The following is a 53393-nucleotide window of genomic DNA, read 5'->3' as shown; positions in this document are numbered from 1 at the left end:
CGGGCCGGGCGCGGACATCAAGCCCGGCAACAGCCTGCCGCTGCGCAACATCCCCACCGGTACGGTCATCCACGCCGTCGAGCTCAAGCCCGGCGGGGGCGCCAAGATCGCCCGCTCGGCCGGCGTGCGCGTCCAGCTCGTCGCCAAGGACGGGCCCTACGCGCAGCTGCGCATGCCCTCGGGTGAGATCCGCAACGTCGACGTGCGCTGCCGCGCGACGATCGGCGAGGTCGGCAACGCCGAGCAGTCGAACATCAACTGGGGCAAGGCCGGGCGGATGCGCTGGAAGGGCAAGCGCCCGACCGTGCGCGGCGTGGTCATGAACCCCGTCGACCACCCGCACGGTGGTGGCGAGGGCCGCACCTCCGGTGGCCGGCACCCGGTCTCGCCGTGGGGCCAGCCCGAGGGCCGCACCCGCCGCCCCGGCAAGCCCAGCGACAAGCTGATCGTCCGTCGCCGCCGTACCGGCAAGAAGCGCTGATAGGAGCCTGGAATGCCTCGTAGCCTGAAGAAGGGCCCCTTCATCGACGACCACCTGCAGAAGAAGGTGGACGCCCAGAACGAAGCGGGCAGCAAGAACGTCATCAAGACCTGGTCGCGCCGTTCGGTCATCAGCCCCGACATGCTCGGCCACACCCTCGCCGTCCACGACGGCCGCAAGCACGTGCCGGTGTTCGTCACCGAGGCGATGGTCGGCCACAAGCTCGGCGAGTTCGCCCCGACCCGCACCTTCAGGGGTCACGTGAAGGACGACAAGAAGGGACGTCGTCGCTGATGGCCACCGAGAACACCGTCCTCGAGTCGCGCGCGGTCGCCCGCCACGTCCGGGTGACGCCGATGAAGGCCCGCCGGGTCGTCGACCTCATCCGCGGCAAGGACGCGAGCGAGGCCGTGTCGGTCCTGCGCTTCGCCCCGCAGGGTGCGAGCGACCAGGTCCGCAAGGTCCTCGAGTCCGCGATCGCCAACGCCCGGGTGCGCGCCGACCAGGCCGCCGAGCGCTTCGACGAGCGTGAGCTCGTCGTCGCCAAGGCCTTCGTCGACGAGGGCCCGACGATGAAGCGGTTCCGTCCGCGCGCCCAGGGGCGCGCCGGCCGGATCAACAAGCGCACGAGCCACATCACCGTGGTCGTCGCCCCCAAGCCCGCCACGACCACGAACGGAGGCACCCGCTGATGGGCCAGAAGGTCAACCCGCACGGCTTCCGCCTCGGGCTCACGACGGAGCACAAGAGCCGCTGGTTCGCCGACTCCACCAAGGAGGGTCAGCGCTACCGCGACTACGTCAAGGAGGACGTCGCGATCCGCCGGCTCATGTCCACGGGCATGGACCGCGCCGGCATCGCGCGTGTCGACATCGAGCGCACCCGTGACCGGGTCCGCGTCGACATCCACACCGCCCGCCCCGGCATCGTCATCGGCCGCCGCGGCGCCGAGGCCGACCGGATCCGCGGCGAGCTCGAGAAGCTCACCGGCAAGCAGGTCCAGCTGAACATCCTCGAGGTGAAGAACCCCGAGATCGAGGCCCAGCTGGTCGCCCAGGGCATCGCCGAGCAGCTCTCGGCGCGCGTCTCCTTCCGGCGTGCCATGCGCAAGGGCATGCAGTCGGCCACCCGCGCCGGTGCCAAGGGCATCCGGGTCCAGGTCTCCGGCCGTCTCGGCGGCGCGGAGATGAGCCGTACCGAGTTCTACCGCGAGGGGCGCGTGCCGCTGCACACCCTGCGCGCGAACATCGACTACGGCTTCTACGAGGCCCGCACCACCTTCGGGCGCATCGGCGTCAAGGTGTGGATCTACAAGGGCGACCTCACCGCGCGTGAGCTCGCGGCCCAGCAGGCCACCGCGCCGCGTCAGGGTCGTGGCCCGCGTCGTGACGGCGCCGACCGCCCGGCCCGCGCCCGTCGCACCGAGGCCCCGGCCGCCACGCAGGCCCCGGCTGCCGCCCAGGCTCCGGCCGCTGCGCAGGCGCCCGCCGAGCAGGCCCCGGCCGCCCCGAGCACCGAGGAGTCCTGAGCCATGTTGGTTCCCCGTCGAGTCAAGCACCGCAAGCAGCACCACCCGGGTCGCTCGGGTATGGCCAAGGGCGGTACCGCGATCGCGTTCGGCGACTACGGCATCCAGGCCCTCGAGCCCGCCTACGTCACCAACCGCCAGATCGAGTCCGCGCGTATCGCGATGACGCGCTACATCAAGCGTGGCGGAAAGGTCTGGATCAACATCTACCCGGACCGTCCGCTGACCAAGAAGCCGGCCGAGACCCGGATGGGCTCCGGCAAGGGCTCGCCCGAGTGGTGGGTGGCCAACGTCAAGCCGGGCCGGATCATGTTCGAGCTCTCCGGTGTCCCGGAGGACGTCGCACGCGAGGCCATGCGCCTCGCCATGCACAAGCTGCCGATGAAGTGCCGCTTCGTCCAGCGAGAGGGTGGTGACTTCTGATGGCAGTCGGTTCCCAGGACCTGACCCCCAAGGAGCTTCGCGGCTTCGAGGACGACCGTCTGGTCGACGAGCTGCGCAAGGCCAAGGAGGAGCTGTTCAACCTCCGGTTCCAGTCGGCCACCGGCCAGCTGGACAACCACGGCCGGCTGCGTGCCGTGCGCCGTGACATCGCCCGGATCTACACCGAGATGCGTGAGCGCGAGCTCGGCATCGGCGTGAAGGGTGCAGCCCAGTGAGCGAGACGAAGGACGAGACCGTGACCACCGCCGAGCGCAGCTACCGCAAGACCCGCCAGGGCTACGTGGTGAGCGACAAGATGGACAAGACCGTCGTCGTCGAGGTCGAGGACCGCGTCAAGCACGCCCTCTACGGCAAGGTCATGCGCCGCTCGAGCAAGGTCAAGGCCCACGACGAGGGCAACGCGGCCGGGGTCGGCGACCGGGTGCTCATCATGGAGACCCGGCCGCTGTCCGCGACGAAGCGCTGGCGCGTCGTCGAGGTCCTCGAGAAGGCCAAGTGACATCGCGGGGAACCCCACCCCGCACCCCGGCCCCCGTTCGGCCAGGCTCCACGCCCGGCGTGGAGAACCAGCACGACATTAGGAGAGAACAGTGATCCAGCAGGAGTCGCGACTGCGCGTCGCCGACAACACCGGTGCGAAGGAGATCCTCTGCATCCGTGTTCTCGGTGGCTCCGGTCGCCGGTACGCCGGCATCGGCGACACCATCGTCGCCACCGTCAAGGACGCGATCCCCGGCGGGAACGTCAAGAAGGGTGACGTCGTCAAGGCGGTCATCGTGCGCACCGCCAAGGAGCGCCGCCGTCCCGACGGCTCGTACATCCGCTTCGACGAGAACGCCGCCGTCATCCTCCGCGGCGACGGCGACCCGCGCGGTACCCGCATCTTCGGCCCGGTGGGCCGCGAGCTGCGCGACAAGAAGTTCATGAAGATCGTCAGCCTGGCCCCGGAGGTGCTCTGACCATGGCGAAGATCAAGAAGGGCGACACCGTCCAGGTGCTCGCCGGCAAGGACAAGGGCAGCACCGGCAAGGTGATCTCCGTCGACCGTGAGCGCTCGCGCGTCACCGTCGAGGGCGTGAACCGGGTGACCCGGCACACCAAGGCCGGCGAGTCCAGCCGTGGCAGCCGCACCGGCGGGCTCATCGTCCAGGAGGCCCCGATCCACGTGAGCAACGTGGCCGTGGTCGACCCCTCGGACAAGAAGCCGACCCGGATCAAGACCCGCGTCGAGACCGTCGAGCGTGACGGGCGCCAGAAGGCCAGCCGCGTCCGCGTCGGCGTGCGCTCGGGCAAGGACCTGTGAGAGAGATGGCAGACACCGCGACCAAGCCCCGCCTCAAGGCGCGCTACCAGGACGAGATCAAGGCCGGTCTCCAGGACACGTTCGGGTACCCGAACGTCATGCAGGTCCCGGGCGTGACCAAGGTCGTCGTCAACATGGGTGTCGGCGACGCCGCCAAGGACAGCAAGCTCATCGAGGGCGCGATCCGCGACCTCACGGCGATCACCGGCCAGAAGCCGGTGGTCACCCGGGCGCGCAAGTCCATCGCCCAGTTCAAGCTGCGTGAGGGCATGCCGATCGGCGCCCACACGACGCTGCGTGGCGACCGGATGTGGGAGTTCCTCGACCGTCTCGTCACGGTCGCCCTCCCGCGCATCCGCGACTTCCGCGGCCTCTCGCCGCGGCAGTTCGACGGCCGGGGGAACTACACCTTCGGGCTCACCGAGCAGTCGATGTTCCACGAGATCGACCAGGACCGGATCGACCGGGTCCGGGGCATGGACATCACCGTCGTCACGACGGCGACGAACGACGACGAGGGGCGCGCGCTGCTCAAGGCGCTCGGCTTCCCCTTCAAGGAGAACTGAGATGGCCAAGACCGCCCTGATCAACAAGACGAACCGGAAGCCGAAGTTCCAGGTGCGTGCCTACACCCGCTGCCAGCGGTGCGGGCGTCCGCACTCGGTGTACCGCAAGTTCGGCCTCTGCCGGATCTGCCTGCGGGAGATGGCCCACCGCGGCGAGCTCCCCGGTGTCACCAAGAGCAGCTGGTAAGTCCCCGACCCGCCGCCCCACGCGGCACCGACATCCCACAGACCATCTACATCGCAGGTCCGCCGGAGTCCCGGCAGAAACCACGGTGAGAGAGGGCGGAGAAGCCCAATGACCATGACAGACCCGATCGCGGACATGCTGACCCGCGTCCGGAACGCCAACTCGGCGCACAAGGACGACGTCTCCATGCCGTTCTCGAAGCTCAAGAGCCACATCGCCGAGATCCTCCAGGCCGAGGGCTACATCGCCGGCTGGACCGTCGAGGACGCCGAGGTCGGCAAGACCCTCACGGTGCAGCTGAAGTACGGCCCCAACCGGGAGCGCTCGATCGCCGGCCTGCGCCGCGTGAGCAAGCCCGGCCTGCGCGTCTACGCCAAGTCCACCAACCTGCCCAGGGTGCTCGGTGGCCTCGGCGTCGCGATCATCTCGACGTCCTCCGGCCTGCTCACCGACAAGCAGGCCGCCAACAAGGGTGTGGGTGGGGAAGTCCTCGCCTACGTCTGGTAAGGGGTAGCTGACATGTCGCGAATCGGACGCCTCCCCGTGGCGATCCCCTCCGGTGTCGACGTGACCGTCGCCGGTCGCACCGTCACCGTCAAGGGCCCCAAGGGCGAGCTCAGCCACACCGTCGCCGAGCCGATCACGGTCGAGCAGGCCGACGGCAGCCTCGAGGTCAAGCGGCCGGACGACGAGCGCGAGTCGCGCTCGTTGCACGGCCTGACCCGCTCGCTCATCAACAACATGGTGCTCGGCGTGACCGAGGGCTACGAGAAGAAGCTCGAGATCCACGGCACCGGCTACCGCGTGCAGGCCAAGGGCTCCAACCTCGAGTTCGCCCTCGGCTACTCGCACTCGATCACCGTCGAGCCCCCGGCCGGCATCACCTTCGCGGTGGAGAACCCCACGCGGTTCTCGGTCCAGGGGATCGACAAGCAGCTCGTCGGCGAGACCGCCGCGAACATCCGCAAGCTCCGCAAGCCCGACCCGTACAAGGGCAAGGGCGTCCGCTACGCGGACGAGCGCATCCGCCGCAAGGTCGGAAAGGCTGGTAAGTAACCGATGGCACTGATCGTCAAGCGCGGCAAGGGCAAGACCGCCGCCCGCGTCCGCCGTCACACCCGGGTCCGCAAGCAGGTCAGCGGCTCGGCCGCCCGTCCTCGCCTCGTCGTGACCCGCAGCTCGCGGCACATCTTCGTCCAGGTCGTCGACGACACCCGGGGCGCGACGCTCGCCTCGGCCTCCACGATGGAGGCCGACGTGCGCAGCCTCGAGGGCGACAAGGTGAGCAAGGCCAAGCGGGTCGGCGAGCTCGTCGCCGAGCGGGCCAAGGCCGCCGGCGTCGAGGCGGTCGTCTTCGACCGCGGCGGCAACCGTTACCACGGTCGCGTCGCCGCCATCGCGGACGGCGCGCGGGACGGCGGGCTGTCGCTGTGACCCACGCCGCCCCGACCACCACGAACGTCGAGAAGAGGAACATCTGATGCCAGGACCCCAGCGTCGAGGCACCGGGACCGGCGCCGAGCGCGGCGACCGCCGGGACCGTCGCGACGACCGTCGCGGCGGCCGGGACTCCCGGGAGGCCGAGAAGAACCAGTACCTCGAGCGCGTCGTGACCATCAACCGCGTCGCCAAGGTCGTCAAGGGTGGCCGGCGCTTCAGCTTCACCGCCCTCGTCGTCGTCGGCGACGGTGACGGCACCGTCGGCGTCGGCTACGGCAAGGCCAAGGAGGTGCCCGCGGCGATCGCCAAGGGTGTCGAGGAGGCGAAGAAGAGCTTCTTCCGCGTCCCGCGCATCCAGGGCACCATCCCGCACCCCGTCCAGGGTGAGGCCGCCGCCGGTGTCGTCATGCTCCGCCCCGCCAGCCCCGGTACCGGTGTCATCGCCGGTGGCCCGGTCCGTGCGGTCCTGGAGTGCGCCGGCATCCACGACGTGCTGTCCAAGAGCCTCGGCTCGGACAACGCGATCAACATCGTCCACGCCACCGTCGAGGCCCTGCGCGGCCTGGAGCGCCCCGAGGCCGTCGCGGCCCGTCGTGGCCTCCCGGTCGACCAGGTCGCCCCGGCCGCGATGCTGCGTGCGCAGGCCGCCGGCCTCGCCGAGGCCAAGGCAGGTGCCTGATGGTGCGGCTGAAGGTGACCCAGACCCGGTCCGGTATCGGGGGCAAGCAGAACCAGCGGGAGACGCTGCGCTCCCTCGGGCTGAAGCGGATCGGCGACATCGTCGTCAAGGAGGACCGTCCCGAGATCCGCGGGATGGTCAAGACGGTGACCCACCTCGTCGCCGTCGAGGAGGTTGAGTGAGCATGGCCGACACCACCAAGGCCGCCCAGGCGGCCGGACGTGAGGCGTCCGCCCTCAAGGTCCACCACCTGCGCCCCGCACCGGGCGCGAAGACCGCACGCACCCGCGTCGGTCGCGGTGAGGGCTCCAAGGGCAAGACCGCCGGTCGCGGGACCAAGGGCACCAAGGCCCGCAACCAGGTCTCGCCCGGCTTCCAGGGCGGCACGACGCCGCTGCACATGCGGTTCCCGAAGCTGCGTGGCTTCAAGAACCCGTTCAAGACCGAGTACCAGGTCGTCAACCTCGACCGGCTCTCCGCTCTCTACCCCGAGGGTGGCCAGGTGAGCGTCGAGGACCTCGTGGCCAGGGGCGCCGTCCGTGACGGGTACCCCGTCAAGGTGCTCGGCACCGGCGAGATCACCGTCGCGGTCTCGGTGACCGCCGACGCGTTCTCGGCGAGCGCCAAGGAGAAGATCGAGGCGGCGGGCGGCTCGGCGACGACCGCCTGACGCCCCCGATGACCGCGTGTCGCAGGGCCGGCCCCGGAGACCACCCCGGAGCCGGCCCTGCGCCGCGTTCGACCCGCCCCGCGGTTCCGGCCGGTCCGGAGCCGACGGGTATGTTGTGACGGATCGCTGACGACGCGGCCACACCCCCGGCCGCACCCTGGAGGACCTGTGCTCACCGCTTTCGGCCGTGCGTTCCGGACGCCCGACCTGCGCAGGAAGCTGCTCTTCACGCTGTTCATCATCGTGCTCTTCCGGCTCGGGTCGCACGTGCCGACCCCCGGGGTCAGCTACCCGCTCGTCCAGCAGTGCATCGAGGGCGCGGACACGAGCAACCAGCTGCTCGGGCTGATCAACCTCTTCAGCGGTGGCGCGCTGCTCCAGCTGTCGATCTTCGCGCTGGGGATCATGCCCTACATCACGGCGAGCATCATCGTCCAGCTGCTCACCGTCGTCATCCCCCGCTTCGAGACCCTCAAGAAGGAGGGCCAGGCGGGGCAGACGAAGATGACGCAGTACACGCGGTACCTGACGATCGGTCTGGCCATCCTCCAGAGCTCGACGCTGATCACCTTCGCCGAGAACCCGCAGACGCTCTTCAACAACCCCTCGTGCACGAACATCCTCGCCGACAGCTCGGTCGTGACCATCCTCATCATGGTCCTGACGATGACCGCGGGCACCGGGATGATCATGTGGCTCGGTGAGCTCATCACCGACAAGGGGGTCGGCAACGGGATGTCGCTGCTGATCTTCACCTCGATCGCGGCGCGCTTCCCGTCCTCGCTGTGGGACATCAAGCAGCGCTCCGGCTGGGGCGTCTTCCTCGCCGTCATCGCCCTCGGCCTCGTCGTCATCGCCCTGGTCGTCTTCGTCGAGCAGAGCCAGCGGCGCATCCCCGTCCAGTACGCCAAGCGGATGGTCGGCCGGCGGGTCTACGGGGGCACCTCGACCTACATCCCGCTCAAGGTCAACATGGCCGGCGTGATCCCGGTGATCTTCGCCAGCTCGATCCTCACCCTGCCGACGCTCGTTGCCCAGTTCAACCAGGGGGCCAACGGCGTCAACCCCGGCTGGGTGGACTGGATCACGAACTACCTCAGCTCCGGCGCCCACCCGATCTACATGGCGGTGTACACGGCGCTCATCCTCTTCTTCACCTTCTTCTACGTGTCGATCACCTTCAACCCCACCGAGGTGGCCGACAACATGAAGCGGTACGGCGGCTTCATCCCGGGCATCCGCGCCGGGCGACCCACGGCCGAGTACCTCAACTACGTCCTCACCCGGATCACCGTGCCCGGCGCGATCTACCTCGCGCTGATCTCCCTGCTGCCCCTGGTCGCTCTGGTGCTGGTCGACGCCAACCAGAACTTCCCGTTCGGGGGTACCTCGATCCTCATCGTGGTCGGGGTGGGTCTCGAGACGGTCAAGCAGATCGAGGCCCAGCTCCAGCAGCGTCACTACGAAGGGTTCCTGCGCTGATGACATCCCACCAAGTCCCTGCCCCGCCTCGCTCGTGCGCCGACGTCGTGGGGGCCCGGTCGTGATGCGCCTCATCATCCTCGGCCCTCCCGGTGCCGGTAAGGGCACGCAGGCCTCCCGCATCGCCGAGCACTTCGGGATCCCCGCGATCTCGACCGGCGACATCTTCCGCGCCAACATCAAGAACGAGACCGAGCTCGGTCTCCAGGTCAAGGAGATCCTCGCCTCCGGCGGGTACGTCTCGGACGAGATCACCAACGCCATCGTCGAGGACCGGCTGGCCCAGGAGGACTGCGCTGCCGGGTTCCTCCTCGACGGCTACCCGCGCACCCTCGCCCAGGTCGAGGCGCTCGACGCGATGCTCGCCGCGCAGGGCGCGGGGCTGGACCGGGTGCTCGAGCTCACCGCCGAGGACGAGGTCGTCGTCCGGCGGCTGCTGGGGCGCGCCGAGATCGAGGGGCGGGTGGACGACACCGAGGACGTCATCCGGGAGCGGATGGCCATCTACCACCGCGAGACCAAGCCGCTCTCGGACACCTACCGCGGGCGCGGGCTGCTCGTCGAGGTCGACGGTGACGGCGAGGTCGACGAGGTGACCCGGCGCATCATCGCCGCCCTCGCCTGACCCCCTCGCGAACCGGCGGCGCCGCAGCCAGGACGCGGCGCGGCGTGACTCCTCGCAGGGCTGGAGCGTCCTGGTGATCCGGGCGAGGACGTGGTCGTCGGGGGCCGGCGCGCGGGGTGCCTGCTGCGCTGCGGGCGAGCGCTCGCCCTGGACGCGGCGACCCTTCTCCTCCACCGACCTCGAGTGGACAGGACACCCCGCCCGGGAAGCGCGCGTGACGGCATGTTCTGTTCACGCGACGGGCGTGGGTAGGGTGCGGCCGCATGGGACTCTTCCACCGGGACCGTGTCGAGGGGCGGACGCCCGAGCAGCTCGCGCTCATGCGCACCGCCGGGCTGCTCGTCGGGCGCACCCTCGAGGTCGTCGCGGCCGCGGTGCGCCCCGGCGTGACCACCCTCGAGCTCGACGCGCTCGCCGAGGCGCACATCCGTGACCACGGGGGCGTGCCGAACTTCCAGCTCGTGCCCGGGTACCGGCACACCCTGTGCACCTCGGTCAACGAGGAGATCGTCCACGGCATCCCCGGCGGGCGCGTCCTCGGCGAGGGCGACCTGCTCTCGGTCGACTGCGGCGCCGAGGTGGCGGGCTGGAACGGCGATGCCGCGATGACCCTCGTCGTCGGGGGTGACCCGGCCGCGCGCCCCGAGGACCTCGAGCTGAGCGCCGACACCGAGGACGCCCTGTGGGCGGGGATCGCCGCGCTGCGCGTCGGGCAGCCGCTGTACGCGGTCGGCGCCGCCGTCGAGGACGCGGTGACGGCGGCCGGCGAGCGGCGGGGACGCGACTACGGCATCGTCGAGGACTACGTCGGGCACGGCATCGGCACCTCGATGCACATGGACCCGCAGGTGCCCAACTACCGGGTCGAGGGCCGCAGCCCGACCGTGTGCGAGGGCATGACGATCTGCATCGAGCCGATGGTCACCCTCGGGGACCAGGACAACACGGTCCTCGAGGACGAGTGGACCGTTGTCACCCGGGACGGCGCGCGGGCAGCGCACTGGGAGCACTCCATCGCGGTGACCCGGGCCGGCACGTGTGTCCTCACCGCGGTCGACGGCGGACGTGAGCGCCTGGCCTCGCTCGGCGTGCCCTTCCTCCAGATCGAACCCGCCTGAGCCGCACGGGTGACCGATCTCTCGGTGAGGCCCGGGCCGGCCGAGACTAGGGTTGGGAGTGGAACGACCACCAACCGATGGAGGGCTCGATGACGTCCTCGTCACTCGTGCACGACCCCCTGCCCCTGGCCGCCGGTTTCGACGCGCAGACCCGCGAGGACTGGCAGCAGCTCGTGGCCGACGTCCTCAACAAGCGGCGCGCGGAGGATGACCGGCTCACCCCGGAACAGGCCGAGGAGGCACTTCTCACCTCGCTCGACGGCGGGCTGAGCACGCAGGGTCTCTACCTGCGCACCGAGCGTGCCCTCGGCCTCCCCGGTGCGATGCCCTTCACCCGGGGCCGTGCCGTGCGGGCGGGCACGCAGCCGTGGGACGTCCGTCAGCTGCACGACGACCCCGACCCCGCGCGCTCGCGGGCCTTCGTCGCCGACGACCTCGAGCACGGGGCGACATCGGTCTGGGTCCACGTCGGTGCCGAGGGGGTCGCGCCCGGCGACCTGCCCGAGGTCCTCGAGGACGTCGACCCGGGCAGCACGCCGCTGGTCGTCTCCTCCTTCAGCGACCAGCCCGCCGCGGCCCGCGCGCTGCTCGACCTCGTCGAGGGCCGGGGGTTCGCCGGGGGCAACCTCGGGCTGGACCCGGTCGGTGCCGCGCTGCGCACCGGCAGCCAGCCCGAGCTGGCACCCCTCGCGGACCTCGTGCGGGCGTGCGACGGCCGCGACGGCTGGCGGGCGCTCACCGTCGACGCGCGCGTGCTGCACGACGCCGGCGCCAGCGAGGTCGACGCCCTGGCCGCGGCGGTCGCGACCGGCGTGGCCTACCTGCGTCACCTCGAGGGCGAGGGCCCGGCGCCCGCGGCCACGTTCGGGCACGTCGAGTTCCGCGTCACGGCCACCGCCGACCAGTTCCTCACCGCGGCCGCGCTGCGGGCCCTGCGCCGGGTCTGGGCACACGTGGGGGAGGCCCTCGGGGTCCCCGAGGGTGAGCGCGGCGCCCGCACGCACGCCGTCACCGGGCTGCGGATGGCCACCCGCGAGGACCCGTTCGTCAACGTGCTGCGCAACACCCTCGCCGCGTTCGGTGCCTCGATGGGTGGAGCCGACGCGGTCACCGTCCTCCCGCACGACACCGTCGCCGGGCTTCCCGAACGGTTCTCGCGCCGCCTGGCCCGCAACACCCAGGTCCTCCTCGCCCGCGAGTCCAACGTCGGCCGGGTCACCGACCCCGGGGGCGGCTCCTGGTACCTCGAGGCGCTGACCGACGAGGTCGCCGAGGCCGTGTGGGCGCGCTTCCAGGAGCTCGAGCGCGCCGGTGGTGTGCTCGCCGCGCTCGCCGACGGGCTGCTGCACGAGTGGGTGGGCTCCGCGACCGCCTCGCGGGACCGGCTCATCGCCACCCGCCGGCGCCCGATCACCGGCGTGTCGATGTTCCCCAACCTCGCCGACACCGCAACGCAGCGACGTCCGCGGGCCGAGCTGCCGGTGGCCGACGGGGCGTTCGTGCCCCGCCGCGACGCCGGCGCCTTCGAGGCACTGCGCGACCGAGCCCGCACGCTCGGGGCCCCGGTCGTCACCGTGCGCACGCTCGGCGCCCAGCGGGACTACGGCGCGCGCCAGGGCTTCGTCGTCAACCTCCTCGCCGCCGGAGGGATCGGCGTGACCGAGGAGGTCGGACCGGTCGCCGTGCTCGCGAGCAGCCGCGCCCGGTACGCCGAGGGCGGCCGGGCCGCGGCGGAGGAGCTGCGCGCCGCCGGAGCCGACCGGGTGCTGCTCGCCGGCCGCGCCCGCGAGCTCGGCGAGGACGCGGACGTCGTCGACGGCGAGGTCTACGACGGGATGGACGTCGTGGCCTTCCTCGCGGACCTGCTCGACCAGCTCGGTGCGTCCACGGAGGGAGAGTCCCGATGAGCACCGTCCCCGACTTCACCACCCTCGACCTCGGCCCCGCGGCCGGAGACCCCGGGCAGCCGCCCCCCGACGGCGAGCCGTGGGTCACCCCGGAGCACATCCCGGTCCGCCCGGTCTACACCGAGGCCGACCTCGCCGGGCTGGACTTCCTCGACACCGTCCCGGGCGCCCCGCCGTTCCTGCGCGGCCCCTACCCGACGATGTACACGACCCGGCCCTGGACGATCCGCCAGTACGCCGGCTTCTCGACCGCCGAGGAGTCCAACGCCTTCTACCGGCGCAACCTCGCCGCGGGGCAGAAGGGCCTCTCGGTCGCCTTCGACCTCGCGACCCACCGCGGCTACGACTCCGACCACCCCCGGGTCGCCGGTGACGTCGGGATGGCCGGCGTGGCCATCGACTCGATCTACGACATGCGCACCCTCTTCGACGGCATCCCGCTGGACCAGATGTCGGTGTCGATGACCATGAACGGCGCGGTCATCCCCGTGCTGGCGCTCTACGTCGTCGCCGCGGAGGAGCAGGGTGCCCGCCCGGAGCAGCTGACGGGGACCATCCAGAACGACATCCTCAAGGAGTTCATGGTCCGCAACACCTACATCTACCCGCCCGAGCCGTCGATGCGGATCATCAGCGACATCTTCGCCTTCACCAGCCAGGTGATGCCGCGGTTCAACTCGATCTCCATCTCGGGCTACCACATGCAGGAGGCCGGGGCCACGCAGGACCTCGAGCTCGCGTACACCCTCGCCGACGGCGTCGAGTACATCCGCGCCGGCAAGGCCGTCGGCCTGGACGTCGACCGGTTCGCGCCGCGGCTGTCCTTCTTCTGGGCGATCGGCACGAACTTCTACATGGAGGTCGCCAAGCTGCGCGCCGCCCGGCTGCTGTGGGCCCGCCTCGTGCGCGAGCAGGGCGCGGACAACCCCAAGTCGCTCTCGCTGCGCACCCACAGCCAGACCTCCGGCTGGTCGCTCACCGCGCAGGACGTCTTCAACAACGTCGTGCGCACCTGCGTCGAGGCGATGGCCGCCACCCAGGGGCACACCCAGAGCCTGCACACGAACGCCCTCGACGAGGCGATCGCACTGCCGACCGACTTCTCGGCCCGGATCGCCCGTAACACCCAGCTCGTCCTCCAGCAGGAGTCGGGGACCACCCGCACCATCGACCCGTGGGGCGGGTCGGCGTACGTCGAGCGCCTCACCCACGACCTCGCCGAGCGCGCCTGGCAGCACATCGAGGAGGTCGAGGCCGCGGGCGGGATGGCCAAGGCCATCGAGGCGGGCATCCCCAAGATGCGCATCGAGGAGGCCGCCGCGCGCACCCAGGCGCGCATCGACTCCGGTCAGCAGCCGGTCATCGGTGTCAACACCTACGCCGTCGAGGACGACGAGCCGATCGAGGTGCTCAAGGTCGACAACGCCGCCGTGCGGGCAAGCCAGACCGCCAAGCTGGAGCGGCTGCGGGCCGAGCGGGACGAGGAGGCCTGCCGGGCGGCGCTGGCCCGGATGACCCAGGCGGCGCGCTCCGGGTCCGACGGCACGCTGGACACCAACCTGCTGGCCCTGGCCATCGAGGCCGCGCGGGCCAAGGCGACCGTCGGCGAGATGTCGGCGGCCATGGAGGAGGCCTTCGGCCGGTACACCGCGCAGATCCGTACGATCGGCGGGGTGTACAGCGCGGAGGCGGGGGAGGACACCACGGTCCACGAGGCCCAGGCTGCGGTCGAGGACTTCGAGGAGGAGCAGGGCCGTCGCCCGCGCATCCTCGTGGCCAAGATGGGCCAGGACGGGCACGACCGCGGCCAGAAGGTCATCGCCACGGCCTTCGCCGACCTCGGCTTCGACGTCGACGTCGGCCCGCTGTTCCAGACGCCGGAGGAGGTCGCCCGCCAGGCGGTCGAGGCCGACGTGCACGTCGTCGGGGTCAGCTCGCTCGCCGCCGGGCACCTCACCCTCGTCCCGGCCCTGCGCAAGGCGCTGGACGACCTCGGGCGCCAGGACCTGATGATCGTCGTCGGCGGTGTCATCCCCGACCAGGACCACGAGGCCCTGCGGGCCGCCGGTGCCGACGCCATCTACCCCCCGGGAACGGTCATCAGCAAGGCCGCCGTCGCGCTCGTGCACGAGCTGCGCGAGCGGCTGGCGTGAAGCCGGTCCCGGTCGCCGAGCTCGTCGACGGCGTGCGGGCCGGGTCGCGCCAGCACGTCGCGCGCGCCATCACGCTGCTCGAGTCGCGCCGCCCGGACCACCGGGCCGGGGCCCGCGAGCTGCTCGCGGCCCTCGAGGACCGCACGGGGGGCGCGGTCCGGGTCGGCATCAGCGGTGTCCCCGGCGTCGGGAAGTCGACCTTCATCGACGCCCTGGGGATGCGGCTCGTCGACCAGGGCCACCGGGTCGCCGTCGTGGCCGTCGACCCCAGCTCGCGGCGTACCGGTGGGTCCATCCTCGGCGACCGCACCCGGATGGGGCGTCTCGCCGCGTCCGAGGACGCCTTCGTCCGGCCGAGCCCGGCCGGGCGTCACCTCGGCGGGGTCGCCCGCGCGACCCGGGAGTCGATGCTCGTCCTCGAGGCCGCCGGCTTCGACGTCGTCGTCGTCGAGACCGTCGGGGTCGGCCAGAACGAGGTCGCCGTCTCCGAGATGGTCGACACCTTCCTCCTGCTCACCCTCGCCCGCTCCGGTGACCAGCTGCAGGGGATCAAGCGCGGCATCCTCGAGCTCGCCGACGTCATCGCCGTCAACAAGGCCGACGGCGACGGGACGGTACCCGCGCAGGCGGCGGCCAAGGAGCTCGCCGGAGCGCTGCGCCTGATGATGCCCGGCCGCGAGGTGCGCCGGCCCCCGGTGCTCACCTGCTCCGCGGTGACCGGCACCGGGCTGGACGAGGTGTGGCAGGCCGTGCTCGACCACCGGGCCTACCTCGAGGAGCACCACTCCCTGGACGCCCGGCGCGCCGAGCAGCAGCAGGACTGGATGTGGGCCCTCGTCGACGCCGAGCTGACCGACGGGGTCCGGGCCTCGAGGTCGGTACGGGCCGAGCGCGAGAGCATCGAGCACGACGTCCGCTGCGGTGAGCTCAGCGCGGTGGAGGGCGCGGCCCGGGTCCTGGCCCTCTACACCATGGATCTGCGAGGCGCTGGCACCGACACGGCCGACGCGGCGACATCGGCCGAACGGCTGACCCCGTGAGGTCCGCTCGTCCGGTCCCGGGCGGCCGAACGCCCAGCGGTCGCCTGCTCGGATGGCGGCGCGGGTGCCCGTCCGGGCAGACTGTGCTCGCACCCGGCGACCTCCGGACCTCGGTCCGGCCCTGTCCGTCGGGCGCGGAGTGAGAGGGCCCACCCCCTGCATCGGGCGCTCCGCTCGACTAGCCCACCGGGCCGGCCACCCCCTGCATCGGCCGCCCGGTGGGCTCGTCCGTTCCCGGAGCGGATTTCGTGATGCACCCCCTCCTCCCGTACCATTGAACGTCGGCCACGTGTGCGCGTCTCGCACGGGTGAGACCCTGCGCGAGCAGCACGAGGCCGACTTCCATGGGTGGTCCGCCGTGAGCGATGGGCTGCCCACCGGCGGATTGAGAGGGTATGGCCAAGAAGGACGGCGTCATCGAGATCGAGGGAACGATCGTCGAGGCTCTTCCGAACGCGATGTTCCGGGTGGAGCTGACCAACGGTCACAAGGTTCTCGCACACATCTCAGGCAAGATGCGACAGCACTACATCCGGATCCTCCCCGAGGACCGTGTCGTGGTGGAGCTGAGCCCGTACGACCTGACCCGCGGCCGCATCGTCTTCCGCTACCGCTGAGACACGAATCGACGAGACAGCAAAGGCACCATGAAGGTTCAGCCGAGCGTCAAGAAGATCTGTGACAAGTGCAAGGTGATCCGCCGTAACGGGCGGGTCATGGTGATCTGCGACAACCCGCGCCACAAGCAGCGCCAGGGCTGAGAACCAGCAGCAGGACACCGCCCCCCGGGGCCGCACGGGTCGCCGACTCGAGCACGCAGCACACAACTGAAGCAGGCAGCACCCGACCCCCGTCGAGCCACCACCAGGGTGGGCGCGGGACGTCACCCCCGGCCCGGAGGCCGGGGACCGGACCAGGATGGCCGGACCGGTGCTGCACCACACCTCCGGACACCACGAGAAGGAATCCATCCCACATGGCACGTCTGATGGGCGTCGACCTCCCGCGCGAGAAGCGCGCCGAGGTCGCACTGACCTACATCTTCGGAGTCGGGAGGACGAGCGCGCAGAAGGCGCTCGCCGCCACCGGCGTCAGCCCGGACACCCGCGTCAAGGACCTCGCGGACGACGACCTCGTCAAGCTGCGCGACTGGATCGAGGAGCACCTCAAGGTCGAGGGTGACCTGCGGCGCGAGGTCGCCGCGGACATCCGCCGCAAGGTCGAGATCGGCTCCTACGAGGGCCTGCGCCACCGCCGGGGTCTGCCCGTGCGCGGCCAGCGGACCAAGACCAACGCGCGCACCCGCAAGGGCCCCAAGCGCACCGTGGCCGGCAAGAAGAAGGCCGGTAAGTGACCCGCGCCTGACGCGCGGCACGCCACCTCACCCGAAGACTTCGTAGGAGAAACCACATGCCTCCCAAGGGCCGCACGACCGGCGCCAAGAAGGTGCGCCGCAAGGAGAAGAAGAACGTCGCGGTGGGCCAGGCCCACATCAAGAGCACGTTCAACAACACGATCATCTCGATCACCGACCCCACCGGTGCCGTCATCTCCTGGGCCTCCGCGGGCCAGGTCGGCTTCAAGGGGTCGCGCAAGTCCACGCCGTTCGCCGCGCAGACCGCCGCCGAGGCGGCCGCGCGCCGTGCCATGGAGCACGGGATGCGCAAGGTGGACGTCTTCGTCAAGGGCCCGGGCTCCGGTCGTGAGACCGCTATCCGCTCCCTGACCGCGGCCGGCCTCGAGGTCGGCTCGATCCAGGACGTCACGCCGCAGCCGCACAACGGCGTCCGCCCGCCCAAGCGCCGCCGCGTCTGAGCGACCGACAGACTTCGCGAAAGGTAAGAGAGAGCAATGGCCCGTTACACCGGACCCATCACGAAGAAGTCGCGTCGCCTCAAGACCGACCTCGTCGGTGGTGACAAGAACTTCGACCTGCGCCCGTTCCCGCCCGGCCAGCACGGCCGTCGCCGGATCCAGGAGAAGGAGTACCTGACCCAGCTGCAGGAGAAGCAGAAGGCCCGCTTCACCTACGGCGTCATGGAGAAGCAGTTCCGCCGCTACTACAGCGAGGCGGCCAACCGCCCCGGCAAGACCGGCGAGAACATCCTGACGATCCTCGAGTCCCGCCTGGACAACGTCGTCTACCGGGCCGGCCTGGCCCGCACCCGCCGGCACGCGCGTCAGCTCGTCAGCCACGGCCACTTCGAGGTCAACGGCGTGCGCGTCGACGTGCCGAGCTACCGGGTCGAGCAGTTCGACATCATCACGGTGCGCAAGCAGTCGGTGGAGTCCTTCCCCTTCCAGCTCGCCCGTGAGACCTTCGGCGAGCGGCCGGTCCCGGCCTGGATGCAGGTCGTGCCCGGCACCCTCCAGGTGCTCATCCACCAGCTGCCCACCCGTGAGCAGATCGACACGGTCCTCACCGAGCAGCTCATCGTCGAGTTCTACTCCAAGAACTGACCCTGGGGGCCTGGCCCCCGAACCCCCGGTGACCCGCGGCGACCCGCCGCGGGGCGCCGGGGTCTGGCCCACCACGGACCGAGGTGGTGGGACGGCCGGTCGGACCGGCAGCGTGCGAGTCATATAGCGGGCCGCACGAGAAAGAGATCCACCGTGCTCATCGCACAGCGTCCCGTCCTCAGTGAGGACGTCGTCTCCGAGTACCGGAGCCGTTTCGTCATCGAGCCGCTCGAGCCGGGCTTCGGCTACACGCTCGGCAACTCCCTCCGGCGCACCCTGCTCTCGAGCATCCCCGGTGCGGCCGTCACGAGCCTGCGCATCGACGGCGTGCTCCACGAGTTCTCCACGATCCCCGGGGTCAAGGAGGACGTCACCGAGATCATCCTCAACATCAAGAGCCTGGTCGTGTCCTCCGAGCACGACGAGCCGGTCGTCATGTACCTGCGCAAGCAGGGCGCCGGCGCGGTCACCGCGGCCGACATCGCCCCGCCGGCCGGTGTCGAGGTCCACAACCCCGACCTGCACATCGCGACGCTCAACGACAAGGGCACCGTCGAGATGGAGCTGACGGTCGAGCGTGGCCGTGGCTACGTCTCCGCCGTGCAGAACAAGGCGGGCGACCAGGAGATCGGCCGCATCCCGGTCGACTCGATCTACAGCCCGGTGCTCGCGGTGACCTACAAGGTCGAGGCCACCCGTGTCGAGCAGCGCACCGACTTCGACCGCCTCGTCGTCGACGTCGAGACCAAGCGCTCGATGGCCCCGCGGGACGCGCTCGCCTCGGCGGGCAAGACCCTCGTGGAGCTGTTCGGCCTGGCGCGCGAGCTCAACGTCGAGGCCGAGGGCATCGACATGGGCCCGAGCCCGACCGACGCCGCGCTCGCGGCCGACCTCGCGCTGCCGATCGAGGACCTCGACCTGACCGTGCGGTCCTACAACTGCCTCAAGCGCGAGGGCATCCACACCGTCGGTGAGCTCGTCGGCCGCAGCGAGGCCGACCTGCTCGACATCCGCAACTTCGGCGCGAAGTCGATCGACGAGGTCAAGGCCAAGCTCGCCGGGATGAACCTGGCCCTCAAGGACAGCCCGCCCGGGTTCGACCCGAGCATGATCGCGGACCGGTACGACGACTTCACCTTCGGTGAGGGCGAGGACGACTCGGCGTTCGCCGAGGACGAGCAGCTCTGACCGCGCCGCTCAGGCACATAAAGGAGAACAGCAATGCCCACGCCCACCAAGGGTCCCCGTCTCGGAGGCGGTCCCGCCCACGAGCGGCTCATCCTCGCCAACCTCGCGACGTCGCTCTTCGAGCACGACCGCATCACGACGACCGAGGCCAAGGCCAAGCGCCTGCGTCCGCTCGCCGAGCGGCTCGTGACGTTCGCCAAGCGGGGTGACCTCTCGGCGCGCCGCAAGGTCATGACCGTCGTCCGTGACAAGGGTGTCGTCCACCGCCTCTTCGTCGAGATCGCGCCCGACATGGCCGAGCGCAACGGCGGCTACACCCGGATCACGAAGATCGGTCCGCGCAAGGGCGACAACGCCCCCATGGCGGTCATCGAGCTCGTCCGCGAGCCGGTGGCCAAGAAGGCCACCGTCAAGGAGGCCGAGTCCGCCACCAAGCGCGCCGCGAAGGACGCCGCCGTCGTCGAGGAGCCGGCCGCGCAGGAGACCCCGGCCGAGGAGGCCGTCGTCGAGGAGCCGACCGCCGCGGAGACCGTCGTCGAGGAGGAGGCCCCCGTCGAGGCCGCCGCCGACGAGGCGAGCGGGTCCGACGAGGACTCGACCACGGCCTGAGCGACCGCGCCGACGAGGGCCGCCTCCCCATGGGGGGCGGCCCTCGTGCTGTGCGGCCTAGGCTGGCTGGGTGACGCTGCGCCTCCGCCTCGACCTCGCGTACGACGGGACCGGCTTCTCGGGCTGGGCCGCCCAGCCGGGTCGGCGCACCGTCGAGGGGACCCTGGCCGAGGCCCTGGCCACCGTCCTGCGGGCACCCGAGCCGGTGCGTCTCACCGTCGCCGGACGCACCGACGCGGGGGTGCACGCCCGCGGCCAGGTGGCCCACGCCGACGTCGACGACGCCGCCTTCCGCGCGCTGCCCGGACGCTCGGACCGCTCGCCCGAGGCTGCGGCCGTGACCCGGCTGCGAGGGGTACTCCCGGACGACGTCGTCGTCCGCCGGGTGGGTGTGGCGCCTCCCGGCTTCGACGCCCGCTTCTCGGCGCTGCGCCGTCGATACCGCTACCGCATCCTCGACGACCCCGCGGCCGCCGACCCGCTGCGGCGGCACGACACGGTGACCCTCCGCGGCCCGCTGGACGTCGCGGCGATGGATGCGGCGGCGCGCCGGCTCCTCGGGCTGCACGACTTCGCCGCGTTCTGCCGGCGGCGCGAGGGCGCGAGCACGGTCCGCACACTGCTGGTGTACGAGTGGTCCCGGGACCGGGACGGCGTGCTCGTGGGGAGCGTCGTCGCCGACGCCTTCTGCCACTCCATGGTGAGGGCCCTCGTCGGGGCGGTCGTCCCGGTGGGGGAGGGGCGCACGCCGACCGCGTGGCCGACGGAGGTGCTGCGCGCCGGCGTGCGCGACCCCCGGGTCACCGTCATGCCGGCGCACGGGCTCTCGCTCGAGGAGGTGCTCTACCCCCCGGACGACGAGCTCGCGGCGCGCGCCGAGCAGGCCCGGGCGGTGCGCTCCGCGCCGGCCCCCACGGAATTCGGGTGACCCGGTGCCCGTCCCTGGGTGAGGATGGGCGCTCGTGGGCCATCTCGACGTCGCCGGAGTGGGGTTCACGCTGCCCGACGGGCGGGCACTGCTGCGCGAGGTGGCCTTCCGGGTGGGCGACGGCGCGACGGTCGCGCTCGTCGGCCCCAACGGCGCGGGCAAGACCACCCTGCTGCGCATCCTCGCCGGTGACCTCGACGCGCACGAGGGCGTCGTGGCCCGCAGCGGCGGCATCGGGGTGATGCGCCAGTTCGTCGGCAGCGTGCGCGACGAGTCGACCGTGCGCGACCTCCTCGTGTCGGTCGCGCCCGGGCCGGTGCGTCGCGCGGCGGCCGAGGTGGAGCGCACCGAGCTGGCGATGATGGAGCGCGAGTCCGAGCAGGACCAGCTCGACTACGCCCAGGCCCTCGCCGACTGGGGCGACGCCGGCGGCTACGAGTGGGAGACCCTCTGGGACGTCTGCACCGTCGCGGCCCTCGGCGTCCCCTACGAGCGCGCCCAGTGGCGCGCGGTGCGGACCCTCTCCGGCGGCGAGCAGAAGCGTCTCGTCCTCGAGGCCCTGCTGCGGGGGCCGGACGAGGTGCTCCTCCTCGACGAGCCGGACAACTACCTCGACGTGCCGGGCAAGCGCTGGCTCGAGGAGCGGCTGCTGGAGTCTGCCAAGACCGTCCTCCTCGTCAGCCACGACCGCGAGCTGCTCGACCGGGTCGCGACGCGCATCGTGACCCTCGAGCCGGGTCGCGGCGGCAACGGCGCGTGGGTCCACCCCGGCCGGTTCTCGACCTACGAGCAGGCCCGACGGGAGCGCAACGCCCGCCTCGAGGAGCAGCGGCGCCGCTGGGACGAGGAGCACGCCAAGCTCGAGGCGCTCGTCGTCATGTACCGGCAGAAGGCGGCGTACAACTCGGACATGGCCGCTCGCCTACAGGCCGCGCAGACCCGGCTGCGACGGTTCGAGGAGGCCGGGCCGCCGCAGGCCGTGCCGCTGCCCCAGACGGTGACGATGCGGCTGGAGGGAGGCCGCACCGCCAAGCGCGCCGTGGTCGCGACGGGTCTCGAGCTACGCGCCGGCGGCCAGCGGCTGGTCGCCCCCTTCGACACCGAGATCTGGTTCGGTGACCGCGTCGGCGTGCTCGGCAGCAACGGGTCCGGCAAGTCGCACTTCCTGCGGCTGCTCGCGGCGGGGGGCAGCGATCCCGACGCCGAGCACGAGCCGGTCGGGGACCTGCGGCCCGCCCCGGTCGAGCACGCCGGGCGGCTGGTCCTCGGCAGCCGGGTGCGCCCGGGCTGGTTCGCGCAGACGCACGACCACCCGGCGCTGCACGGGCGCACGCTGCTGGAGATCCTTCACCGCGGCGACGAGCACCGGGCCGGGCGGCCCCGGGACCTCGCGGCACGGGCCCTCGACCGCTACGGGCTCGCGCGGTCCGCGGAGCAGCGCTTCGAGCTGCTCTCCGGCGGCCAGCAGGCACGGCTGCAGATCCTCCTGCTCGAGCTGTCGGGGGCGACGCTCCTGCTCCTCGACGAGCCCACCGACAACCTCGACCTGCTGTCGGCCGAGGCGCTCGAGAGCGCACTGGCCGCCTTCGAGGGGACCGTCGTCGCAGTGACGCACGACCGGTGGTTCGCCCGGGGGATGGACCGCTTCCTCGTCTTCGGCCAGGACGCCGCGGTCTACGAGAGCGACGAGCCCGTCTGGGACGAGGGGCGGGTCCGGCGGGCGCGCTGACCCACCCCTCGACCGGTGGGCCCCTTCACGCCGGGTGGGGTGCCGGGGCCGCGCGTCGCTCGGCGTGCAGGGCCGGGCGGTAGAGGAGCGCGCCGAGGATGCTGAAGGCCCCGGCCACGCCCATCGCGAGCGCCGTGCTCGTCGCCTCGGCGAACGGGCCGAGGGCGAGCAGCCCGAGGCTGTAGGACGCGCCGGCGACCATCGAGTTCATCGACAGCAGGGTCGTGCGGTTGCCGGGCCCCGCCTGACGGTGCACGAGTGCCGCGTGCACGGGTCCCGCGGCGCCGTGGAGGGTGTAGACGACGAAGAAGGCGGTGACGAGCCCGGCGGGCCCGGCCACGAGCGCCATGCCGACGATGGCGGCCCCCTGGGCGACCCGCGAGGCGATGGCGGTCCAGGTCACCCCGACCCGCCGCGCGAGCACCCCGGCGCCCGCCGAGCCGGCGGCGAACAGCCCCCACGCCGCGGCGGACACCGGGCCCATGAGGGCCCCCGCCCGCGCCTGCGTTCCGACGAGCTCGGCGAGCCGGACGGGCATGAGGGTCTCGAAGGAGATCATCCCGACGCTCCAGAACACCTCGACCCCGACGAGTGCGAGCACGACCCGGTCGGTGCGCAGGAGGCGCAGCCCACCCGCGACGACGCCGGGTGCCTCCCGCGCGGACGCGACGGCACGGCGCCATCCGGTCGCGTCGACGTGGGTGACCGGCTCGCGCAGCAGCGTCGCCGTCGCCGCGACGTTCGCGACGATGAACGCGACCGCGACCCAGTACGGCGTCTCCAAGGCGGTGAGGAAGGCCACCGGGTGCCAGGCGACGAGCCCGCCGGAGACGAGCGCCCCGCTCGCGATCGCGACCCCGAGGACGGTGCCGGCCCGCGCGAGCCCCTGCTCGACCTCGACCTCGGGGTCGTCGGCCTGCGCGGTGTCGACGTACCAGGACTCCAGGGGCCCGGAGTCCAGCGCGCGGTAGACCCCCTGGAGGAGCATCGCGACGACGAACGCCGCCAGGCTGTGGGCGAGGACGAACACGACGGCCGAGGCGAGCGCGACGACGGTGGCCGCGACGAGGAGCGGGCGCCGCCCGAGGGCGTCGGCCACCCCGCCGGTCGGCAGCTCGAGGGCGAGGACGACGAAGCCCTGCACGGACAGCATCACCCCGAGCTGGGCCAGGTCGAGCCCGCGCTCCAGGGGGAGCAGCGTCGTGACGCCGATCGTCAACCCGACGGGGAACCAGCGGGTGAAGGTGAGCAGCAGCAGGACCCGTCGTGCGCCCTCGGCGGTGAGCGGCGGGGTCATCCGGACGTGCCCCCGCGCGGCGGTCGGTCGAGGTCGACGGGGTAGAGCACGGCGTAGACGGCGACCCGTCGGGCCGAGGGGCTGCCCTGGCCGACCCGGCGGTAGCGCGCGACGACGTCGTCGAGCTCGGCCCGCATGGCGCGGGCCTGCTCGGGGGTGGCGAGGACCCACGAGTCGTCCATCCCCATCGCGTCCCGCCACGCCGGTGGCCAGCCGGGCTCGACGTCGAGCCAGCGCTCGAACCGCTCCCCGAGGTGGCGCGAGTAGTCGCGCTGCAGCCACCCCAGGGCGGTCTCGGCGTCCTCGTCGTCGGCGAAGTCGCTCGGCTCCCACTGGTGGCTCTCGGTGGCGGCGCGCCACAGCCGCCGTCTGCCCTCACCGTCGCCGGTGTCGGCGACGAGCCCGACCGACTCCAGCCGCCGCAGGTGGTAGGAGGTCGCGCCCGAGTTCGTGCCGAGCTGCGCGGCCAGGTCGGTGGCGGTCGCCGGTCCACCCACGCGCAGGGCCGTGAGCAGCCGGCTGCGCAGGGGGTGGGCGAGGGTCTTCAGGGCGGCGGCGTCCAGCCGGAGGCCGGTGAGCCGGCCGTCGGGCGACGAAGGAGTGCTCATAGATGCACACTACCTGTGCACAGTCTGTTTGCACAACTGGCGTGCACTGTGGTCGGGGTCGGCGTCCTCGCAGGTGGGAGGGGGTGTCGCGGGGACCGGGCATCGATTAGGACCGCCCTCGGCGGGCCCCTATACTCGATGGCTGGTGTGCCGCGCGCTGTCGCGACGGACCCGCGCCCTCCCGAGAGCACGCAGCACACGACCCCCCGTCATCATCGACAGGAAGCTCCCATGCGTACCTACACCCCCAAGCCGGGCGAGATCACCCGCGCGTGGCACGTCATCGACGCCACGGACGTCGTCCTCGGCCGTCTCGCCACCCAGGTGGCGACCCTGCTGCGCGGCAAGCACAAGCCGACCTTCGCCCCGCACGTCGACACCGGCGACTTCGTCATCGTCATCAACGCCGACAAGGTCGCCCTCACCGGCGCCAAGGCCGAGCAGAAGCGGGCCTACCGGCACTCCGGCTTCCCCGGCGGCCTGAGCTCGCAGTCCTACACCGACCTGCTCGCCAAGCACCCGGAGAAGGCGGTCGAGAAGGCCGTGCGCGGCATGCTCCCCAAGACCTCCCTCGGTCGCCAGCAGCTGACCAAGCTCAAGGTCTACGCCGGCGCCGAGCACCCGCACGCTGCCCAGCAGCCCCAGCCCTTCGAGATCACCCAGGTGGCCCAGTGATGTCCGAGAACGCCCAGATCGACGAGACCGCCGGGACGGACGCCAACGACGCGCCCGTGTCGGAGTACACCTCCGAGTCCGACGCCGCAGTGGCCGGTGCCGAGGGCGTCCGCCGCCCGAGCGCCTCGGCGCCCGGTGGCGCCACCGGTCGCCGCAAGCAGGCCGTCGCCCGCGTGCGCATCGTGCCGGGCAGCGGGGAGTGGAAGGTCAACGGCCGCACCCTGCAGGAGTACTTCCCGAACAAGGTGCACCAGCAGATCGTCGCCGAGCCCCTCAAGGTCCTCGAGCTCGACGGCGCCTACGACGTCCTCGTCCGGGTCCACGGTGGTGGCCCCTCCGGTCAGGCCGGTGCCGTCCGGCTCGGTGTCGCCCGCTCGCTCAACGGCGTCGACCCCGAGCTGAACCGGCCCGCCCTGAAGAAGGCCGGGCTGCTCACCCGCGACGCCCGCGTCCCCGAGCGCAAGAAGGCCGGTCTGAAGAAGGCCCGCAAGGCGCCGCAGTACAGCAAGCGCTGACCGCGCTGCGCGTCCACCCGCGACGGCGGCACCCTGCCAGGGGTGCCGCCGTCGCGGCGTCTGCCACGGGGGTCACGGCCGCGGCGTCGGCCAGGGGCGCCGTGGGCGCGGCACCTCCCGGGTGCTCGCGGTAGGTTCGACGGCGGTCCACAGAAAGGCATCCCTGACATGTCCCGACTCTTCGGCACCGACGGCGTGCGCGGCCTGGCCAACCGCGAGATCACCGCCGAGCTCGCGCTCGACCTCAGCATCGCCGCTGCCCACGTGCTCGGCGAGGAGGACCGGCGCGCGGGCCGGCGCCCCCGCGCGGTCGTCGGCCGCGACCCCCGGGCCAGCGGCGAGCTCCTCTCGGCTGCGGTGTGTGCCGGGCTCGCCTCGGCCGGGGTGGACGTCCACAACGTCGGTGTCCTGCCCACGCCCGCCGTCGCCTTCCTCACCGCCGACATGGGCGCGACCTTCGGGGTGGTGCTCTCCGCCTCGCACAACGCCATGCCCGACAACGGCATCAAGTTCTTCGCCGCCGGCGGGCACAAGCTCGCCGACGCCGTCGAGGACGAGATCGCCGAGCGGATGGGCCAGGACTGGGAGCGGCCGCAGGGTGCGGCGGTCGGCCGCATCCACGAGAACCGTGCCGGCCAGGCCCGGTACGTCGCCCACCTGCTCTCGGCCCTGCCGAACCGGCTCGACGGCCTCAGCGTCGTCATCGACGCCGCCCACGGTGCCGCGAGCGCCGTCTCCCCGGAGGTCTTCCGGCTCTCCGGCGCCGAGGTCGTCGAGATCGGCGCCGACCCGGACGGGCTGAACATCAACGACGGCTACGGGTCGACCCACCTGGAGCGCCTGCAGGCGGCCGTCCTGGAGCGGGGAGCCGACCTCGGCATCGCCCACGACGGCGACGCCGACCGGTGCCTCGCCGTGGATGCCGAGGGCGGGGTCGTCGACGGCGACCAGATCATGGCCGTGCTCGCGCTCGCCCTGCGCGACCACGGGCTGCTGCGGGAGAACACCCTGGTCGCGACGGTCATGAGCAACCTCGGGCTGCTCCAGGCGATGGACCGCGAGGGCATCAGCGTCAAGCAGACCGCCGTCGGCGACCGGTACGTCCTGGAGGAGATGCGCCGGCACGAGCACTCCCTCGGCGGGGAGCAGTCCGGGCACGTCATCATCCTCGAGCACGCGACGACCGGGGACGGCGTGCTCACCGGGCTCATGCTCGCCGCACGGGTGGCCGAGACCGGTCGCCCGCTCGGTGAGCTCGCCGGCGTCGTGACCCGGCTGCCGCAGGTGCTCGTCAACGTCAAGGGTGTCGACAAGAGCCGGGTCGAGAGCGACGAGGTGCTCCAGGCGGCCGTGCGCGCCGAGGCGGCCGCGCTCGGTGGCTCGGGGCGGGTGCTGCTGCGCAAGTCGGGCACGGAGCCGGTCGTGCGGGTCATGGTCGAGGCTGCCACCGAGCAGACCGCGCGCGACGTGTGCGACCGGCTCTGCGCGGTCCTCCAGCAGCGCCTCGCCCTCTGACCCCCGCCGCCGGAAGACCTCTCCGACCCACGTCGACTGCGCTCGACCGCGGCGATCGCGCCGAACCATGGCGTCATGACACCCCGGGCCGGCGAGCGTGCCTCGGGCCGGCGAGCTGCGCGCGGGTCGGAGAGGTCTTCCGGGGCCGCGGGAATGGAGGCGTGGCGGGGCCTGTTGGCCCCGAGGACCACCCGACGCCGCACCCAAGGAGTGCCCGTGCCCTACGAGTCCCTCGACAAGCCGCTCTACAGCATCGCTGCGACCGCCACGGGAGGCCGCTCCGGCCACACCCGCAGCGCCGACGGCGTCGTCGACCTGCCGCTCGGCAAGCCCAACCCGAGCAACCCGGTCGCCAACCCCGAGACGCTCTTCGCCGCCGGGTACGCCGCGTGCTACAACGGAGCGCTCGCGCTCGTCGCGCAGCGTGAGGGTGTCGACGCCTCCGCGGCCGAGACCACGGCCGACGTCACCCTCGGTGAGACCGCCACGGGCTTCGGCCTCGCGGTCGCGCTGACCACGACGATCCCCGGGGTCGACGAGGAGACCGCCCAGCGGCTGGCCGACCTCGCCCACGAGTTCTGCCCCTACAGCAAGGCGACCCGCGGCAACATCGACGTCACCGTCGTCGGCAAGCCCGCCTGAGCCGGCGCCGTCCCTCGGCCTCCTCCCGTGATCACGGGAGGAGGCCGACGACGTTGCGGGCGATCTCGAGGGAGGCCGTCGCGGCGGGGGAGGGCGCGTTGAGGACGTGGACGCAGCGCCCGGAGCGCTCGAGGAGGAAGTCGTCGACGAGGCGGCCGTCGGGAGCCACCGCCTGGGCCCGCACGCCTGCCGGGGCGGGGCGCAGGTCCTCGTCACGCAGCGCAGGTACGAGCCGGCGCAGGCTGTCACCGAAGCGCCGCCGCGAGAGCGAACGAGCCACCTCGGCGGCGCCGGTGCGCAGCTGGTGGCGCGCCAGCCGCCACAGCCCCGGGTAGGCGAGGGTCTGCGCGAGGTCGCCCGGGTCGACCGTGCGCCAGCCGTAGCCCTCCCGGGCCAGGGCGAGGACGGCGTTGGGCCCGGCGTGGACCGTGCCGTCGACGCCGCGGGTGAGGTGGACGCCGAGGAAGGGCAGCTCGGGGTCCGGTACGGGGTACACCAGGCCGCGGACCAGATGCGTCGCCTCGGGGGCGAGCTCCCGGTACTCCCCACGGAACGGGACGACGCGCACCGACGGCTCGTGCCCGAGCCGGCGCGCGACGACGTCGGTGTGCAGCCCGGCGCAGTTGACGACGACGTCGGACGCGACCTCACCGGTCGTGGTCTCGACGCGCACGCCTCGCGCGTCCTCCCGGCCGCCGACCACCTCGGCGCTGAGCCGCAGGTCGGCACCCGCCGCCGCGAGCCGCCCGACGAGGGCGGCGCAGACCGCGCGGTAGTCGACGACGCCGGTCTCGGGCACGTACAGCGCCGCCAGGGCCGCCACGTGCGGCTCGTGCTCGCGTGCTTCGGCCGCGTCGAGCCGGCGGACGGCGAGCCCGTTGGCCAGGCCGCGCTCGCAGAGGGCCTCGAGGCGTGGCAGCTCCGCGGCGTCGGTGGCGACGACGAGCTTGCCCGTGACCGCGTGCGGGAGGTCCTCCTCGCGGGCGAGACGCCACAGCTCGGCCGCGCCGGCACGGCACCACCGGGCCTTGGCGCTGCCGGGGGCGTAGTAGAGACCGGAGTGGACCACGCCGCTGTTGCGGCCGGTCTGGTGCCGGGCCCAGCCACTCTCCTTCTCCAGGACGGTGACCCGGGTCGAGGGGTCCTCGCGCACGAGCCGCTCGGCGACGGCGAGCCCGACGATGCCGCCGCCGACGACGGTGACCGCCCGGCTCACCGGGGGGTCACCGGCCGTGGTGCTCGGCGATGATGCGCGCGTACTCCCGCCCGGAGTCCTTGACCGTGCGCACCTGGGTCGCGTAGTCGACGTGCACGATGCCGAACCGCTTGTCGTAGCCGTAGGCCCACTCGAAGTTGTCCAGGAGCGACCACGCGAAGTAGCCGCGCACGTCGGCACCGGCGTCCACGGCGTCGGCGACCGCGGCGAGGTGGGCGCGCAGGTAGGCGACCCGCTCGGGGTCGTGGACCTGGCCGTCCTCGGCCACGGTGTCGTCCCATGCGGAGCCGTTCTCGGTGACGTAGACCGGCAGCCCGCACTCGCGGGCGGAGCGCTCGAGGATCATCCGGTGGCTCTCGGGTGACTGCTCCCAGCCCATCGCCGTCAGCGGGGGGTGCGGCTCGAGCGCGGAGACCCGCTCGCACCCGGGGAGCAGGTGGGTGTCGCCCTCGGGCTCCTCGCCGTCGGCGGTCGCCCGGACCCGGGTGGGGAAGTAGTTGTTGACGCCGAGGTTGTCCAGCGGCGCGGAGATGGTGTCGAGGTCGCCGTCGTGGACGAACGAGCCGTCGGTGAGGTGCGCGACGTCGTCGAGGAAACCCTCGGGGTAGGCCCCGTGGAAGATCGGCCCGAAGAAGACGCCGTTGAGCACGTTGTCGGCGCGGCGGACGGCGTCGAGGTCGGCCTCGGTCGGGTCCTGCGGGCCGTGGACCTGGCTGGGGTTGAGCGTGACCGAGACCTCGGCCTCGGGGCAGTGCTCGCGGATGACGGGGACCGCGGTGCCGTGCGCCAGCATGAGGTGGTGCGCGGTGAGCAGACCCTCCAGGGGGTCGCGGTGCCCGGGGGCGTGCGCGCCGAGGGTGTGGCTGAGCATCGAGGAGCACCAGGGCTCGTTGAGCGTCGTCCAGTTGCGCACCCGGTCACCGAGCGCCCCGACGACGACGGCGGCGTAGTCGGCGAACCAGCCGGCGACCTCCCGGGTGCGCCAGCCGCCGCGGTCCTCGAGGGCCTGCGGGAGGTCCCAGTGGTAGAGGGTGGCGACCGGGCGGATGCCCGCGGCGAGCAGCTCGTCGACGAGCCGGTCGTAGAAGTCGATGCCGGGCTGGTTCGGGGTGCCGACCCCCTGCGGGAGGATGCGCGGCCAGGCCACCGAGAAGCGGTAGGCGTCCAGCCCGAGGTCGCGCATCAGGGCGACGTCCTCGGGGACGCGGTGGTAGTGGTCGCAGGCGACCTCACCGGTGTCGCCGTTGGCGGTGTTGCCGGGGACCGCGGAGAAGGTGTCCCAAATGGACGGGCCTCGACCGTCCTCGGTCACCGCGCCCTCGATCTGGTAGCTCGCGGTGGCGGCGCCGAAGAGGAAGCCGTCGGGGAGGGAGAGCGCGGAGGAGGTCATACCGGCAACCTACCCGGCAGGCCGCACCTCGTCACCGATGCGCAGCTCGCCCGCGGTCTCCGGGACGAGCTGCACGGCGAACCAGGTCCGGCCGTCCCACGCGCGGTGGCGGGCCAGGGTGCGGATCGGCTCGCGGCCGCCCTCCCGGCTTCGCGGGTCGATCGTCGTCATGACACAGCGGTCGACCGGCTTGACGACCCGGAAGGTCACCGCGCCGACCGTGACCGAGGCCCAGTGGTCCTCGGCGAACGGCTCGAGGTCCCCGTCGACGACGAGGTTGGGCCGGAAGCGCTCGATGCCGATGTCGGTGGGCTCCTCGCCGCGCTCGAGCGCGACCTCGGTGACCCAGTCGCGCAGCCGCCGCAGCGAGACGGTGGAGGCGAGGGTGACGGGGTAGCCGTCGGCGAAGGCCGTCGCCTCGCCGGGGCGGGCGTGGCGCGGGTTGAGCCCGCGCGGCGTGGCGACGTGGACGAGACGCACGTCGTCCCGTCCGAGAGAGACGCCGAGCCACTCGGCCGCCTCCTGTCCGGCGTCCCGGCCGGTGAGTGGGCGGCCGTGCACGGTGACCGTGGCCGGCTCCCCGTGGGGCTCCTGCACCAGCAGGTCGGGCCGGCCGGCGGCGCGCAGCCGCAGCGCGCAGCCCAGCCCGGTCGCGGAGTCGGGGGTGTCGGCCGTGACCGCGAAGAGCCCGTGGTCCTCCCGCGCCGTGAGGCACTCACCGCCGGGGAGCGTCACCATCCACCGGCGGTCGCCGACGAGGCCCCACGGGTCGACCGTGGCCCGGCGCACGGGGCGGATCGCGGTGCTCTTGACGGGGTGGAGGGCGATCCCCTCCAGCGCCACGGTCACATGAGCCGCCGGACCAGGCCGGTGTCGACGTCGTACATGAACCCGCCGACGAGCGCGCGCTCGCCGATGAGCGGGTGCGACCGCAGGACGTGGACGTCGTGCTCGAGGGCCGCGTGCTGGTCGGAGACGACGTTGAAGTCGTGCCACGAGGCGTCGACGCCGGCCGAGGCGCTGACCCGCTCCTGGAGCTCCTCCTCGGTGTGCGTGGCCACGGCGCAACGGGTGTGCGGGATGACGAGGATGCGGTCGACGTTGAGCAGGTGCACGCCGAGGACCAGGGCCTCGAGCGCCTGGGGGGTCACCCGGCCGCCGGGGTTGCGGAAGATCTTCGCGTCCCCTGGGTGCAGCCCCACCATCCCCAGGGGGTCGATCCGGCTGTCCATGCACGTGACGATGGCGACGCCGGCCGCGGCGACCCCGTCGAAGCCGGCGAGGTCGAAGCTCAGGGCGAACTGCTCGTTCGCGGCGAGGAGGTCCTCGAAGTCCTGCGGGTGGGTGGGTGCGGTCACTGCAGTCCTGCTCTCTTCTCGATGGTGCGGGCGACGGGGGTGGCGACACTGGCGAAGAAGTCGTTGCCCTTGTCGTCGACGACGATGAACGCGGGGAAGTCCTCGACCTCGATCTTCCACACCGCCTCCATCCCGAGCTCGGGGTACTCGAGGACCTCGACGCTCTTGATGCAGTCCTGGGCGAGGCGCGCGGCGGGGCCGCCGATCGAGCCGAGGTAGAAGCCGCCGTGCGCGGCGCAGGCGTCGGTGACCTGCTGGCTGCGGTTGCCCTTGGCGAGCATGACCATCGAGCCGCCCGCGGCCTGGAAGCGGTCGACGTAGGAGTCCATCCGGCCGGCCGTCGTCGGGCCGAAGGAGCCGCTCGGCATCCCCTCGGGGGTCTTCGCCGGGCCGGCGTAGTAGACGGGGTGGTCCTTGAGGTAGGCGGGCATCTCCTCGCCGGCGTCGAGGCGCTCGCGGATCTTGGCGTGGGCGATGTCGCGGGCCACGACGAGCGGACCGGTGAGCGAGAGCCGGGTCTTGACGGGGTGCTTGGTCAGCTCGGCGAGGATCTCGGCCATCGGCCGGGTGAGGTCGACGGGAACGACGGCGCCGGCTCCGGTGCCGGTGACGCCGTCGGCGTCGCCGAGCACGGCGGGGGTCTGCTCGGGGAGGAAGCGCGCGGGGTCGGTCTCGAGCTGCTCGAGGAAGACGCCCTCGGGGGTGATCCGCCCGAGCGCCTGGCGGTCGGCCGAGCAGGAGACGGCGATGGCGACCGGCAGCGAGGCGCCGTGCCGGGGGAGGCGGACGACCCGCACGTCGTGGCAGAAGTACTTGCCGCCGAACTGGGCACCGATGCCGAACTCGCGGGTCAGCTCGAGCACCTGTGCCTCGAGCTCGGTGTCGCGGAAGCCGTGCCCGGTGGCGGCGTCGCCCTGCTTGGGGAGGTCGTCGAGGTAGCGCGCGCTGGCGTACTTGGCGGTCTTGAGAGCGAACTCGGCACTGGTGCCGCCGATGACGATGGCCAGGTGGTACGGCGGGCAGGCGGCGGTGCCGAGGGAGCGGAGCTTGTCGTCGAGGAAGCGCAGCATGGCGTCCGGGTTGAGGATCGCCTTGGTCTCCTGGAAGAGGAAGGACTTGTTCGCGCTCCCGCCACCCTTGGCCATGAAGAGGAAGGAGTAGGACGTCTCGTGCCCGGGTCGGGTGTCGGCGTACAGCTCCACCTGGGCCGGCAGGTTGGAGCCGGTGTTGCGCTCCTCCCACATCGTCACCGGCGCCATCTGGCTGTAGCGCAGGTTGAGCCGGGTGTAGGCGTCGTAGACGCCGCGGCTGACGGCCCGCTCGTCGTTCCCCTCGGTGAGCACGTGCTGCCCCCGCTTGCCCATGACGATCGCGGTGCCGGTGTCCTGGCACATCGGCAGGACACCACCGGCGGCGATGTTGGCGTTCTTCAGCAGGTCCAGGGCGACGAACTGGTCGTTCGTGCTCGCCTCGGGGTCGGCGAGGATGTTCGCGAGCTGCTGGAGGTGGCCGGGGCGCAGGTAGTGGGCGATGTCGTGCATCGCGGTCTCGGTGAGCAGCCGCAGGGCCTCGGGTGCGACCTGGAGGAACCGGCGGCCTCCGGGGCCCTCGAGCAGCTCGACTCCCTCGGTGGTCAGGAGGCGGTAGGGCGTCTCGTGGGACCCCGCGGGCAGCAGGTCCTCGTAGGCGAACTCGGTCATGGCAGCTCCTCGCGGGTGGGGGCGTAGGCACCGGCGTGCCGGACGGTGAGACCGCTCGTGGCCAGCGCACGCTCGACGGCGGGCCGGACGTCGGCGAGGGTGGCGGCGGCCAGCCGGCCGCGGGCGTCGGTGCTGCCGAGCAGGCCGGCGTCCAGCAGGCCGGAGAGCAGCCCGGCCATGAAGGAGTCGCCCGCCCCGACCGTGTCGACGACGTCCCTGACCCGCGCGGGCTCGCGGTCGTCCTCGCCGGAGGCCGTGCGCCAGGCGACTCCGTCGCCGCCGAGCGTGACGACCACGAGCGAGGCACCGAGGGCGGCCCAGCGCGCCATCACCGCCGATGGGGCCTCGTCGGGGTAGAGCCAGGCGAGGTCGTCCTCGGAGCACTTGACGACGTCGGCGAGGCCGACGAGCTCCTCGACCCGGGGGCGGACGGTCTCGACCTCGCCCATGATCGTCGGCCGCGCGTTGGGGTCGTAGGAGACGGTGCCGCCCGCCCGCGCCCGGTGCACGGCCGCGGTCACCTCGGCCTCCCCGGGCTCGAGCGTGGTTCCGATGGAGCCGGTGTGCAGGTGACCCGTCCCCGAGGGCAGCTGCACCGGGGGCAGGTCCCAGTGCAGGTCGAAGTCGTAGGTTGCCGCGCCGGAGTCGTCGAGAGTGGCGATCGCGGTCGAGGTGGGGTGCTCGGGGCTGCGGCTGCCGGGAAGGAGGTGGACGCCGGTGGACTCGACGTGCCGGGCGCACATCCGCCCGCGCTCGTCGTCGCCGACGAGACAGGCCAGGTGGGTGTCGTGGCCGAGCCGGGCCAGGCCCATCGCGACGTTGGCGGGGGACCCGCCGACGTGCTCGGCGGAGCTGCCGTCGGGGTGGTGGACGATGTCGACGAGGAGCTCTCCGACGACGACGACGGGCGGCGCGGTGACGCTCACGGCATCCTGACCTCTCTGGCTGCGGCACGCTCGACGTCCCCACCTCCCGTGGCGAGGGCGTCCGCTTCAGACCCTATCGCCGGGGGTGGTTGGCGGATCGCCCTGCCCGTCGGCGACGATGGGCCGGTGAGCACACCGACCGCCCCGCCGAGCCGCTACTCGATGGGGTCGACGAAGAACCTCGTCTACTCGCTGCTCGCCGTGCTGGGGATGGTGGCCGTCCTCGTCCTCCTCGTGCCACGGGTCGACCGCGTCGGTGGGCCGCCCCAGGACGTGCACGGCACGGCGGTCGAGGTGGCCGAGCAGACCGGCTGGCCGATCGTCGAGCCCACCGGGCTGCCGGAGGACTGGACGCCCACTTCGGTCCGGTACGTCCGCGGCACCGACGGCTTCATGACCTGGCACGTGGGCTACGAGACGCCCTCGGGCACGTTCGTCGCGGTCGAGCAGACCCAGGACCCCAGCGCCGCCTGGGTCCGGGCACAGACCAACCGGGCCCCGCGCGAGGGCGACCTCGAGATCGGGGGGCTCACCTGGGGCAAGTACGTGCGTGACGGCAAGGTGCAGAACAGCCTGCTCTCGCTCCCCACCACCGGGTCGGGCGAGCTCGCGACCCTCGTCACCGGGACGGCCACGTTCGAGGAGATGACGACCTACATCGAGCACCTCCAGCCGGTGGAGTGACGCGGGGGCCGGGCGTTCGCGCCGACGGCCCTGATCGGCCAGCCCACGACCCAGCTCCGCGACCTCCGAACGCAGGACCGCGACCCGGTCGGTGGCCATCGACTTGACCGCGTGGCCTGCGAGGTGCGTCAGTCCGCCTCGTCGCCGGCGATCCGCTGCTCGGCCTGGTCGAGCCACGTGGCGCAGTGCGCGGCGAGCGCCTCCCCGCGCTCCCAGAGCACCATGCTCTCCTCGATGCCGACCTGCCCGCTCTCGAGGCGGGCGACGATGTCGACGAGCTCGTCCCGGGCCTGCTCGTAGCCGAGCCCGGCGACGTCCGCGTGGGGCCCGCCCTCGGGCGGGGGAGTGTCGGTCGACATGGCGCGAGCCTACGCGCCACCTGTGTCGCCGGTCTGGGCCCCGAGGACGCGCACGCCGAAGTCTCCCCGGGCGACCCGCACGCGGAGCAGCTCGTCGGCGGTGAGCGCGGCGGGGTCGGTGACGAGTGCGCCCCGCGCCTGCTGGACGACGGCGTAGCCGCGGTCGAGGGTCGACTGTGGCGAGAGGGTGCGGGCCTGGGTGCGGAGGTGGCCGACGCGGTCGCGCTCGCGCTGCACTGCCGCCTCGACCCGGTGGCGGGCCCGGGTGCGCAGGGCGCTCAGCACCTCGCGCTGCGTGCGCAGGAAGGCGCCCTTGTCCGCGAGCACCGGCCGGCTGGAGAGCTCGGTGAGCCGCCGCCGCTCGTGGTGCAGCTGCCCGGCCAGCGCCCGCCGGCCGCGGGCGCGCGCGCCGGCGAGGCCGTGCCGTTCGGCCACGGCATCGGGAACGATCGCCGCCGCGGCGTCGGTCGGGGTCGAGGCGCGGTGGTCGGCGACGAGGTCGAGCAGGGGGGTGTCGACGTCGTGGCCGATGGCGCTGACGACGGGGGTGCTCGCGGCGGCGACGGCTCGCAGCATCGCCTCGTTCGAGAACGGCAGGAGCTCCTCGACGCCTCCGCCGCCGCGGGCGACGACGACGACGTCGACCTCGGGGAGGGCGTCGAGCTCGGCGAGCGCGGCGGTGACCTCGGCGACCGCGTTGGCCCCCTGGACGGCCACCTGCCGGATCTCGAAGCGCGCGCTCGGCCACCGGCGCAGGGTGTTCTCGACGACGTCCTTCTCGGCGGCGCTCGCCCGCCCGCAGACGAGACCGATCCGGCGGGGCAGGAAGGGCAGCGGGCGCTTGCGCTCCCGGTCGAAGAGCCCCTCCTGGGCCAGGTGGCGCTTGAGGTACTCGAGCCGGGCCAGGAGCTCGCCCACGCCGACGGGGCGGATCTGCCGGGTGTCGAGGACGAGCGAGCCGCGCTGGGTCCAGAAGGCGGGCTTGGCCTGGAGGACGACGCGGGCGCCCTCGGTGAGCGGGCCGGGCATGGCGTCGAGGGCGTTGACGTGGACCGAGCACGACAGGCTCATGTCGACGTCGGGGTCGCGCAGGGTGAGGTAGGCGGTGCGTGCCCCGGGCCGACGGGTCAGCTGCACGACCTGCCCCTCGACCCACAGCACCGACATCCGCTCGACGTACTCGCCGATCTTCATCGAGAGCAGCCGGACCGGCCACGGCTGCTCCGCCGTGGTGTCCGCGGCCTTCTCCGGCAGCGCGGGCCCGGCCGGTGTGCTCATGGGGGAACCCTAGGCGCCCGCACCCTCCACGGGCCCGACGATTCGGGTCCCCGAGCGGGCCCACCTACGATGGAGGCATGCCTGACCCGACCAAGCGCGTCCTGCTCGCCGCCCCCCGCGGCTACTGCGCCGGGGTCGACCGGGCCGTGGTGACCGTCGAGAAGGCCCTCGACCTCTACGGCCCGCCGGTGTACGTCCGCAAACAGATCGTCCACAACAAGCACGTCGTCACCACGCTCGAGCAGCGTGGTGCGGTGTTCGTCGACGAGACCGACGAGGTGCCCGAGGGCGCCACCGTCATCTTCTCGGCCCACGGCGTGGCCCCCGTTGTCCACGACGAGGCCCGCGCCCTCGGCCTGCGTACCATCGACGCCACCTGCCCGCTCGTGACCAAGGTGCACCGGGAGGCGGTGCGGTTCGCCGACGGCGACTACGACATCCTCCTCATCGGGCACGACGGCCACGAGGAGGTCGTCGGCACCTCGGGCGAGGCGCCCGAGCACATCCAGCTCGTCGACGGACCCGACGACGTCGCGAACGTCACCGTCCGCGACCCAGAGAAGGTCGTGTGGCTCTCGCAGACGACGCTCTCAGTGGACGAGACGATGGAGACGGTGCGCCGGTTGCGCGAGCGCTTCCCCAGCCTCCAGGACCCCCCGAGCGACGACATCTGCTACGCGACGCAGAACCGCCAGCTCGCGGTCAAGGAGATGGCTGCCGAGTGCGACCTCATGCTCGTCGTCGGCTCGCGCAACTCCTCCAACTCGGTGCGCCTCGTCGAGGTGGCGCTCGAGCACGGAACCCGCGCGGGGCACCTCGTCGACTACGCCGAGGAGATCGACGAGGCCTGGCTCGACGGGGTCTCGACCGTCGGGGTCACCTCGGGGGCCTCGGTGCCCGAGATCCTCGTGCGGGGGGTGCTGGACTACCTCGGCGACCGCGGCTTCGCGGACGTCCGCCCGGTCGTGGCCGCGGAGGAGTCGCTGATGTTCGCACTCCCCAACGAGATCCGGCGGGACCTCAAGGCCGCCGGCCTCTCGGACAAGATGCGCCACGACGGGTCGTTCGCCGGAGCCGGCTCGCTGCACTGAGCAGGCCCACCTCAGCCGGCCGAGCGGGCGCCGGGTGGGCTCTCGCCGGTGACGCCGGCGGGGTCGATCTCGGGGCGGGCCTGCGGGGCGCTCACCGCGTCGATGAGCTCCTGGGCCGTGAGCGGCCGCGGCCCGGTGCGCACCGGCTCCGGCTCGGCGAGCTCGTCGGTGACCACGTCGAGGTCGCGCATCCGGCGGGCCGTGACGAGCACGCGTGACTCCAGGGCGCCGACCATCGCGTTGTACGCCTCGACGCTGGACTGCAGGGAGCGGCCCAGCTTCGCCGTGTGCCCCCCGAGGGTGCCGAGGCGCCGGTAGAGCTCGCGGCCCAGGTCGAGCAGCTCCTGGGCGCTGCGGGAGAGCGCCTCCTGCTGCCAGGTGAAGGCGACGGTGCGCAGCAGGGCCATGAGAGCGCCGGGCCCGACGAGCACGACGCGTCGCGAGAGGGCATCCTCGTGCAGGCTCGGCCGGGCGGCGAGGGCGGCGCCGAGCATCGCGTCGCTGGGAACGAAGCACACGACGAGCTCGGGGGTGTCGGGGAAGGCCGACCAGTACTCCTTGGCGGCGAGGGAGGCGACGTGCGAGGCCAGCCCCTCGGAGTGCCGCTCGAGCAGGCGGAGCCGGGCGTCGTCGTCGAGCTCCTCGGCCTGGGCGTCGAGGAAGTGGGTCATCGGCGCCTTGGCGTCGACGACGAGCGAGCGGCCGCCGGGCAGGCGCACGACGACGTCGGGGCGCACCCGCTGCTCGTGCGCGGTGACCGCGGACACCTGCTCCTCGAAGTCGCAGCGGGCGAGCATGCCGGAGGCCTCGAGCACCCGCCGCAGCTGGACCTCGCCCCACGCGCCACGCACGGAGGAGGAACGCAGCGAGCCGGCGAGCGAGGCGGTGGCCCGGCCGAGGCCCTGGGTCTCGGTCTCGACCCGGGCGAGCACCGAGCGCAGCGAGCCGAACTGCTCCACCCGGTCGCGCTCGAGCACGCCGACGTGCTCCTCGACGCGCGTGAGCGCGTCCTTGAGGGGGGCGAGCAGCGCCGCGGTCTCCATGTCCTCGGCGAGCGAGGTCTCCAGGTCGAGCACCCGCTCGCGCAGCAGCCGGCGTTCGGCCTCGACCCCGGCCACCGCGGCGCGGTGCACCAGCCGCGCGGCGACCCAGGCGGCGAGCGCGCCGAGGACCAGACCGAGCAGGCCCCACATCCATCCGTCCATGGGCCCGACCGTGCCACGGACCACCGACACCCCCGGCCCGGACGGCCCGCCGGCCGCGCGGTCGGTCGCGGTTCGGCGGACGTGCCGTCACCGCCGACAGGTAGCGTGGCGGACATGGCGCGACGCGAGGAGACCGAGCAGGAACGCCTCAAGCGGATCGCCATCCTCAACACGCGGCTGCCCAAGAAGCGCAACATCGCCCAGGGGATGCTGCGCAACCCGGCCGGTGAGGTCCTGCTGTGCGAGCTCACGTACAAGCGCGAGTGGGACCTGCCCGGCGGCGTCGTCGACCCCGGCGAGCCGCCCGCCACCACGGTGGCCCGCGAGATCGACGAGGAGCTGGGGCTGGAGGTGGCCGTCGGTGGTCTCGTCGCCGTCAACTGGCTGCCACCGTGGCGCGGCTGGGACGACGCCCACCTGTTCCTGTTCGACCTCGGCGTCTTCGACGGCACTCTCGACCCGCAGCGCTTCCTGCGCCGGGAGATCGCGGACGCCCACTGGGTCGACCCCGCCACCGTCGTCGAGCACGTGGCGCCCTACACGGCCCGGATGCTCCACGCGGTCGCCGGCTGGGAGCCGGGGGAGACCCTCTACCTCGAGGACAGCCGGGCCGCAGGCGACGAGGGCTGACCGGGGCCGGCGCGATTTCGCCGCCACCGCCGGCCTGCGGCACGATGGGTGGTCGCGCCGGGTCGGAAGCGGCGCGCACCCTGGTCGGAGAGAGGACGCGCCGTGGCGCTCACCATCGGAATCGTCGGGCTGCCCAACGTCGGCAAGTCGACGATGTTCAACGCCCTGACGAAGAACGACGTCCTGGCGGCCAACTACCCGTTCGCGACGATCGACCCCAACGTGGGCGTCGTCCCGCTGCCTGACCCGCGCCTGGACCGGCTGGCCGAGATCTTCTCCTCCGAGAAGGTCATCCCCGCCACCGTCTCCTTCGTCGACATCGCCGGCATCGTGCGCGGCGCCTCCGAGGGAGAGGGGCTCGGCAACCAGTTCCTCGCGAACATCCGCGAGGCCGACGCCATCTGCCAGGTCGTGCGGGCCTTCGAGGACGCCGACGTCGTGCACGTCGACGGCACGGTCTCCCCGTCCTCCGACATCGAGACCATCCACACCGAGCTCATCCTCGCCGACCTGCAGACCCTCGAGCGGGCCGTGCCCCGGCTCGACAAGGAGGTCAAGGGCAAGAAGACCGACAAGGCCGTCCTCGAGACCGCCCTGGCCGCCCAGCGGGTGCTCGAGGGGGGCCGGACGCTCTACGCCGCGGGCGAGGCCGCCGGGGTCGACAGGGGCCTGGCCGACCAGCTGGGGCTGCTCACGACCAAGCCATTCATCTACGTGTTCAACCTCGACGAGGACCAGCTCGCCGACCCGGAGCTGCACGCGCGCCTCGGCGAGCTCGTCGCGCCCGCCGAGGCGGTCTTCCTCGACGCCAAGCTCGAGATGGACCTGGTCGAGATGTCGCCCGAGGACGCCCGCGAGATGCTCGAGGGTTTCGGTGCCCAGGAGTCCGGCCTCGACCAGCTCGCCCGTGTCGGCTTCCACACCCTCGGGCTGCAGACCTACCTCACCGCCGGGCCCAAGGAGGCCCGGGCCTGGACCATCCGGCAAGGCTGGACCGCCCCGCAGGCCGCCGGTGTCATCCACACCGACTTCCAGCGCGGCTTCATCAAGGCCGAGATCGTCTCCTTCGAGGACCTCGACGAGCTCGGCTCGATGGCGGCGGCCCGTGCTGCCGGCAAGGTCCGGATGGAGGGCAAGGACTACGTCATGGCCGACGGCGACGTCGTGGAGTTCCGCTTCAACGTCTGAATCACCGCGTTTCCTCAGTTCAGCGGGGGTGTGATCACTCCCAGTCCGCAAGAGATCTAGCGGGCTGGCCTGGATTCGTCCGTTCTGGAGCGCATCTCGACCCCCTCGCGGCAGGGCGCAGGCGCACGAACCCGACAATGAGGTAGCCCCTTGGCGGCGGAGTGCAGCGGCTGGTGTCAACGTCGGCCGGAAATGAACCCCCTGGCGTCCTTGGGCTCCACGACTCGACGAAACACCCCGGTTGAATGAGGGGGTGGGGATGGGCCAACCTGGACGCGATCGCCCTCGAGGCACTTGTCGGTGCCGTAGAGCGACCGGCCCTCTGGCTCGAGCGGCCATGCGCAGAGCCCACGGGAACTGCTGCACTTCGCCGCTTGCCGCCGAGGCGTTTGGGAGGCTGAGTCTTCGTGCGGACGTTTGAGGAGTTGGTGGCCGAGGCGGAGGCGGCGGACGTTACCGGGTGGGGCTTCGGATGGCTGCATGGTCGGGCCTTCGAGGAGCGCCCACCGTGGGGGTTCGCGCACCTCCTCGCCGAGCGTCTCGCGACACTCGATCATGTGCTGGACATCGACACCGGGGGCGGGGAGGTCGTCAACGAGGCTCCAGTGCTTCCCGCAACGATGGTCGTCACGGAGTCCTGGCCCCCGAATGCTGAGCGGGCGCGGGCGATGTTGGGACCGCGCGGTGTTCGAGTCGTCGAGACCACGCAAGGGTCACCGCTGCCGTTCCAGGACCGGTCCTTCGACCTGGTGACGGCCCGCCACCCTGTCCGGGTTGACTGGCCCGAGATCCATCGTGTCCTGCGAGCGAGCGGGCTCTACTTCGCCCAGCACGTCGGCCCTGCCTCCGCGTTCGAGCTGATCGAGCGCTTGCTCGGACCCCTGCCGGAACGGCGTCTGGGACGCGACCCGCATGGCGAAGCGGCCGACGCCGAGGAGGCCGGGCTGACCGTCGAGGCACTCCGGACGGCCAGGTGCCGGATGGAGTTCTACGACATCGGCGCCGTCGTGTGGATCTTGCGCAAGTGCATCTGGTGGGTCCCGGACTTCAGCGTCGACCACTACGAGCAGGAACTGCGCGTGCTCGACGCGGACATGCGGGCCGGTCGACCCTTCGTGGCGCACTCGACCCGGCACCTGATCGCCGCGAGGCGATAGGCGGCACCTGCCGAGGCAGCCAACGGTGGCCGACTGGCGGCGCTATGCAGGAGTTCAGGGGATCCCCGTGCGGGCACCGTCCCCCGTTGCACTCCCGGGGCCCTGCCGGACCCGCCACGTCACCAACCCACCAGCGACGAGGATGACCACTGCCGCTTCCCACGCCGGCGCCTGACTGCACGTCACCTCGTACCCGCCCGCAGCCCAGCAGACTGGCGGCTGGATGTCGACCCCCCGACGTAGGCAAGAGAAGCAGCACCGCGGAAGCCGCGGGACGGGCCGGTGGGGGCGGCGGCTACCGAGAAGGCCGAACAGGTCGCGCGCACGCTGTTCGACGCCGCCCTCACCAGAGGCATCTCGACCTGACCGGCGGTCCGCGGACGGTCCGCAAGACGTCCGGTCGAGAGCGGGCGTGGCGCTGAGTGTGACCCGATGCGCCGGCAGCCCTCGAGCCGGGCATCACGAGCGTCCGGGCGGTCAGCAGGCCGGGACTCTGCGATAGAGGCGAAGGCCAGGCCCCAGCTCGGTCTCGACCCGCTCGGACCCGATGAAGCCGGCCGCCCGGTAGAACGCTGCCGCATGGGGGTTGCCGGTGACCCACAGGCGTGTGTCGCCAGACCGGCCAAGACGGTGAACGGCGTCCTCCACCAGGCGCATCGCCACGCCCCTGCGCTGCCAGGCTGGGTCGACAAACAGGTCATCCAGCTCGGGCTCGCCCCGCCCGACCCTGCTCACCGTGGCGAACCCCAGGATCAGTGGAACGCCTGCGGGCTGCGTCTGGGCGACACGGGTGGCCCCGGCGTCGATCCACGGTCCTTCGAACTCGAGGAACTCCGGGCGGGATGACAGGGCGGCGACATCGCCGGCATTCGACAACGCCGCAGCCCGGTAGATCCGCCGAAGGTCGGGCAAGTCGGCCCACACGGCCGTACGAACCCGGATCGAGCCGGCGAGCTCACTCATCGATGTCTCTCTCGTCGGTGTGTGTGGGGCTCCATCGCACGCCACCGGTCCCACTACGGTCAACCGGCGGCGACTTCGTGGTGGTCCCAGCACGGGACCGACCGGCCCCGACCGGGACGGTCTGGCTCACGTCGTTCGGTCTGCGGACATGCCCAGCACGGCCACCGTGCAACGCGAGACGCATGCCAGCCTGCCGTCGTCGTCACGGATATGGGTGTCCCACACCTGCGTGCGACGCCCCAGCGAGAGGGGTCGGGCGGTGCCATGGACCCACCCGCCGGTCACCGGACGCAGGTGGTTCGCGTTGATCTCCATGCCGACACAGGTCCTGCCGGCGCCGGCGACGAAGGTGGCTGCGAAGCTGACGAGGGTCTCTGCGAGCAGGACCGAGGCGCCGCCGTGGAGCAGCCCCAGCGGCTGTCGGGTCCGGTGGTCCACCGGCATCCGGGCGCTCAGGTGGTCGCCGCCGAGCTCGGTCAGCTCGATGCCCCGGTGGCCGATGGCACAGTCCGCCGTCATCGTGCGTGCCAGGGCCAGGTCCGGTGGGCTGTGCCAGATGCCGGCGTGGTCCTCGCTCGGTCCGAGCGAGGCACCGACACCGCTCGGCAAGGTGGACGGGCTCACGTCGTGGTCACTCATGACGCAGATGCTGCCGATGCCGTGCGGTCGGGCGCGTCGGGGAAACTACCCCACTTTCGCCGAGGCGGGTTCACTGGTGCCGTGGCCCCACAGGAACAACGCCTTGGACGCGCGCCGATGGCGGACGGTACGCGAGTGGCGTATGCCGTCACGGGCAGTGGCCCCCCGTTGGTCGTGTCCCCCGGGTGGTTGAGCCACCTCGAGCTGGACTGGGCCATCCCGGCACAACGCCTCTTCTACGGGTCACTGTCGTCCGGGCGGACGGTGGTGCGCTACGACCGGCCCGGATGTGGCCTGTCCGACCAGTACTCCGGACCGCGGAGCGTCGAGCACGAGCTGGCGACCCTGGGCGCGGTGGTCGAGGCTGTGCACCTCGAGCGGTTCGACCTGTTCGGATGGTCCCTCGGCGCCCCGGTGGCCGCGCGGTGGGCGGCCGACCACGCGCAGAGCGTGTCCCGTCTGGTGCTGTACGGCGGGTGGGCCCGTGGCTCAGCGATCGGCGACGAGGTGAGCCGTACCCACCTCCTCGGGTTGCTGGTCGACCACTGGGGCCTCGGCTCGGACGTGCTGACCGAGCTGTTCGCTCCGGAGGCCGACCCGGGCACACGGCGGGTGCTCGCGCAGTACCAGCGCGCGGCGTCCTCGGCACAGACCGCGGCGGGCCTGCTCGACCTGGCGTACCGCATCGACGTTTCCGAGTCCCTGAACCGGATCGGCGCCCCGACGCTGGTGCTGCACCGTGACCAGGACAGGGCGGCCCCGCCGCCACAGGGTCGCCTTCTTGCCGAGCGGATCCCCGGCGCCCAGCTCGTCGAGCTGTCCGGCCGCTCCCACCTGCCGGCGATGGGCGACTCGAGGGCCGTGGTCGACCAGGTGCGGCGCTTCCTGGGTCTGCGGCGCCTGCGTGAGGCGGCGCCGGTCGGGCTCACGGCGCGCCAGAACGAGGTCGCGGCCCTGGTGGCCCAGGGCCTGACCAACCGGGAGGCCGCCCAACGGCTGCACCTCAGCGAGCGGTCTGTGGAGTCCCACCTGGAGCGGATCCGTCTGCGCCTCGGCTTCCGCTCGCGCACGCAGCTGGCCGCCTGGTACGCCACACAACACCCGTCCTCACGGGGTGAAGTGCCGTAGTTCCACGCCTGCGTCCGCCCGACCGGGCCGGGCAACCTCGCCCCATGCGACGAGTCCCGGTGTTGTGCTTGTCCGCCGTAGGGTGGGTGGGCTTCATGGTCGTGACGGTGTGGACGATGGCGTTCCTGGCCGACACGGTGGTTCCGCGAACCGTGGCCGGGGTCCCCAGAGTGAGCAGCGCGGCCGCTGTCGCGACCGACCTCGCCCTGCTGCTCGTCTTCGCGGTCCAGCACTCCGTGATGGCTCGTCGTCGGTTCAAGACCTGGCTGCGGCTGCGGGTACCCGCGCCGTTGGAGCGCGCGCTCTACGTGCTTGCCACGGATGTCGTCCTCGCAGTGCTCCTGGTTCTCTGGCAACCCTTCGGGGGTCAGGTGTGGCGCGTCGACGGCATCTTCGCGGTGGCGCTGTGGGCGCTCTACGCCGGCGGGTGGGCCTGGTCCATCGGGGCCACCTTCGCGGTGGACCATCTCGCGCTCGTCGGGCTACGGCAGGCCGGATGGGGTGCCCGGTCGAGCTCCGACGCCCCTGAGGGCCTGCAGGTCCGGGGCCTGCACGCGATCGTGCGTCACCCGCTGATGACCGGGCTCATCGTCTGCGTCTGGGCCACACCGTCGATGGGCGCCTCGCACCTGCTCTATGCCGCAGGTGCGTCGGCCTACATCGCGGTCGGGATCCGGTTCGAGGAGCGTGACCTGCGGCGCACGTTCGGCGCGGCCTACGACGACTACGCCTCGCTCGTCGGGGCGGTCCTTCCCCGGCTCATCACCAGGCGGAGCTGAGCGGGACCCCCCACGACAAGGCCCCCGCACGACGCATCACGCGGTACGGCTTCATGGCCGACGGCGGCCCGGTCTCGGCAGCCGCGGGCCGCGAGCCCCAGGCGTGGCTCACGAGCCCGAGCGTGCCGGGCGTGTCCCGATGTCCCGCGCCAACCGGAGCGTCACCACCACCGAGACCGCGATGATGCCCGTGCCGGCGCCCGCTGCCAGGGCCCCCGACGGGAGCCGGCCGAGGTCGGCTCCCCGGCCGGACACCCCCACCAGGAGGTAGAGCGCGAACGCGCTCGCGACGATCGGCAGCATGCGCCGACGGCGGTACCGTCCCCGGGGGGAACCTGCCTCAGTCCCCGCGTTCACGCCGCCGGCGAGCAGGGAGAAGGCGACCAGCGACCCCCAGCCCCAGGGGCCGATGACCGCAGACGTGACGACGTTCAGGACGATGCCGACCCCCACCAGGGCCAGGACCTCCGCGGCGTACCTCCCCACGGCATGCGCCCAGGGCTCGCGCACCACCGGGCCGCCGTCGACCGCAACCGTGCTCACGAGCACATCATGGTCCCAGCACCACCGTGAAGTCGTGACAGGTGTCATGGGTCAAAAGGTAAAGAACTAGTAAAGTCAATCCATAGAGGCGGTCAAGTCGCAGGGGACGAGACCGCCGGCACACTCGGCCGCTGCAGGGAGGTCGCTGGTGCACGACACGACGCCCCCCTCTCGTGGTTGAGGGGGGCGTCGTACGTCATGCCGGCGTCGGGCTGGGCGCCGGCGCGAGGGACCGGTGACGACGGGCGGTGAGATCGGCCTCGCTCGGCGGTCGCGGCGAGCAGCCAGGGGTAGAACGGCAGGGTGGGTGTTGCCCTCGCGGTCGCGGCGATGGCGTGCGGCTTCGTCGTCGCGGTCCTCGCCTCGCGGGTCGCGGTGGCCGGAGCGACCGACCTGGTGGCCCGCAGCCCGCTGCCCCCGTTCGTCGTCGGCCTGACGCTCGTCGCGGTCGGCACCGACCTGCCGGAGATGGCCAACTCGGTCACCGCCTCGCTCGAGGGCCTCGGCGACGTCAACGTCGGTGACTCGATCGGGTCGGTCGTCACCCAGGTCACGCTCGTCCTCGGGCTGCTGCCCCTCGTGGGTGGTGCACTGGTCCTGGCCGTGCGCCAGACCGTCGCCGCCGGGGCGGTGATCCTGCTCGCCCTCGGGCTCGGGGCGGTGCTCATGCGCGACGGGGAGCTCGCGCGGGTCGACGGGCTGCTGCTCGTGCTCGCCTGGCTCGGTGGCTCCGCGCTCGTGTGGTGGGCCGGAGGGGTGGCCCCACCCCGGCCACTGGCCGACCCGTCGCCCGGGGAGCCGCCGGCGGGCGACCCGTCCCCGGGCGAGCACACCTCGGACGGGGCCGGCCGGGGCGAGGGCCTGCGCGGCTCACTGTCGCGTTTGGCAGCCGGCCTGGCCGGGGTCACCCTCGGCGCGGTGACAGCGATCTGGGGAGTGGTCCACCTCGCCGACGCGGCCGGGCTGCCCCTCTTCGTCGTCAGCTTCTTCGGGGCCGCACTCGGCACCTCCCTGCCCGAGCTGCTCTTCAGCGTCACCGCCCTGCGCCGCGGCGAGGCGGAGATGGCCGTCGGCGACGCGCTCGGCGCCTCGATGGTCGACGCCACCTTGTCGATCGGCATCGGTCCCCTCGTGGCCCCGACGCTCGTCAGCACCGGGCTGGTCGAGCGCGGTGTCCTCGTCTCTGCCGTCGCCGTCGTCCTCGTCGTCGCCCTGCTCGCGTGGCGCCGGCGACACACCGTGGGCACCGGGCTGGCCCTCGTCGGGCTCTACCTCGGGGTGTATGCGGTCCTCCTGGCGTGACCCCGGGGTCCGCCGGTGGCCACCGGCGTTGTGACCCACGAGACTGCGTGCGCGACACCGGCGGAGGACACTGGGTGCATGGCCGAGGACGTGCTCTCGAGGCAGTCGGGCCAGGGCCCCCAGGGCTCGGGTCCCCTACCGGTCGTGGCCGCTCTCGACGGGTCCTCCCACGAGGACGCCGTCATCGAGTGGGCCGCGGCCACCGCGGCACGGCACGGCGTGCGACTGCACCTGGTCCACGTCGTCGAGGTGGGCGTCTCGCTCACCCCGTACGCGGTCATCGCGACGGAGGCGCCGTGGTTCGGCGAGCAGCTCGAGGCAACGACGCGCGAGCGGCTCGACGGCCTGGCGGCCGGGCTGCGCGAGAGGTACCCCGACCTCGAGGTCCGGGTCGAGACACCGTTCGGGTCGCCACCTGCGGTGCTCGTCGACTTCTCGGAGCACGCCACGGTCGTCGTCGGCGCCTCCTCCCACGACCGCTTGGAGCGCCTGGTCCTCGGATCGACGGCGCTCGCGGTCGTGGCCCACGGGCACGGGACGGTGGTCGTCGTGCCCGAGTCGCTGCCGCCGGTGGAACCGCACCGGGTGGTCGTCGGAGCCGACGGCAGCGACGCCGGGGCGCGGGCGGTGGCCCACGCGGTCGCCGAGGCGGCCTCCGTCGGCGGCCGGGTCAGCGCCGTCACGGCCTGGACCGTCGAGGTCGAGGACGGTGTCGTCGTCACCGAGCCGGGCACCGAGCGCTGGTCCCGCGTCGAGGGGCGGCTGCTGGAGTCGGTCCGCGAGGCGCTCGCCGGCGCCCGCGAGGCACACCCCGAGGTGCCCGTCGAGGTGGTCGTGCGCCACGGCAAGCCCGCGACCGCGCTGCTCGACGTCGCCCGCGAGCAGGGCGCCGACCTCGTCGTCGTCGGCCGCCGCGGTCGTGGCGGCTTCGCCGGGCTGCTCATGGGCAGCGTGAGCCGGACGGTCGTCCAGCGCTCCACCGTGCCGGTGGCCGTCGTCCACTGACCGGGGCTCAGCCCATTGCCGTCGCGACGAGCGGTGCGAACCCGTCCCGGTGCCCCGCCCGGGTGGGGTGGTAGATGTCGAGCACGCCCGTCCGCTTGCCCCACACGTACGGGTCCGTGGAGCACACGTCGTGGCCGGTGAACGCGTCGCCGGGGTCGAGGTAGGTGAACCCGGCGGCCGCCGCCCGCTCGGCGAGCACCCGGTCCAGGTGTGCTGCGACACCGTCGAGCGCCGCCGCCTCGCGCTCGTTGATGCCCCGGGCCTGCCCGCAGGAGACGTCGGCGCCGAAGGGCTGCGGGTAGCCGACGACGATGACCTTGGCCTCCGGGGCGCGCGCCCGGATGTCGGCGTAGGTGGCGTCGAGCCGGGCGGGCAGGTCGCTGTCGATCCGCCGGTCGACCCGGGAGACCGTCGAGCGGCACAGCGGCTCGTCCCATGTGCTGAAGCAGGAGAGGATGAGGTCGACGAATCCGACGTCGTTGCCGCCGACGCTCACCGTGACGACGTCCGTCGAGGCCGACAGGGCGGCGTTCTGCCCGTCGATGACGTCCTGGGTCTCCGCGCCCGAGCAGGCCCGGAACCTCAGGGTCGTGTTCGGGCGCTCGCGCGCGACGATCGGGGCGTAGGCGAGGCTGCTGCGGTAGCAGGAGAGGCTGAGGTCGGGCCACTGCGTGCCGTTGCCCGAGGCGTAGGAGTCACCGAGGGCGACGTACTCGTCGGGCTCGGCAGCCGCCGCAGCGGGTGCCAGCACGCCGGCCAGCAGGAGGGGCAGGGCCGCGGCAGCGGCGAGGCGGGACCGTAGGCGGGGACGAGCGGACAACGGGCACTCCTTCGTGCGGCGTCTCGGGCGGCCACGCCACCCCGGGTGCGCCTCACTGTGGCCCAGGCCGGCGGTGCCGGCAACCGCAGGAGCGCCCTCAGGACCCCGGGTCCGCGGCGAACGGCCAGCCCTGCACCATCCCCGGGGCGCACCCCGGCTCGATGAAGTGCTCGAAGCCGAAGGCCGCGGCGAACACCTCCGGTGGCATCGCGAGCATCATCCCGACGTCGCTGGTCTGGCTGGCGTGGCAGGCCAGCGCCGCCCGCTTGCGCTCGACCAGGTCGCGCACGTCGACTCGCCAGTGCAGCTCGGCGGCCGGGGTGCCCATGGGGTTGCCGTCGTCCATCGGCGCGTCGGGGTCGAAGACCTCCTGGCCGGCGGCCCGGGCCAGGAGGGTCAGCTCGCGCATGGCGTCGCGGTTCATCGTGGACTCCAGCCGGCGCGGCGTGCGGGACGCGAGCCCGGCCGCGGCCAGGGCGACCCGGTGGACCTGCACGTGGTCGGGGTGGCCGTATCCGCCGTGCCAGTCGTACCCGACGAGGACGTCGGCGCCCTCCTCCTCGAGGACGGCCGCGACCCGCCGCGCGGCCTGCTCGACGTCGGCGGTGGCGAACGCGCGCTCGTGGGCGTTCTGCTCCCAGCCGCTCATCCCCGAGTCGGCGTAGCCGAGCCACTCCACGCGGTGCAGCCCGATGACCTCGGCCGAGGCGGTCAGCTCCCGCCGGCGCCGCTGGGCGACCGTCTCACCGGGCGCGAGGTCCTCCGGTGCCGTCCCGTGCTCGCCGTTGGTCGCCACGACGAGCACGACGCGATGGCCCTCGTCGACGGCCCGCGCCATCGTCCCCGAGGTCTGCGAGGCCTCGTCGTCGGGGTGGGCGTGGAGGAAGACGATGGTCGACACGGGACCATCCTGCCGAACCGCGCGAATCCCCCCGAACGGCGGCCGGTGGGCCTACCGTGTCCTGGGGTCCGCCGGAGCGTCCCGGGGGCCAGGGGACAAGGAGGTTCCATGAGCGCCACCGACCACGTGGACGGCGGGCCGCCGCGGAGCGCGGCCGTCGACCACGACACCGTGCCGCCGGCCCGCACCGGGCTGCTCGTCGTCGCCGGAGTGCTGCTCCTGCTGCCCGTGCTCGCCCTGATGTGGGTCGGCAGCTACAGCCGGGTGGACCCCAAGCTCGGCGCCTTCCCGTTCTTCATCTGGTACCAGTTCCTCTGGGTCTTCCTCACCTCGGCGGTCACCTACACCGCCTACCGGATCGTCCTCGTCGCCCGCCCGCACCGGCCGATGACCGAGGACGCGCCCGCCGTCGACGAGCCGGGGGAGCAGCCATGAGCGGCATCGACACCCCGGCCCTGCTCGTCCTCGTCCTGCTCTTCCTCCTCGTGACCGCGATGGGGTTCTGGGCGACCCGATGGCGCCGCCCGACCTCGATGGAGTCCCTCGACGAGTGGGGGCTCGGCGGGCGCTCCTTCGGCACGTGGATCACCTGGTTCCTCCTCGGAGGCGACCTGTACACGGCCTACACCTTCGTCGCGGTGCCCGCGGCGATGTTCGCCCTCGGTGCGGTCTCGGGCTTCTTCGCCGTGCCCTACACGATCGTGCTCTACCCGATCATCTTCGTCTTCATGGCGCGGCTGTGGTCGGTGAGCCACCGGCACGGGTACGTGACGACGGCCGACTTCGTCCGGGGGCGCTTCGGTTCCCGGGGGCTGTCGCTGGCGGTCGCCGTCACCGGCTTCCTCGCGACGATGCCGTACATCGCCCTCCAGCTCGTCGGGATCCAGGCCGTCCTGGAGGTGGTCGGCCTCGGGGGTGGGGGCAACGTCGTGGCCAAGGACGCACCGCTGTTCATCGCGTTCGCCCTGCTGGCGGCCTACACCTACTCCGGCGGCCTGCGGGCCCCCGCGGTCATCGCCTTCGTCAAGGACATCCTCATCTACCTCGTCATCCTCGTGGCGATCGTCTACCTGCCGAGCAAGGTCGGCGGCTGGGGCGAGGTGTTCTCCGCCGCGGAGGCCAAGATGAGCGCGGCCGCCCCGGACGGCAAGCCGGTGGGCTCCTTCGTCCCGGGGGCGTCGGCCCAGTGGGCCTACGCCACCTTGGGGCTGGGCTCGGCCCTCGCGCTGTTCATGTACCCGCACTCGGTGACGGCCAGCCTCTCGGCCAAGTCCCGCAACACCGTCCGGCGCAACGCCTCGATCCTGCCGGCGTACAGCTTCGTGCTCGGGCTCCTCGCCCTCCTCGGCTGGGTCGCGATCGCCGCCGGGACCAAGCCGGTCGGTCTCGACGGCGAGCCGAACGCCCAGCTGGTCATCCCCCAGCTGTTCGAGGACATGTTCCCCTCGTGGTTCGCCGGCGTCGCCTTCGCGGCCATCGCCATCGGCGCCCTCGTCCCGGCGGCCATCATGTCGATCGCGGCCGCCAACACCTTCACCCGCAACATCTACAAGGAGTGGCTCAAGCCCTCGGCCACGCCCGAGCAGGAGGCCAAGGTCTCCAAGCTGATGTCGCTCGTCGTCAAGGCGTTCGCGCTCGTCTTCGTGCTCGCGCTCGACAAGCAGAACGCCATCAACTTCCAGCTCCTCGGCGGCATCTGGATCCTGCAGACCTTCCCGGCGGTCGTCCTCGGCCTCTACACCCGGTGGCTGCACCGCTGGGCGCTCGTCGCCGGATGGGCCGTGGGCATGGTGTACGGGACGGTGGCCGCGTACAACGTCGCGAACCCCCGCTCCGGCGTGGAGCACTTCGGCGGCTCGCTCGCCGAGATCCCGGTCATCGGCCAGCTCGGCTACATCGCGATGACCGCCTTCGTGGCCAACCTCGTCGTCGCGGTCGTCGTCACCCTGGTCCTGCGCGCGATGCGGGCCCCGGAGGGCCGGGACGAGACGATCCGTGGCGACTACTTCGCCGACGCCGGCGACCCGCGGGTCCGCACGGTCCTCCAGCCGCTGCACCAGGAGGCCCCCAACCCCTGACCCGGCCCGCCGGCCGGGCAGGATGGGCGCATGGAGCCCGCGCCCACCCCTCTCGTCGAGCTCGCCCAGGCCCACCACGTCGCCACCGACTACTGGGACTGGCAGGGCCGGCACGTCACGGTCTCGGACGCCTCGATCCGTGCCGTCCTGGCCGCGCTCGGCGTGCCGGCCGAGGACGACGCGGCCGTCGCGGCGTCGCTGCGCGAGCACGCCGAGGCGCCGTGGCGGCACACCTTGGCGCCGACCGTCGTCGCGCGCGCGGGGCGCAGCCTCCTCGTGCCGGCCCACGTGCCGGCCGGGTCGGGCATCCGGCTGCACGTCGAGCTCGAGGACGGGGGGCGCCGCGAGCTGGCCCAGGTCGACCGCTGGGTCCCCGACCGCGAGGTCGCCGGGCGGGCGGTCGGCGAGGCCACGTTCGAGGTGCCGGCGGACCTGCCGCTCGGCTGGCACCGCCTCGTCGCGGACGTGGACGCCACACCGCTGGAGCCGGCGACCCTCACGAGCACGCTCGTCGTCACGCCCGAGCGTCTCCAGCTGCCCGAGCCGCTGGGCTCGCGCCGGGCGGTCGGGCTGATGGCGCAGCTGTACCAGGTGCGCTCCGGGTCGACGTGGGGGGTGGGGGACCTACGCGACCTCGCCGGGCTCGCCACCTGGGCCGCCGCGGCCCACGACGCCGACTTCGTGCTCGTCAACCCGCTGCACGCTGCCGAGCCGGTGCCGCCGATGGAGGCATCCCCGTACCTGCCGACGACCCGGCGCTTCGTCAACCCCCTGTACCTGCACGTCGAGGACGTGCCCGAGGTGGCCGCGCTCGACGCGAGCGCCCACCGCGCCTTCCTCCGGCTCGCCGACCGTGGCCGGGCGCTCTCCGCGGGGGAGCGCATCGACCGGGACGCGGCCTGGGCGCTGAAGCGGGAGGCGCTCCGGCTCGTCTTCGACGCCGGCCTCACCGGCACCCGGGCGGAGGCGTTCGCCGCCTACTGCACGCGCGAGGGCGAGGGGCTCGCCCGGTTCGCCACGTGGTGCGCCCTCGCGGACGTCCACGGGCTGCCGTTCACGACGTGGCCGGCGCAGCTGCAGGACCCCGACGGCCCCGCGGTCGGCGCCTTCCGCGAGCAGCACGCCGACGACGTCGACTTCCACCGGTGGATGCAGTGGCTGCTCGAGGAGCAGCTCGCGGGGGTCCAGCGGGAGGCGCGCGCCGCGGGCATGGCCCTCGGCGTGGTCCACGACCTGGCCGTCGGCGTGCACCCCGTCGGTGCCG

Annotated in this window: 64 protein-coding genes (2 of these 64 only partly in view); 48 read left to right on the top strand and 16 right to left on the bottom strand. The window is 72.6% G+C overall.

What is annotated here, in order from left to right; translation table 11 throughout:
* The 32 genes from rplB to G8D98_RS04965 form a co-directional block, all read left to right on the top strand.
* Positions 1-481 carry the 3' portion of a 50S ribosomal protein L2 gene (gene rplB, locus G8D98_RS05120; protein WP_166099943.1) on the top strand. It extends 356 nt beyond the left edge of the window, so 481 of the gene's 837 nt are visible here — the last part of the coding sequence; its start codon lies beyond the left edge, outside the window; its stop codon occupies positions 479-481.
* A 12-nt stretch (positions 482-493) separates the two neighbouring features.
* Entirely contained in the window at positions 494-775 is a 282-nt protein-coding gene (rpsS, locus tag G8D98_RS05115; protein ID WP_166099941.1) for a 30S ribosomal protein S19, read from the top strand.
* Entirely contained in the window at positions 775-1173 is a 399-nt protein-coding gene (gene rplV / locus G8D98_RS05110) for a 50S ribosomal protein L22 (RefSeq protein WP_166099939.1), read from the top strand. Before rpsS ends, rplV begins: the two co-directional genes overlap by 1 nt.
* Positions 1173-2009: a 30S ribosomal protein S3 gene (gene rpsC, locus G8D98_RS05105; RefSeq protein ID WP_166099936.1), complete on the top strand. Its 837-nt coding sequence runs from the start codon at positions 1173-1175 to the stop codon at positions 2007-2009. Before rplV ends, rpsC begins: the two co-directional genes overlap by 1 nt.
* 3 nt (positions 2010-2012) lie before the next feature.
* Positions 2013-2432: a 50S ribosomal protein L16 gene (rplP, locus tag G8D98_RS05100; RefSeq protein WP_166099934.1), complete on the top strand. Its 420-nt coding sequence runs from the start codon at positions 2013-2015 to the stop codon at positions 2430-2432.
* A complete protein-coding gene (gene rpmC / locus G8D98_RS05095; RefSeq protein WP_187566539.1) occupies positions 2432-2668 on the top strand; it encodes a 50S ribosomal protein L29 in 237 nt (78 codons plus the stop codon). The genes rplP and rpmC overlap by 1 nt, the downstream gene beginning before the upstream one ends.
* Positions 2665-2952 carry a 30S ribosomal protein S17 gene (rpsQ, locus tag G8D98_RS05090; protein WP_187566537.1) on the top strand — a complete coding sequence of 96 codons (288 nt, stop codon included), beginning with the start codon at positions 2665-2667 and terminating at the stop codon, positions 2950-2952. The genes rpmC and rpsQ overlap by 4 nt, the downstream gene beginning before the upstream one ends.
* Positions 2953-3043: 91 nt before the next feature.
* Positions 3044-3412 carry a 50S ribosomal protein L14 gene (gene rplN, locus G8D98_RS05085; RefSeq protein WP_166099932.1) on the top strand — a complete coding sequence of 123 codons (369 nt, stop codon included), beginning with the start codon at positions 3044-3046 and terminating at the stop codon, positions 3410-3412.
* A gap of 2 nt (positions 3413-3414) precedes the next feature.
* A complete protein-coding gene (gene rplX / locus G8D98_RS05080) occupies positions 3415-3756 on the top strand; it encodes a 50S ribosomal protein L24 (RefSeq protein ID WP_166099929.1) in 342 nt (113 codons plus the stop codon).
* 5 nt (positions 3757-3761) lie between these two features.
* Complete coding sequence (gene rplE / locus G8D98_RS05075) at positions 3762-4322, top strand: 50S ribosomal protein L5 (protein ID WP_166099927.1); 561 nt, start codon at positions 3762-3764, stop codon at positions 4320-4322.
* A gap of 1 nt (position 4323) precedes the next feature.
* The gene (locus tag G8D98_RS05070) at positions 4324-4509 is read left to right on the top strand and encodes a type Z 30S ribosomal protein S14 (RefSeq protein WP_166099925.1); all 186 of its coding nucleotides are present in this window, start codon (positions 4324-4326) and stop codon (positions 4507-4509) included.
* Between the two features lie 108 nt (positions 4510-4617).
* Positions 4618-5016 carry a 30S ribosomal protein S8 gene (gene rpsH, locus G8D98_RS05065; RefSeq protein ID WP_166099923.1) on the top strand — a complete coding sequence of 133 codons (399 nt, stop codon included), beginning with the start codon at positions 4618-4620 and terminating at the stop codon, positions 5014-5016.
* Between the two features lie 12 nt (positions 5017-5028).
* Positions 5029-5565 carry a 50S ribosomal protein L6 gene (gene rplF / locus G8D98_RS05060; RefSeq protein ID WP_166099921.1) on the top strand — a complete coding sequence of 179 codons (537 nt, stop codon included), beginning with the start codon at positions 5029-5031 and terminating at the stop codon, positions 5563-5565.
* A 3-nt stretch (positions 5566-5568) separates the two neighbouring features.
* The gene (gene rplR, locus G8D98_RS05055) at positions 5569-5943 is read left to right on the top strand and encodes a 50S ribosomal protein L18 (protein ID WP_166099918.1); all 375 of its coding nucleotides are present in this window, start codon (positions 5569-5571) and stop codon (positions 5941-5943) included.
* 46 nt (positions 5944-5989) lie between these two features.
* Positions 5990-6628 carry a 30S ribosomal protein S5 gene (rpsE, locus tag G8D98_RS05050; protein ID WP_166099915.1) on the top strand — a complete coding sequence of 213 codons (639 nt, stop codon included), beginning with the start codon at positions 5990-5992 and terminating at the stop codon, positions 6626-6628.
* The gene (gene rpmD, locus G8D98_RS05045) at positions 6628-6810 is read left to right on the top strand and encodes a 50S ribosomal protein L30 (protein WP_166099914.1); all 183 of its coding nucleotides are present in this window, start codon (positions 6628-6630) and stop codon (positions 6808-6810) included. The genes rpsE and rpmD overlap by 1 nt, the downstream gene beginning before the upstream one ends.
* A 2-nt stretch (positions 6811-6812) precedes the next feature.
* The gene (gene rplO / locus G8D98_RS05040; RefSeq protein ID WP_166099912.1) at positions 6813-7298 is read left to right on the top strand and encodes a 50S ribosomal protein L15; all 486 of its coding nucleotides are present in this window, start codon (positions 6813-6815) and stop codon (positions 7296-7298) included.
* Between the two features lie 168 nt (positions 7299-7466).
* Complete coding sequence (gene secY, locus G8D98_RS05035; protein ID WP_166099909.1) at positions 7467-8780, top strand: preprotein translocase subunit SecY; 1314 nt, start codon at positions 7467-7469, stop codon at positions 8778-8780.
* 64 nt (positions 8781-8844) lie between these two features.
* Complete coding sequence (locus G8D98_RS05030; protein WP_166100298.1) at positions 8845-9405, top strand: adenylate kinase; 561 nt, start codon at positions 8845-8847, stop codon at positions 9403-9405.
* 263 nt (positions 9406-9668) lie between these two features.
* Entirely contained in the window at positions 9669-10523 is an 855-nt protein-coding gene (gene map / locus G8D98_RS05025; RefSeq protein WP_166099907.1) for a type I methionyl aminopeptidase, read from the top strand.
* 89 nt (positions 10524-10612) lie between these two features.
* The gene (locus G8D98_RS05020; RefSeq protein WP_166099905.1) at positions 10613-12430 is read left to right on the top strand and encodes a methylmalonyl-CoA mutase subunit beta; all 1818 of its coding nucleotides are present in this window, start codon (positions 10613-10615) and stop codon (positions 12428-12430) included.
* On the top strand, positions 12427-14583 hold the full coding sequence (scpA, locus tag G8D98_RS05015) for a methylmalonyl-CoA mutase (protein ID WP_166099903.1): 2157 nt from the start codon (positions 12427-12429) through the stop codon (positions 14581-14583). Before G8D98_RS05020 ends, scpA begins: the two co-directional genes overlap by 4 nt.
* Positions 14580-15623, top strand: a complete 1044-nt coding sequence (gene meaB, locus G8D98_RS05010) for a methylmalonyl Co-A mutase-associated GTPase MeaB (RefSeq protein ID WP_166099901.1) — start codon at positions 14580-14582, stop codon at positions 15621-15623. The genes scpA and meaB overlap by 4 nt, the downstream gene beginning before the upstream one ends.
* Before the next feature lie 395 nt (positions 15624-16018).
* Positions 16019-16240 (top strand): translation initiation factor IF-1, encoded by a 222-nt coding sequence (gene infA / locus G8D98_RS05005; protein WP_006946284.1) that lies wholly within the window; start codon positions 16019-16021, stop codon positions 16238-16240.
* 30 nt (positions 16241-16270) lie between these two features.
* On the top strand, positions 16271-16384 hold the full coding sequence (gene rpmJ / locus G8D98_RS05000; RefSeq protein WP_166099899.1) for a 50S ribosomal protein L36: 114 nt from the start codon (positions 16271-16273) through the stop codon (positions 16382-16384).
* Between the two features lie 215 nt (positions 16385-16599).
* Positions 16600-16977 (top strand): 30S ribosomal protein S13, encoded by a 378-nt coding sequence (rpsM, locus tag G8D98_RS04995; RefSeq protein ID WP_166099897.1) that lies wholly within the window; start codon positions 16600-16602, stop codon positions 16975-16977.
* Between the two features lie 56 nt (positions 16978-17033).
* Entirely contained in the window at positions 17034-17438 is a 405-nt protein-coding gene (gene rpsK, locus G8D98_RS04990; protein ID WP_128366906.1) for a 30S ribosomal protein S11, read from the top strand.
* A 36-nt stretch (positions 17439-17474) separates the two neighbouring features.
* On the top strand, positions 17475-18083 hold the full coding sequence (gene rpsD, locus G8D98_RS04985; RefSeq protein WP_166099895.1) for a 30S ribosomal protein S4: 609 nt from the start codon (positions 17475-17477) through the stop codon (positions 18081-18083).
* A gap of 153 nt (positions 18084-18236) precedes the next feature.
* Entirely contained in the window at positions 18237-19271 is a 1035-nt protein-coding gene (locus tag G8D98_RS04980; RefSeq protein ID WP_166099893.1) for a DNA-directed RNA polymerase subunit alpha, read from the top strand.
* A 33-nt stretch (positions 19272-19304) separates the two neighbouring features.
* Positions 19305-19880, top strand: coding sequence for a 50S ribosomal protein L17 (rplQ, locus tag G8D98_RS04975; RefSeq protein ID WP_166099891.1), 576 nt, complete (start codon positions 19305-19307; stop codon positions 19878-19880).
* A gap of 76 nt (positions 19881-19956) precedes the next feature.
* Positions 19957-20808 (top strand): tRNA pseudouridine(38-40) synthase TruA, encoded by an 852-nt coding sequence (truA, locus tag G8D98_RS04970; protein ID WP_166100295.1) that lies wholly within the window; start codon positions 19957-19959, stop codon positions 20806-20808.
* Positions 20809-20842: 34 nt separating this feature from the next.
* Entirely contained in the window at positions 20843-22537 is a 1695-nt protein-coding gene (locus tag G8D98_RS04965) for an ABC-F family ATP-binding cassette domain-containing protein (RefSeq protein ID WP_166099888.1), read from the top strand.
* A 25-nt stretch (positions 22538-22562) separates the two neighbouring features.
* Here the strand turns inward: G8D98_RS04965 and G8D98_RS04960 are convergent, their stop codons facing one another.
* Positions 22563-23834, bottom strand: coding sequence for an MFS transporter (locus tag G8D98_RS04960; RefSeq protein ID WP_166099886.1), 1272 nt, complete (start codon positions 23832-23834; stop codon positions 22563-22565).
* Positions 23831-24442 carry an ArsR/SmtB family transcription factor gene (locus G8D98_RS04955; protein WP_166099884.1) on the bottom strand — a complete coding sequence of 204 codons (612 nt, stop codon included), beginning with the start codon at positions 24440-24442 and terminating at the stop codon, positions 23831-23833. The genes G8D98_RS04960 and G8D98_RS04955 overlap by 4 nt, the downstream gene beginning before the upstream one ends.
* 231 nt (positions 24443-24673) lie before the next feature.
* Between G8D98_RS04955 and rplM the strand changes: the two genes are divergently transcribed.
* The 4 genes from rplM (at position 24674) to G8D98_RS04935 (ending at position 27789) form a co-directional block, all read left to right on the top strand.
* Entirely contained in the window at positions 24674-25117 is a 444-nt protein-coding gene (gene rplM, locus G8D98_RS04950) for a 50S ribosomal protein L13 (RefSeq protein WP_166099881.1), read from the top strand.
* A complete protein-coding gene (gene rpsI / locus G8D98_RS04945; protein WP_166099878.1) occupies positions 25117-25632 on the top strand; it encodes a 30S ribosomal protein S9 in 516 nt (171 codons plus the stop codon). The genes rplM and rpsI overlap by 1 nt, the downstream gene beginning before the upstream one ends.
* 168 nt (positions 25633-25800) lie before the next feature.
* On the top strand, positions 25801-27147 hold the full coding sequence (gene glmM / locus G8D98_RS04940; RefSeq protein WP_166099876.1) for a phosphoglucosamine mutase: 1347 nt from the start codon (positions 25801-25803) through the stop codon (positions 27145-27147).
* A gap of 216 nt (positions 27148-27363) precedes the next feature.
* Positions 27364-27789 (top strand): Ohr family peroxiredoxin, encoded by a 426-nt coding sequence (locus G8D98_RS04935; protein WP_229661806.1) that lies wholly within the window; start codon positions 27364-27366, stop codon positions 27787-27789.
* A gap of 31 nt (positions 27790-27820) precedes the next feature.
* On the opposite strand, the gene lhgO is transcribed toward G8D98_RS04935, so the two are convergent.
* From lhgO to G8D98_RS04905, 6 genes are read right to left on the bottom strand one after another with little or no spacing between them, the layout of a single operon-like run.
* Positions 27821-29005: an L-2-hydroxyglutarate oxidase gene (gene lhgO / locus G8D98_RS04930; RefSeq protein WP_166099872.1), complete on the bottom strand. Its 1185-nt coding sequence runs from the start codon at positions 29003-29005 to the stop codon at positions 27821-27823.
* A gap of 7 nt (positions 29006-29012) precedes the next feature.
* Positions 29013-30395 carry a GH1 family beta-glucosidase gene (locus G8D98_RS04925; protein WP_166099869.1) on the bottom strand — a complete coding sequence of 461 codons (1383 nt, stop codon included), beginning with the start codon at positions 30393-30395 and terminating at the stop codon, positions 29013-29015.
* A 9-nt stretch (positions 30396-30404) separates the two neighbouring features.
* Complete coding sequence (locus G8D98_RS04920; RefSeq protein WP_166099867.1) at positions 30405-31238, bottom strand: MOSC domain-containing protein; 834 nt, start codon at positions 31236-31238, stop codon at positions 30405-30407.
* Positions 31239-31240: 2 nt separating this feature from the next.
* Positions 31241-31753, bottom strand: coding sequence for a beta-class carbonic anhydrase (locus G8D98_RS04915; RefSeq protein ID WP_166099865.1), 513 nt, complete (start codon positions 31751-31753; stop codon positions 31241-31243).
* Positions 31750-33453: a fumarate hydratase gene (locus tag G8D98_RS04910; RefSeq protein WP_166099862.1), complete on the bottom strand. Its 1704-nt coding sequence runs from the start codon at positions 33451-33453 to the stop codon at positions 31750-31752. Before G8D98_RS04910 ends, G8D98_RS04915 begins: the two co-directional genes overlap by 4 nt.
* A complete protein-coding gene (locus G8D98_RS04905; RefSeq protein ID WP_166099860.1) occupies positions 33450-34379 on the bottom strand; it encodes a carbohydrate kinase family protein in 930 nt (309 codons plus the stop codon). The genes G8D98_RS04910 and G8D98_RS04905 overlap by 4 nt, the downstream gene beginning before the upstream one ends.
* Positions 34380-34505: 126 nt before the next feature.
* Between G8D98_RS04905 and G8D98_RS04900 the strand changes: the two genes are divergently transcribed.
* On the top strand, positions 34506-35063 hold the full coding sequence (locus G8D98_RS04900; RefSeq protein WP_229661805.1) for a DUF4245 domain-containing protein: 558 nt from the start codon (positions 34506-34508) through the stop codon (positions 35061-35063).
* Between the two features lie 128 nt (positions 35064-35191).
* Here the strand turns inward: G8D98_RS04900 and G8D98_RS04895 are convergent, their stop codons facing one another.
* Both G8D98_RS04895 and xseA read right to left on the bottom strand, forming a co-directional pair.
* A complete protein-coding gene (locus tag G8D98_RS04895; RefSeq protein WP_166099857.1) occupies positions 35192-35422 on the bottom strand; it encodes an exodeoxyribonuclease VII small subunit in 231 nt (76 codons plus the stop codon).
* A gap of 9 nt (positions 35423-35431) precedes the next feature.
* Positions 35432-36700, bottom strand: coding sequence for an exodeoxyribonuclease VII large subunit (xseA, locus tag G8D98_RS04890; protein ID WP_166099855.1), 1269 nt, complete (start codon positions 36698-36700; stop codon positions 35432-35434).
* Between the two features lie 77 nt (positions 36701-36777).
* On the opposite strand from xseA, the gene G8D98_RS04885 reads away from it, so the two are divergent.
* Complete coding sequence (locus G8D98_RS04885; RefSeq protein WP_166099853.1) at positions 36778-37791, top strand: 4-hydroxy-3-methylbut-2-enyl diphosphate reductase; 1014 nt, start codon at positions 36778-36780, stop codon at positions 37789-37791.
* A gap of 11 nt (positions 37792-37802) precedes the next feature.
* On the opposite strand, the gene G8D98_RS04880 is transcribed toward G8D98_RS04885, so the two are convergent.
* The gene (locus G8D98_RS04880; RefSeq protein WP_166099851.1) at positions 37803-38996 is read right to left on the bottom strand and encodes a DNA recombination protein RmuC; all 1194 of its coding nucleotides are present in this window, start codon (positions 38994-38996) and stop codon (positions 37803-37805) included.
* 114 nt (positions 38997-39110) lie between these two features.
* Here G8D98_RS04880 and G8D98_RS04875 point away from each other — a divergent pair, with 114 nt between their 5' ends.
* The 3 genes from G8D98_RS04875 (at position 39111) to G8D98_RS04865 (ending at position 41971) form a co-directional block, all read left to right on the top strand.
* Positions 39111-39626, top strand: a complete 516-nt coding sequence (locus tag G8D98_RS04875; RefSeq protein WP_166099848.1) for an NUDIX domain-containing protein — start codon at positions 39111-39113, stop codon at positions 39624-39626.
* Between the two features lie 102 nt (positions 39627-39728).
* A complete protein-coding gene (gene ychF / locus G8D98_RS04870; protein WP_166099846.1) occupies positions 39729-40814 on the top strand; it encodes a redox-regulated ATPase YchF in 1086 nt (361 codons plus the stop codon).
* Between the two features lie 407 nt (positions 40815-41221).
* Positions 41222-41971, top strand: a complete 750-nt coding sequence (locus tag G8D98_RS04865; RefSeq protein ID WP_166099843.1) for a class I SAM-dependent methyltransferase — start codon at positions 41222-41224, stop codon at positions 41969-41971.
* Positions 41972-42448: 477 nt separating this feature from the next.
* Here G8D98_RS04865 and G8D98_RS04860 read toward each other — a convergent pair whose 3' ends face one another.
* Both G8D98_RS04860 and G8D98_RS04855 read right to left on the bottom strand, forming a co-directional pair.
* Positions 42449-42934: a GNAT family N-acetyltransferase gene (locus G8D98_RS04860; protein WP_166099841.1), complete on the bottom strand. Its 486-nt coding sequence runs from the start codon at positions 42932-42934 to the stop codon at positions 42449-42451.
* 126 nt (positions 42935-43060) lie between these two features.
* On the bottom strand, positions 43061-43573 hold the full coding sequence (locus tag G8D98_RS04855) for a hotdog fold thioesterase (RefSeq protein ID WP_229661804.1): 513 nt from the start codon (positions 43571-43573) through the stop codon (positions 43061-43063).
* A gap of 117 nt (positions 43574-43690) precedes the next feature.
* On the opposite strand from G8D98_RS04855, the gene G8D98_RS04850 reads away from it, so the two are divergent.
* Together G8D98_RS04850 and G8D98_RS04845 are read left to right on the top strand one after the other, a co-directional pair.
* Positions 43691-44701, top strand: a complete 1011-nt coding sequence (locus G8D98_RS04850; protein ID WP_166099838.1) for an alpha/beta fold hydrolase — start codon at positions 43691-43693, stop codon at positions 44699-44701.
* A 95-nt stretch (positions 44702-44796) separates the two neighbouring features.
* Positions 44797-45480 (top strand): methyltransferase family protein, encoded by a 684-nt coding sequence (locus tag G8D98_RS04845; RefSeq protein ID WP_229661802.1) that lies wholly within the window; start codon positions 44797-44799, stop codon positions 45478-45480.
* A 108-nt stretch (positions 45481-45588) separates the two neighbouring features.
* Here G8D98_RS04845 and G8D98_RS04840 read toward each other — a convergent pair whose 3' ends face one another.
* Positions 45589-46023: a hypothetical protein gene (locus G8D98_RS04840; protein WP_166099833.1), complete on the bottom strand. Its 435-nt coding sequence runs from the start codon at positions 46021-46023 to the stop codon at positions 45589-45591.
* 303 nt (positions 46024-46326) lie between these two features.
* Here G8D98_RS04840 and G8D98_RS04835 point away from each other — a divergent pair, with 303 nt between their 5' ends.
* A complete protein-coding gene (locus G8D98_RS04835) occupies positions 46327-47325 on the top strand; it encodes a sodium:calcium antiporter (RefSeq protein WP_166099831.1) in 999 nt (332 codons plus the stop codon).
* 78 nt (positions 47326-47403) lie between these two features.
* Positions 47404-48330 (top strand): universal stress protein, encoded by a 927-nt coding sequence (locus tag G8D98_RS04830; protein WP_166099828.1) that lies wholly within the window; start codon positions 47404-47406, stop codon positions 48328-48330.
* 7 nt (positions 48331-48337) lie between these two features.
* Here the strand turns inward: G8D98_RS04830 and G8D98_RS04825 are convergent, their stop codons facing one another.
* Positions 48338-49150 (bottom strand): SGNH/GDSL hydrolase family protein, encoded by an 813-nt coding sequence (locus tag G8D98_RS04825; RefSeq protein WP_166099826.1) that lies wholly within the window; start codon positions 49148-49150, stop codon positions 48338-48340.
* 97 nt (positions 49151-49247) lie between these two features.
* On the bottom strand, positions 49248-50051 hold the full coding sequence (locus G8D98_RS04820; protein WP_166099823.1) for a PIG-L deacetylase family protein: 804 nt from the start codon (positions 50049-50051) through the stop codon (positions 49248-49250).
* A 108-nt stretch (positions 50052-50159) separates the two neighbouring features.
* Here G8D98_RS04820 and G8D98_RS04815 point away from each other — a divergent pair, with 108 nt between their 5' ends.
* The 3 genes in view from G8D98_RS04815 to malQ are tightly spaced (at most 30 nt apart) and all read left to right on the top strand, a layout consistent with a single transcriptional unit that may run on beyond the window.
* Complete coding sequence (locus tag G8D98_RS04815) at positions 50160-50486, top strand: DUF3311 domain-containing protein (protein ID WP_166099820.1); 327 nt, start codon at positions 50160-50162, stop codon at positions 50484-50486.
* Entirely contained in the window at positions 50483-52129 is a 1647-nt protein-coding gene (gene mctP, locus G8D98_RS04810; protein ID WP_166099818.1) for a monocarboxylate uptake permease MctP, read from the top strand. Before G8D98_RS04815 ends, mctP begins: the two co-directional genes overlap by 4 nt.
* A 30-nt stretch (positions 52130-52159) precedes the next feature.
* A protein-coding gene (malQ, locus tag G8D98_RS04805) for a 4-alpha-glucanotransferase (protein WP_166099815.1) crosses the window boundary here: on the top strand, positions 52160-53393 show its 5' portion. The gene runs 911 nt beyond the window's last position; the window shows 1234 of its 2145 coding nt (coding positions 1-1234); the start codon lies at positions 52160-52162; the stop codon falls past the right edge of the window.

This window comes from Phycicoccus endophyticus (genome assembly GCF_011326735.1).
GTDB lineage: Bacteria > Actinomycetota > Actinomycetes > Actinomycetales > Dermatophilaceae > Phycicoccus > Phycicoccus endophyticus.
Note: the sequence above shows the minus strand (reverse complement) of the source record. Positions and strands in the feature narration are given on the sequence as shown.

What these genes read in the sequence shown, in the direction of transcription:
- rpsS (WP_166099941.1), top strand. Translation starts at nt 494, where the DNA reads ATGCCTCGTAGCCTGAAGAAGGGCCCCTTCATCGACGACCACCTGCAG.
- rplV (WP_166099939.1), top strand. Translation starts at nt 775, where the DNA reads ATGGCCACCGAGAACACCGTCCTCGAGTCGCGCGCGGTCGCCCGCCAC.
- rpsC (WP_166099936.1), top strand. Translation starts at nt 1,173, where the DNA reads ATGGGCCAGAAGGTCAACCCGCACGGCTTCCGCCTCGGGCTCACGACG.
- rplP (WP_166099934.1), top strand. Translation starts at nt 2,013, where the DNA reads ATGTTGGTTCCCCGTCGAGTCAAGCACCGCAAGCAGCACCACCCGGGT.
- rpmC (WP_187566539.1), top strand. Translation starts at nt 2,432, where the DNA reads ATGGCAGTCGGTTCCCAGGACCTGACCCCCAAGGAGCTTCGCGGCTTC.
- rplX (WP_166099929.1), top strand. Translation starts at nt 3,415, where the DNA reads ATGGCGAAGATCAAGAAGGGCGACACCGTCCAGGTGCTCGCCGGCAAG.
- rplE (WP_166099927.1), top strand. Translation starts at nt 3,762, where the DNA reads ATGGCAGACACCGCGACCAAGCCCCGCCTCAAGGCGCGCTACCAGGAC.
- G8D98_RS05070 (WP_166099925.1), top strand. Translation starts at nt 4,324, where the DNA reads ATGGCCAAGACCGCCCTGATCAACAAGACGAACCGGAAGCCGAAGTTC.
- rpsH (WP_166099923.1), top strand. Translation starts at nt 4,618, where the DNA reads ATGACCATGACAGACCCGATCGCGGACATGCTGACCCGCGTCCGGAAC.
- rplF (WP_166099921.1), top strand. Translation starts at nt 5,029, where the DNA reads ATGTCGCGAATCGGACGCCTCCCCGTGGCGATCCCCTCCGGTGTCGAC.
- rplR (WP_166099918.1), top strand. Translation starts at nt 5,569, where the DNA reads ATGGCACTGATCGTCAAGCGCGGCAAGGGCAAGACCGCCGCCCGCGTC.
- rpsE (WP_166099915.1), top strand. Translation starts at nt 5,990, where the DNA reads ATGCCAGGACCCCAGCGTCGAGGCACCGGGACCGGCGCCGAGCGCGGC.
- rpmD (WP_166099914.1), top strand. Translation starts at nt 6,628, where the DNA reads ATGGTGCGGCTGAAGGTGACCCAGACCCGGTCCGGTATCGGGGGCAAG.
- rplO (WP_166099912.1), top strand. Translation starts at nt 6,813, where the DNA reads ATGGCCGACACCACCAAGGCCGCCCAGGCGGCCGGACGTGAGGCGTCC.
- G8D98_RS05030 (WP_166100298.1), top strand. Translation starts at nt 8,845, where the DNA reads ATGCGCCTCATCATCCTCGGCCCTCCCGGTGCCGGTAAGGGCACGCAG.
- map (WP_166099907.1), top strand. Translation starts at nt 9,669, where the DNA reads ATGGGACTCTTCCACCGGGACCGTGTCGAGGGGCGGACGCCCGAGCAG.
- G8D98_RS05020 (WP_166099905.1), top strand. Translation starts at nt 10,613, where the DNA reads ATGACGTCCTCGTCACTCGTGCACGACCCCCTGCCCCTGGCCGCCGGT.
- scpA (WP_166099903.1), top strand. Translation starts at nt 12,427, where the DNA reads ATGAGCACCGTCCCCGACTTCACCACCCTCGACCTCGGCCCCGCGGCC.
- infA (WP_006946284.1), top strand. Translation starts at nt 16,019, where the DNA reads ATGGCCAAGAAGGACGGCGTCATCGAGATCGAGGGAACGATCGTCGAG.
- rpmJ (WP_166099899.1), top strand. Translation starts at nt 16,271, where the DNA reads ATGAAGGTTCAGCCGAGCGTCAAGAAGATCTGTGACAAGTGCAAGGTG.
- rpsM (WP_166099897.1), top strand. Translation starts at nt 16,600, where the DNA reads ATGGCACGTCTGATGGGCGTCGACCTCCCGCGCGAGAAGCGCGCCGAG.
- rpsK (WP_128366906.1), top strand. Translation starts at nt 17,034, where the DNA reads ATGCCTCCCAAGGGCCGCACGACCGGCGCCAAGAAGGTGCGCCGCAAG.
- rpsD (WP_166099895.1), top strand. Translation starts at nt 17,475, where the DNA reads ATGGCCCGTTACACCGGACCCATCACGAAGAAGTCGCGTCGCCTCAAG.
- rplQ (WP_166099891.1), top strand. Translation starts at nt 19,305, where the DNA reads ATGCCCACGCCCACCAAGGGTCCCCGTCTCGGAGGCGGTCCCGCCCAC.
- G8D98_RS04960 (WP_166099886.1), bottom strand. Translation starts at nt 23,834, where the DNA reads ATGACCCCGCCGCTCACCGCCGAGGGCGCACGACGGGTCCTGCTGCTG.
- G8D98_RS04955 (WP_166099884.1), bottom strand. Translation starts at nt 24,442, where the DNA reads ATGAGCACTCCTTCGTCGCCCGACGGCCGGCTCACCGGCCTCCGGCTG.
- rplM (WP_166099881.1), top strand. Translation starts at nt 24,674, where the DNA reads ATGCGTACCTACACCCCCAAGCCGGGCGAGATCACCCGCGCGTGGCAC.
- rpsI (WP_166099878.1), top strand. Translation starts at nt 25,117, where the DNA reads ATGTCCGAGAACGCCCAGATCGACGAGACCGCCGGGACGGACGCCAAC.
- glmM (WP_166099876.1), top strand. Translation starts at nt 25,801, where the DNA reads ATGTCCCGACTCTTCGGCACCGACGGCGTGCGCGGCCTGGCCAACCGC.
- G8D98_RS04925 (WP_166099869.1), bottom strand. Translation starts at nt 30,395, where the DNA reads ATGACCTCCTCCGCGCTCTCCCTCCCCGACGGCTTCCTCTTCGGCGCC.
- G8D98_RS04910 (WP_166099862.1), bottom strand. Translation starts at nt 33,453, where the DNA reads ATGACCGAGTTCGCCTACGAGGACCTGCTGCCCGCGGGGTCCCACGAG.
- G8D98_RS04895 (WP_166099857.1), bottom strand. Translation starts at nt 35,422, where the DNA reads ATGTCGACCGACACTCCCCCGCCCGAGGGCGGGCCCCACGCGGACGTC.
- xseA (WP_166099855.1), bottom strand. Translation starts at nt 36,700, where the DNA reads ATGAGCACACCGGCCGGGCCCGCGCTGCCGGAGAAGGCCGCGGACACC.
- G8D98_RS04885 (WP_166099853.1), top strand. Translation starts at nt 36,778, where the DNA reads ATGCCTGACCCGACCAAGCGCGTCCTGCTCGCCGCCCCCCGCGGCTAC.
- G8D98_RS04880 (WP_166099851.1), bottom strand. Translation starts at nt 38,996, where the DNA reads ATGGACGGATGGATGTGGGGCCTGCTCGGTCTGGTCCTCGGCGCGCTC.
- G8D98_RS04875 (WP_166099848.1), top strand. Translation starts at nt 39,111, where the DNA reads ATGGCGCGACGCGAGGAGACCGAGCAGGAACGCCTCAAGCGGATCGCC.
- G8D98_RS04860 (WP_166099841.1), bottom strand. Translation starts at nt 42,934, where the DNA reads ATGAGTGAGCTCGCCGGCTCGATCCGGGTTCGTACGGCCGTGTGGGCC.
- G8D98_RS04855 (WP_229661804.1), bottom strand. Translation starts at nt 43,573, where the DNA reads ATGAGTGACCACGACGTGAGCCCGTCCACCTTGCCGAGCGGTGTCGGT.
- G8D98_RS04850 (WP_166099838.1), top strand. Translation starts at nt 43,691, where the DNA reads ATGGCGGACGGTACGCGAGTGGCGTATGCCGTCACGGGCAGTGGCCCC.
- G8D98_RS04845 (WP_229661802.1), top strand. Translation starts at nt 44,797, where the DNA reads ATGGTCGTGACGGTGTGGACGATGGCGTTCCTGGCCGACACGGTGGTT.
- G8D98_RS04830 (WP_166099828.1), top strand. Translation starts at nt 47,404, where the DNA reads ATGGCCGAGGACGTGCTCTCGAGGCAGTCGGGCCAGGGCCCCCAGGGC.
- G8D98_RS04815 (WP_166099820.1), top strand. Translation starts at nt 50,160, where the DNA reads ATGAGCGCCACCGACCACGTGGACGGCGGGCCGCCGCGGAGCGCGGCC.
- mctP (WP_166099818.1), top strand. Translation starts at nt 50,483, where the DNA reads ATGAGCGGCATCGACACCCCGGCCCTGCTCGTCCTCGTCCTGCTCTTC.